Origin of the sequence: Clavibacter phaseoli, assembly GCF_021922925.1 — a bacterium.
Taxonomy (GTDB): Bacteria; Actinomycetota; Actinomycetes; order Actinomycetales; family Microbacteriaceae; genus Clavibacter; species Clavibacter phaseoli.
The window spans coordinates 2,928,369-2,982,442 of record NZ_CP040786.1 but is presented as its reverse complement, the minus strand read 5'-3'; the positions used below and the strand labels follow the sequence as shown (position 1 = coordinate 2,982,442).

Sequence of the window (54,074 nt, the reverse complement as noted above, 5' to 3'; positions counted from 1 at the left end):
CGCGCAACTACCTGCGCCAGATCTGGTGGCAGCAGTACGTGCTCGGCGCCGAGCGCTCGCTCATCGTGTGGGAGCAGCACGTGGACTTCGTGCCCGTGCACGACATCCCGAAGTGGAAGTGGATCGACCGCGACGAGGCCGAGATCGCCGCGCTCGTGGCGCGCGCGAACGACCTCATCGCGCTCATCGTGCGGATGGCGAACGCGCCGGCGGGAGCCCGCGGCCTGGCCTGAGCCGCGCGCTCGCGCCGCCCGCGCCCGCCTCGTCGACGAGTGCCCTCGGCATTCTTCTCGCCCGGGGAACACCGTGGAAACACGCCCGACTCACGCGGCGACTTCACTGGACGAGCGGGGGGCCAGGTGGGATCCACCATGCCGCCGCGTTCCGAGGAGGGGTCGCACGATGAGCCAGGTCATCCAGTCCAGAGCCGGCGTCGCCGCGGAGGCCGAGCGGAATCGGGCGGCCGCCGCCATCGCCCTCGCGCCCCACGGGGAGACCATGCGCGCGGTCGTCGTCACGGAGACCGGCGGGCCGGACGTGCTGCACGTCGCGGACGTCCCGGTGCCGCGCCGCCTCGACTCGGAGGTGCTCGTGAAGGTCGTCGCCGCGGGCGTGAACCCCATCGACCTGCGGCTGCGCGCGGGCGAGCCCGGCGGTCCGGCGATCGGCAGCGTGCCCGCGGTGCTCGGTCGTGACTTCAGCGGCGTCGTGGTCGAGTCGCCCTACGAGGACCACGCGCTGCATCCGGGCGACGAGGTGTTCGGCCTCGCGATGGTGCCGCGGATGCCCGGCAGCTACGCCCCCTACATCGCCGTCCCCAGCGTGAGCCTCGCCCGGAAGCCCGCCCGGCTCTCGCACGTGGAGGCCGCGGCGACGCCCGTCAGCGCCCTCACCGCGTGGGGCATGGTCGTCGACATCGGCAAGGCGCACGAGGGTCAGGTCGTCCTGGTGCACGCGGGCGCGGGCGGCGTCGGCCACTTCGCGGTGCAGTTCGCGCGCCACTTCGGCGCCCGGGTCGTCGCGACGGGCTCGCCCCGCAACGTCGACTGGCTCGCGGAGCTCGGCGCCGACGAGGTCATCGACCGCACGCAGGTGCGCTTCGAGGACGTGCTCGCCGACGTCGACGTCGTGATCGACCTGGTCGGCAACTGCACGGACGACACCGGCACGCGCTCGCTGCAGGTCCTCCGCCGCGGTGGCCTCCTGGTCAGCGCGCCCGTCCGCGGCTGGCCGACGCTCGTGCAGGACGCCGCGGCGGTCGGCGTGCGCGCCACGCACTACGAGGTCGCGCCCGACGGGCAGAAGCTCGCGGTGATCTCCCGCCTCCTGGAGTCGGGCGACATCAAGGTCTACGTCGACGAGGTCTTCGACCTGGAGGACGCCGCCGAGGCGCACCGGCACATGGAGAGCGGGCACGCCCGCGGCAAGGTCGTGCTGAACGTGGCGCGGGGCTGACCTGCGCCGACAGGCAAGGTCGTGCTGAACGTGGCGCGGGGCTGACCTGCGCCGACAGGCAAGGTCGTGCTGAACGTGGCGCGGGGCTGACCTGCCCCCCCGCTCAGCCGCCCAGCGCCTCCCGCAGCGCGTCGACGATCCGGGTCCCGCGGTCGTCGTCGGCCTCCATCCGGTTGCTGAGGAACGCGAAGCCCACCCGGTGCTCGACGTCGGCGAACGCGACCTGGCCGCCGGCGCCGTCGTGGCCGAGGCTGCCGGATCCGAGGTAGCGGCGCGCGGCCGAGTCGAGCTGGAAGCCCATGCCCCAGCGCGGCCACGGGCCCGGCACGTCGAACGCGGGCGGCTCGTCGCCGCCGGAGACGGGACGGGTCGCGAGGCGGATCGTGTCGTCGTCGAGCAGGCGCACGCCCGCGGTCTCCACGACCACGGCCGACCAGACGGCGGCGAGCGCGTGGGCCGTGCCGATGCCGCCGGCGCCGGGGATCTCCGCCGCCTGCACGTCCGCGCGCGAGAAGCCCGCGTCGTCGCCCACGAGCTCCAGCGGCAGCGCGCCGCCGAGGGTGAGCGCGCGCAGCGGCAGGTCGGATCCGCCCGCCGCCGCCTCCGCCCGCTGCCGGGAGGTGAGCTCCCGCAGCGTCGTGCCCACGCGCATGCGCGCGACGCGCTCGCCGACCCCGGGCGGGATCCCGATCCAGGCGTCCACCCCCAGCGGCCCGGTCGCGAGCTCCCGGAACCACGCGCCCGGCATGAGCCCGGTGACCCTCCGCACGATCTCGCCAGTCAGCCAGCCGTGCGTGATGGCGTGGTAGGCCCACGCCGTGCCGGGCTCCCAGCGCGGCTCCTCCGCCGCGACGAGCGCGGTCGCGCGATCCCAGTCGACGAGGTCGGACAGCGTCCAGTCCACGCGCGGCGCCGCGAGCCCGGCCCGGTGCGCGAGCGCGTCCGCGACCCGCGTGCCCGCCTTGCCGGCCCGCGCGTACTCCGACCACAGCTCGGCGACCGGCTGGTCGTAGCGCAGCCGCCCGTCCTGCACGAGGCGCGCCACGAGGATCGACATGACCCCCTTGGTCGCGGAGAACAGCACGCTCGGGGTGTCGAGCCCCCACCCGCGGCCGGTCACGTCGTCGGCGACGCCGCCCGCCAGGTCCACGACCACGTCGCCGCGGTGCCGGATGGAGAGCGCGGCGCCCGTGCCGACGTCGGACGCGACGGCGTTAGCGAACGCGCGCCGCACGCCCTCGAAGCCGGGCGCGACCCAGCCGACCACGCCGTCGACGCGCGTCCCGGCGCCGACGTCGGCGCCCGCGCCGGTCACGACGCGGCCCCGGCGGGCACCGCGACCAGCAGGCCGGCCCCGTCCCATCGCACGGGCACCGGATCCGGGATGCGGCCGACGAACGAGCCGCCAGCGCCGGCGTCCTCGAAGCCGAGGAGCGCCGGGCCCGACGGCGTCCGCACGATGCGCGCGGCGTACAGCCCCGCGCCGTGCAGGAGCCGGGCGCGCCCGATGTCCACGGGGCGGCCGAACGGCTGGTCGTCGTCGAGGGGCAGCGCGAAGACGCCGCCCTCCTGTCCGGCGCGCGCGCCCGCGAGGTCGGATCCCGCGCACGAGAAGACCAGCACCCGGCGGCCGTCGACCTCCGCGACCTGCAGCACCTCGAGGTGCGCGAACCCGGCGCCGGGCGCGCTGAGCGGCGCGGCGGCGGTCCAGGTCACGAGGTCGCGCGAGACCGCGTGCCCCACGACGCCGCGGTCGAGCGGATCCGCGTCGGGACCGGGCGCGGCGGCCCGCGACCGCGCGGTGACGAGCATGCGCCAGCCGTCGCCCGCGGGGTCCGGCTCGATCCAGGGATCCCGCCACGCCTCCTCGCGCCACGTGCCGTCGGCGAGCGTCTCGTACCAGCGCGGGTCGGCCGACAGCGCGGACACGCTCGCCTTCACCCACCGGTGCAGGTCGGTCGAGGTCGCCTGCAGCACGGTCTCCACGTTCACGCCCGCGTCGTCCCGCGGGAAGACCGAGCCCGTGTACGACATGCGCCAGAGGCCCGACGGGTCGCGCGTCACGCTGCCCGTCCACGTCGCGGACGCGTCCGGCGACCCGGCCGGCCCGTGCTCGAGCACGACGCCGTGGTCGGTCCACGTGACGAGGTCGGTCGAGGTCGCGTGGCCCACGGCCGCGTTCCGGTGCCGGAGGTCCGGATCCCCGAGCGAGGTCGGCGCGTGCAGGTAGAAGAGGTGCGTCGTGTCGCCGTCGACGGCGATCCACGAGTCCCAGACCCAGTGCCCGGGCAGCGCGAACGCCATCAGCCCTTCACCGCGCCCTGGAGCAGTGCCGCGATGAATTGCCGCTGGAAGATCACGTACACGATCACCGTCGGCAGCATCACGATGAGCGACGCCGCGAACAGCAGCGGCAGCGCGTCGATGTACTGGCCCTGGAACGCGCCGAGGGCCCCGGCCATGGTGCGCTCGCTCGGGTCGTCGATCATCACGAGCGGCAGCAGGAACTGGTTCCAGGTCCAGAGGAACAGCAGGATCCCGAGCGCCGAGAGCGCCGGCCGCGCGAGCGGCAGCTGGATGCTCCGGAACTCCTGCCAGATGCTCGCGCCGTCCACGCGCGCGGCCTCCGACAGCTCCCGCGGCACGCCCACGAAGTGCGCGCGCATCCAGAACACGCTGAACGGCATGTACAGCCCGATGAGCGGGAGGATGACCGCCCACCTGGTGTTGATCAGGCCGAATCCGGTCATCTGGTAGTACAGCGGGATGATGATCGCCTCGAACGGGATGGTCAGCCCGATGATCATGGCGACGAGCACGTACTTCCCGCCGGGCACCCGGAGGTTCCCGAGCGAGTAGCCGGCGAGCGTCGCGCAGACGAGGCTGACGGGCACGACCATCACCACGATGAACAGGCTCGAGAGCATCAGCGTGCCGATTTTCCCGACCGTGAACGCCGTGACGAAGTTCTCCCAGTAGGCCGGCGTCGGCCAGGAGAAGCCGTTGGGCAGCGAGTCGGGCGACTGCAGCGCGGCGGTGAGCATGCTGGCGAAGGGCAGCAGGGTGAGCACGAGGACCGCGATCAGCAGGATGCGGCCCACGACGAGCTCGGTGCGGTTGACGATCATCAGTCGCGCTCCCTCGAGAGTCGTTGGACGGGGAGCACGAGCAGCAGCACGAACACGAGCAGCACCACGCCGAACGCGGACGCGAGGCCCACCTGGCTCTGCACGAACGCGAGCCGGAAGATCTCGATGCCCGGCACGAGCGTCGTGGTGCCCGGCCCGCCCTTGGTGGTCGTGTAGATGATGTCGAACGTGCTCAGGGCGGCGATGACCGTGATGGTCACGAGCACCGCGATCTCCTGCCGGAGGCCCGGCAGGGTGATGGTGACGAACTCGCGGAAGAAGCCGGCGCCGTCGAGCCGCACGGCCTCGTAGAGCGAGCCGTCGATCTTGCCCATGCCCGTGAGCAGCAGCACGGTGCAGAGGCCCGTGAGCACCCAGGATCCGATGAGCCCGACCGCGGGCAGCGCCGTGCCGAAGTCGGCGAGCCAGGAGCGGGACAGGAAGCCGAGGCCCACCGCGTCGAGGATGGAGTTGATGGTGCCGGACTGCGCGTACATCCACGACCACGCGATGCCCGCCGCGACGAGCGGGACGATCTGCGGCAGGAACAGGATGGTGCGCGAGATCGACGCGAACGGGCCCTGCTTCATGCCGCGCAGGAGCGTGGCGAGCGCGAGGCCGGCGGTGATGGGGATCACCATGAAGAAGATCACGAGGATCAGCGCGTTGACGATGGGCGTCAGGAGCCGGGTGTCCGTGAAGATCTGCACGTAGTTGTCGAGGCCGATGAAGGTCGAGGCGCCGATCCCGTTCCACTTGTAGAACGAGTACTGCACCGCCGTGAGGAGCGGCCAGACGACGAACGCGGCGTAGGCCGCGACGGCCGGCAGCAGCATGATCCAGCCGACCATCGCGGTGCGACGGGCCTCGGGTCCGAGCCGGCGGCGCCTCGCGGGCGCGCGCCCGGGCCCGCTGCCGCGCGGGGACGGCCCCGCGGGGACGGCGGCGGTCGCCGTCGCCCCCGCGGGGATGGTGCGGTCCGTGGTGCTCACTGCGCGGCGAGGTCCTGCTCGTAGAACTCCTGCGTGGCCTTCAGGAAGTCCGCGGGCGTCATCTTGTCGGTGAGCAGCAGCTGCTCGTTCGGCTGGAGCGAGCCCTGGTAGATGCCGGCCGTGCTGTTCGCCATGAAGTCGACGAAGCCGTCGTCGTCCCCCACCACCGCGGACAGCTCGAGGGCCTTCGCGATGAGGCTGCCCTCCTGGGCGGTCGGCAGGGCCTGGGCCGGGTCGCCGCCGGGCGACGCGCCCGTCACGTCGACCACGATCTGGCGCGCCTTCTCGTCGGTCACGATCCAGTTCAGGAACGCGGCGACCACGTCGGCGTTCTTCGACTTGGCCGGGATGGCGAAGGTGTTGCCCGTGCCCATCGCGACGTGCTCCCCGCCCGCCTCGACCGGCGGCACGAGGGCGAACTGCGCGCCGCCCTGGCCGAGGGCCTTCTCGACGTTCGCGGCGTCCCAGTTGCCGTCCCACATGAACAGCCCCTGGCCGGCCGAGAAGTTCGACACCATCGTCGTGTAGTTGATGGCGTTGACGTCCGGCGGGAGGTACCCGGCCTTCGCCCAGTCCTGGAACTTCGTGGCGCCCTCGAGCGCCGCGTCGGTCTGGATGGTCGCGTCCGGCTTGTTGTACATCCAGTCGACGAGGTCCTGCTTGTCGCCGTACTGGTTGATGAGCGACTGGAGGATGAAGGTCCCCACGCCGTCCTGCATGCCCGTCTGGATGGGGAGCACGCCCGCGTCCTTCGCCTTCGCGAGGTCCGCCTCGAGCTCGTCCATGGTGGTCGGCATCTCGGTGATGCCCACCTGGTCGGCGAGCTGCTGGTTCATGTAGATGCCGGTGACGCTGTAGCCGATGCCGAACTGCCACAGCGAGCCCTCGCCGCGCACGCCCTGGTCGTCCATCCGGGCGCCCGCCAGCTGGCCCGCGGGGAAGCGGTCCCAGCCGTAGGCGTCGAAGTACGGGTCGAGGTTCGTGAGGAGCCCGTCCTTGACCGTGGTGCCGAGCGTCGACAGTCGGATCAGGTCCGGGGCGTCGTCGCTCGCGAGGAGGCGCGGCGTGTTCGCGAGGAGGTTCTGGAAGCTGTCGCGCGTGATGTCGAACGTCACGTTCGGGTGCTGCTTCGTGAACTCGGCCGTCAGCTCGTCCGTGACCGGGAAGCCGGTCTCGTCCTGGATCCGGATGGTGACGTCGTCCGTCGGGATCGCGGTGCTCACGTCGCCGGCGGGCGCGGAGGCGACGGGCGCGCTGCCGGGGGCGCAGCTCGCGAGGGCGAGCGCCGAGATCGCGGCGGCGGCGGTCAGCGCTGCCGCGCGTCCCGCCCTTCTCATGGTGGACATGCGGTGACTCCTTCGTCAGGTGATGCGGGGCGGGGCGGGCGGTGCGGGAGCCGCGGGCAGCGGTGCCAGCGGTGTGACAGGGTGGTGGTAAATCCATTTACCCGTTGCAGGAGATCATGCGCGCCGCGACGCCGGGTGTCAACCCGGCATCTCCGCGGTCGTCGGGTCACCGGATACGCTCACGAGGAGGAGGACGTCACATGCGCCAGAAGCGACCGACCCTGGCGGACGTGGCCCGGCTCGCCGGCCTCTCCCCGACGGCGGCGTCGCAGATCCTCAACGGCACGCCCGAGACGCGCTTCTCCGAGGACTCCCACCGCCGCGTCCTGGCCGCCGCCGCCGAGCTGAGCTACCGCCCCAACATGGGTGCGCGGGCCCTCCGCACCGACCGGTCGCTCACCATCGGCTTCATCTCCGACGTCGTCGCCACCACGCGCTTCGCGAGCGGCCTCATCCGCGGCGCGCTCGTCGAGGCCGAGCGCGCCGGGCACGTCGTGCTCGTGCTCGAGACCGGCGGCGAGGAGGCGCGCGAGGCCGAGGCCGTGTCCGCGGTGCTCGACCGCCAGGTCGACGGCATCGTCTTCGCCACCATGCGCGCACGGGAGCTCGTCGTCCCCGACGTGCCCGCCTCCACGCGCGTCGTGATGCTCAACGCCACCAGCCCCCACCACGGCAGCTCGGTGCTGCCGGACGAGGAGGAGGGCGGACGCCGCGCGGTGGACCTCCTCGCGGCCGCCGGCCACTCCGACGGCATCGCGCTCCTCGGCAGCGACGTCGCGACCGAGCGGAGCCTCTTCCGCTCGGAGACCGTGGCCCGTCGGCTGCACGGGATCCGCGCCGAGATGGCCGAGCTCGGCCTGCGCTTCGCGGCGGAGCGGTCGTGCGGGGACTGGGAGCCGGACGCCGGCTACGAGGCCGCGGGCGCGATCCTGGACTCAGCGCCCGGGACCCGCGCGATCCTCTGCCTGAACGACCGCCTGGCGTTCGGCGCGTACCAGGCGTGCCAGGAGCGCGGGATCCGCGTCGGCACCGACGTCTCGCTCGTCGGCTTCGACAACGACGAGCTGGCGTCCTACCTGCGGCCAGGCCTCACGACCATCGCCCTCCCGCACGAGGAGATGGGACGCGAGGCGGTCCGGCTCGTCCTGCGCGACGCGGAGCCGGGCGAGCGCCTCGTGGGGATGCCCGTGGTCGAGCGCGGCTCGATCGCCCCCGTCACCCCGGCGGACGGCGGCGCGGCCGGGGTCGCGGCCGCGCGTCTGGCGGCCCTGGCGACGACGGCCTGACGGCGGGCGGCGCAGCCGCGGCGGCCTACGCGGTCGCGGTAGCGGTCGCGGCCAGCGCCTGCTCCATCACGTGGTCCGTCTCCACGGCGTCCGAGAGCCGGAACGAGCGCGTCCCCACGATGCGGAAGCCGCTGCGCTCGTAGAAGCGGATGGCGCGGGCGTTGTGCTCGTTGACGCCGAGCCAGATCCCGGCGTCGGCGTCCCGTCCCCGTTCCCCCGCGAGCTCGCGGGCGACCCGCAGCGTCGCCGCCATGAGCGGCCGCGCCAGCCCCGCGCCGTGCGACCCCCGCTCGACGTACACCTTGCTCAGCTCGACCTCGGGCCGCAGCCGCAGCGCTCCCGCCACGTCGGCGTCCGCGGGCGGCGCCGCCACGACCATCGTGTAGCCGACCGGCCGGCCCTCCACCTCCGCGAGCACGACCCGTCGCGCGGGATCCGCGAGGTGCGCCCGGAAGCGCGCGGGCGAGAGGACGGTGCGGATGTGCTCCGCGATCGCGGCGGCCGTCGTGGTCGGCGGGCACGCGAGCGCGAAGGTGCGGGCGGCGAGGGCGGCCACATCGTCCGCGTCGGCGGGCGCGGCGACGCGGAAGGAGGGGACGGCAGGGGCGACGGCGGGATCCGGGATGCTCACCCTGACGAGCCTAGGGAGCCGCGCGCCCCGGGGACGACGGAAGGGCCCGCCGGACCTCGACGGCCGCCTCCCCCGGAGACGACGGAAGGGCCCGCCGAGGCGGGCCCTTCCTGTGCTGCTGGTCGTGCGTGCGCTCGCGCGCGGCGGTGCTAGATGGAGTTGACGTCCACCGGGATGCCGGGGCCGAAGGTCGTGGAGACCGTGGCCTTCTGCACGTAGCGGCCCTTCGAGGAGGACGGCTTGAGGCGGACGATCTCCTCGAGCGCGGCGCCGACGTTCTCCGAGAGCTGCTCGGGCGAGAAGCTCGCCTTGCCGACCACGAAGTGGACGTTCGCGTGCTTGTCGACGCGGAACTCGATCTTGCCGCCCTTGATGTCGGACACCGCGCGCGCGACGTCCGGGGTGACCGTGCCGGTCTTCGGGTTGGGCATGAGGCCGCGCGGGCCGAGCACCTTGCCGAGACGACCGACCTTGCCCATGAGCTCGGGCGTCGAGACGGCGGAGTCGAACGACGTGTAGCCGCCCGCCACCTTCTCGATGAGCTCGTCGCCGCCGACCTCGTCGGCGCCGGCGGCGATGGCCGCCTCGGCCGCGGGGCCCGTCGCGAAGACGATGACGCGAGCGGTCTTGCCGGTACCGTGAGGAAGGATGACGGTGCCGCGGACCATCTGGTCTGCCTTGCGGGGGTCGACGCCGAGCTTGAGCGCGACCTCGACGGTGCTGTCGAACTTGCTGGAACCGGTCTCGCGCGCGAGCCCGACGGCCTCCGAGGCGGTGTACGCCTTCGTGAGGTCGATCTTCTCGGCTGCGGCCCGGTAGGCCTTTGACTTCGCCATTCGTGTCTCCTGATTCGAGAGTGCGGTTGATGTGAGCCTGGCCGGCTCTCCCGCGTGATGCTGGAGCGGATCCCGGTCGGGAGCCGCTGAGGTGGTGGAGGCTAGGCCTCGACCGTGATGCCCATGGAGCGGGCGGTGCCGGCGATGATCTTCGCCGCGGCGTCGATGTCGTTGGCGTTGAGGTCGGCCTGCTTCTGCTCGGCGATCTCGCGGACCTGGTCCATCGTGAGCTTCGCGACCTTGACCGTGTGCGGCGTGCCCGAGCCCTTGGCGACTCCGGCGGCCTTCTTGATGAGCTCCGCGGCCGGGGGCGTCTTGAGGATGAACGTGAACGTCCGGTCCTCGTAGACGGTGATCTCGACGGGGATGACGTTCCCGCGCTGAGCCTCGGTCTGGGCGTTGTACGCCTTGCAGAACTCCATGATGTTGACGCCGTGCTGTCCCAGCGCCGGCCCGATGGGCGGTGCGGGGTTGGCGGCGCCGGCCTTGATCTGCAGCTTGATCAGACCCGTGACCTTCTTCTTCGGTGCCATTTCTCTTCCTTCTTCTTGATTGCTAGATCGAGCGGGCCGCGCGGCCCGACCGCCTAGAGCTTGGTGACCTGGTCGAAGCTGAGCTCGACCGGGGTCTCGCGCTCGAACAGGGAGACGAGGACCGTGAGCTTGCCGCTCTCGGGCTTGATCTCGCTGATGGAGCCGGGGAGGCCCGCGAACGAGCCCTCCTTGATCGTGATGGTCTCGCCGATCTCGAAGTCGACCTCGGCGGCGACGACGCGCTGCGCCTGGCCGCCCTTGGTGGGCTGGCCCTTGACCTGCGCCACCTCCTTGATCTCGACGAGGCTCTTCAGCATGGAGAAGGCCTCCTCGAAGCGGAGGGGCGTGGGGTTGTGGGCGTTGCCCACGAACCCCGTGACGCCGGGGGTGTGGCGGACGACCGACCAGCTGTCCTCGTTGAGGCTCATGCGCACCAGCACGTAGCCGGGGATGCGCACGCGGTTGACCATCTTGCGCTGGCCGTTCTTGATCTCGACGACGTCCTCCATCGGGACCTCGATCTGGTAGATGTCGTCCTCCATGTTGAGCGACACCATGCGGTTCTCGATGTTGCTCTTCACGCGGCGCTCGAAGCCCGCGTAGGAGTGGATGACGTACCACTTGCCCGGCTTGGAGCGGAGCTCCTTGCGGAAGTCCTCGTAGGGGTCGACGTCGGCGTCATCCTCGGACGCGTCGGCGTCGGGCACCAGGTCGGCCTCGGCCTCGGCGATGTCGTCCGCGCTGGCGGGCGTGACGTCGGCGGGCTCGAGGGCCTCCTCGGCCGCCTCCTCCTCCGCCTCGTCGTCGGTCGCCTCGACGGCGGCCTCGGCCTCGTCGGCGGAGTCGATGTCGAGCGCGTCCTCGACGATGGCGTCGGCCTCGGGGTCCTCGACGGACTCCATCGCGTCGAGCGCGGCCGTCAGGTCGGTCTCGACCGAGTCGCCCTCGACGTGCAGGGCGGTGTGCTCCGCCGCGTCCGAGCTCTCCTCGGAGGACTCGATGGCGTGGCCCTCCTGGACCTCGTCCACCTCGGAGGACTGCTCCGCCGCGGGGGCGAGGTCGACGTCGTCGCGCTTGCTCTCAGCCAATGGATCTACTTCCCTCGTTCTTCGTCGTGCGTTGCCGTTCTGTGCCGTGCTGGTCCCGGGCGCCGGGCCGCGCGGATGCGGGACCCGTGAGGATCCGCGCCGCCGCCGTGCTCCGCGCGCGTGGACCCGTGGTCCGCGCGCCGCTCGCCCTCACGGCCCGTGCCGCCTCCGCGTGGAGACCCTGGTGCTAGGCGCCGTTGCCGAACACCACGATGGCGAGGTACCCGAACAGCTGGTCGAGCAGCGAGACGATCACCATCATGACGATGACGAAGGCCAGCACCACTCCCGTGAACGTCAGCAGCTCCTTGCGGGTGGGGGTGACCACCTTCTTGAGCTCCTGCACGACCTGCTTGATGAAGAGCACCAGGCGGGCGAAGGGGTTGCGTCGCGCGTCCCGCTGCTCGCGAGCCTGCGCGACGATCTCCTCGCTCGGCTCGTCGACGATCTTCCGCGCCACGCGTGGGTCCCTTCCTGCATTGCTCGGCTTCCGCCCGGAGTTCGGGCGAGCCGCGATGTCACGCGCCCGGGGACCCGTTCCATCTAGCAGGGCGGACAGGACTCGAACCTGCAACCTGCGGTTTTGGAGACCGCTGCTCTACCAATTGAGCCACCACCCTCTGCGTCGACACCCGCCTCCCCTCATGCGCCACGACCGTGCGAGCACGGACGCAAGAAGGCGCGGAAGAGCATGGCGGAGATACCGACCCGGACGAGTGTACCAGCATCCGCGGGCGCACGGTCGGGGGGCGGCCTGGCGGGCGTCGGGACCCGCGTGGCGGCGGGCGCGGATCCCTATGCTCACATGCATGGCCGAACCGCAGAGCACCGTCCCCCTCAGCCGCGTCTCCACCCGCATCGGATCCATCGCCGAGTCCGCGACCCTCAAGGTCGACGGCAAGGCCAAGGCCCTGCAGGCCGCCGGACGCCCCGTCATCAGCTTCGCGGCGGGCGAGCCCGACTTCCCGACGCCTGACTACGTGGTCGAGGCGGCGGTCGAGGCCGCGCGGGATCCCCGCAACCACCGCTACACCGCGGCCGCCGGCCTCCCCGACCTCCGCGAGGCGATCGCCGAGAAGACCCGCGCCTCCTCCGGCCTGGACGTGGGAATCGACCGGATCATCGTCACCAACGGCGGCAAGCAGGCCGTCTACCAGGCGTTCCAGACGCTGCTCGACCAGGGCGACGAGGTCCTCGTGCCCACGCCCTACTGGACCACCTACCCCGAGGCCATCCGCCTCGCGGGCGGCGTGCCCGTCGACGTCTTCGCGGGCGCCGACCAGGGCTACCTCGTGACCGTCGAGCAGCTCGAGGCCGCGTGGACGCCGCGCACCAAGGTGCTGCTGTTCGTCTCGCCCTCCAACCCCACGGGCGCCGTCTACTCGCGCGAGCAGACCCGCGAGATCGGCGAGTGGGCCGACTCCAAGGGCCTCTGGGTCATCAGCGACGAGATCTACCAGGACCTCGTCTACGACGGGGCCGAGGCCGCGAGCATCGTCGACGTGGTGCCGGCGCTGGCCGACCGCACGATCCTCGTCAACGGCGTCGCCAAGACGTACGCCATGACAGGCTGGCGCGTGGGATGGATGGTCGGCCCGGCGGACGCCATCAAGGCCGCGGGCAACCTGCAGTCGCACCTGTCGTCCAACGTCTCGAACGTCTCGCAGCGCGCGGCCATCGCGGCGCTCCGCGGACCCCGCGACACCGTCGACCGGATGCGCGAGGCCTTCGACCGCCGTCGCCGCACCATCGTCGCCGAGCTCGACGCCATCCCCGGCTTCGTCACGCCCACGCCGCAGGGCGCGTTCTACGTGTACCCCGACGTGACGGGCCTGTTCGGCCGCGACATCGACGGCGTCACCCCGACCACCTCGCTCGAGGTCGCCGACGTGCTGCTCGAGAAGGCCGAGGTCGCCGCGGTGCCCGGCGAGGCGTTCGGCCCGAGCGGGTTCCTGCGGTTCAGCTACGCGCTGGGCGACGAGGCGCTGCTCGAGGGCGTGCGCCGGATCCGCGACCTGCTGGCCTGATCCGCCGCCCGGCCCCCGCGGGTCGGCCCGCCCCTAGAGGGCGAGGCCGACCAGCACGGGCTCGGGCTGCAGGATCACGCCGTGCTCGCTCATCACGCGGCCCTGCACGTAGCGCGCGAGGGCGGCGACGTCCTCGGCGGTCGCGGTGCCGCGGTTGGTGAGCGCGAGCGTGTGCTTGGACGAGACCGCCGCCCCGGATCCCGGCAGCCGGAACCCGCGCCGCACGCCCGAGCGCTCGATGAGCCAGGCGGCGCTGAGCTTCACGCCCGCGGGCTCGCGACGGCGGCGCGCGGCGGCCTCGCGCTCGATGGCCTCCGCCACCTCCCACGGGTCGCCGAGCGGCACGACGAGGTCCTCGGGCGGATCCTCCTGCGGCCAGCGCGGGGCGTCGACCGGCAGCGTGCGGGCGAACGCGGCGCTGACGATGGGGTTGGTGAAGAACGACCCCGCGCTCCAGGTGTCGTGGTCCGCGTCGTCGAGCACCATGCCCTTGGACGCGCGGAGCGCCAGCACGGTCTCGCGCACGCGGGCGACGGGGACGCGGTCGCCGAGCTCCACGCCGAGCGCGGCCGCGAGCTGCGGGTAGGCGATCGGCAGGCCGAGCGCGTCGGGGCCCTCGCCGCGGGTGAGCGCGAAGTCGACCGAGAGCACGACGCCCACGCGGCCGCGCTTGAGCGCGGACGTGCGGTAGCCGAGGCCGAGGTCGGCGGCGCCCAAGCGCTCCACCTCGCCGGTCTCGTAGTCGAGGAAGTCGACGCCCTCGAGGACGTCGGCGACCTCCTGGCCGTACGCGCCGATGTTCTGGACGGGCGAGGCGCCGGTGGATCCGGGGATCCCCGAGAGCGCCTCGAGCCCCGCGAGGCCGTCGGCCACGGTGCGCGCGACGAGCGCATCCCACGGCTCGCCGGCCTGGACGCGGACGAGCACGGTGCCGTCGGCCCGCTCGTCCCCGACCTCGACGCCGCGGGTCGCGATGCGGATGACCGTGCCCTCGACGCCCTCGTCGGAGATGAGGGAGTTGGATCCGCCGCCGAGGACCATCCAGTCCTCGCCCACGGCCCACAGGCCGAGGAGGGTGTCGACCAGCTCGTCGCGCTCGCTCACGGTCACGAGCTCCTCGGCCGGACCGCCGACGCGCAGCGTGGTGAGGCCGGCGAGCGGGGCGTCGCGGTGGGTCTCGATCGTCACGGGGGCCCTACGCCAGCCGGACCTGCGCCTGGGCGCGGCCGAGGACGGTCTTCCCGTCGACGGACACGGCGATGTCGATGCGGACGGTGCCCGCCTCGGCGTCGACGGCGCCCACCTTGGCGACGATCGAGAGGTCCTGGCCGTCGGCGGGATCCACGACCACGGGCCGCGTGAACCGCACGCCGTAGGAGACGATGCGCGAGGGATCGCCCGCCCAGTCGGCCACGGGCTGCACGGCCTGGCCCATCGTGAGCATGCCGTGGGCGAGGACGCCCGGCAGCCCGACGGACGCGGCCACGTCGTCGCGGTAGTGGATGGGGTTGAAGTCGCCCGACGCGCCCGCGTAGCGGACGAGGGAGTCGCGCGTGAGGTGGATCGACCGCTCGGCGATGACGTCGCCCACGGCGAGGTCGGCGATCACGGGCACGGAGCCGGCCGCGGCGCTCACGCGTCGTCCCCGCGGACCACGAGGGTGGAGACGGCCGTGACGACGTGCGCGCCTGATCCGTCGACCATGGCGGACTCGGCGGTCACCATCGCGTTGCCGCCGAGGGTCGCCACCTTCGTGACGGTGAGCGTCGCGGTGAGCTCGTCGCCCGCGACCACCGGCCGGGTGTACGTGAACGCCTGCTCGCCGTGGACCACGCGGCTGAAGTCGATGCCGGCGTCGGGCTCGGCGAGCAGCTGCGCGAGCGTCGCCTCCTGCAGCACGACGGGGAACGTGCTCGGCGCGACCACGTCGGCGTGGCCGGCGGCGCGCGCCGCCTCGGGGTCGAGGTGGACGGGGTGGGTGGCGCCGACGGCGCGGGCGAACTCGCGCACCTTCTCGCGTCCCACCAGGTACGGGGCGGCGGCGGGGAGCACGCGACCCTGGAGGTCTGGATTCACTGGCACCGGACGATCCTACGCGGCGGGCGTCGGGTCATCCCGGGTACGCGAGAGCCCCGGCCCCCACTTCTCGTGGGGACCGGGGCCCGGGTCGCGATGCCGCTCGTGCGGCGTCAGCTGCCTACTGGCAGGAGTCGCACTGCAGGAGCTCCATGGGGTCGACGGGGATCGCGTAGCCGCCGACGGTGTCGTTGTTGTCGTAGTCCATGGGTGCCTCCCGTTGTGTCTGGTCGGGAACCGCCGGTGCGGTTCCTCAGGTCTCGTGGCTCTCGCCCCGATGGCCTCCGGATCCGCGTCGTCGCGAGGATCCGGGTTGCTCGGCCACCCGGTGGGGCGGTGAGGTTCTCCACTATATAACCCGAACTACAGACCTGTCATTCCACTACATCTAGTGTTTCGGCGTGTCGTGGCGCCTTCCGCGTCGTCATGCGGATCCGGGATCCCGGAGCGGATCCGACGGTCGTGCCGACCCGGCGTGTCGCCCCCGCCGAGTGCCGCCGAGTGCCGCCGGGGACGCCGTGCCCGAACGCGCGAGGGCCGCCGCGAACGCGTCGCGGCGGCCCCTCGTGCGCTAGGTGCGCGGGATGCGGATCAGGCGTCGCCCTCGCGCGCCTCCTTCTCCTCCTCCGACTCGCTGGCGGTGTAGTCGCCGCCGGCGGGCGCCTCGCGGCGCTCCTCGTCGTGCGCGTCGGGGACGGGGTTGCCCTGGGTCTTGTAGAGCACGTCGTCGTGCTCGGCGCCCGTGGCGTGGTCGTGGTCGGTGTGCTCCGTGGAGTCGTGGTGGGTCATGACCGGAGGCTACGCCGTGGCGGAGGACGCCGGAAGGCCGGATGCCGCGCGAGGACACGCCGCGGCGGCCCCGCGCGCAGAAGCAGGGCAGAGGAAAGGCCCCGGAACCTGGCGAGAGGTGTCCGGGGCCTATCGAGGAGGACGGATCCCGAGGGATCCGCGCTTCCGTAGCGGGAGCGGGACTTGAACCCGCGACACCACGATTATGAGCCGTGTGCTCTAACCACCTGAGCTACCCCGCCACGATCCCCGCGGCCGCCCGTGATCGGAGGCCGGGGATCGAGCCCCCAGTGAGGATTGAACTCACTACCTCTTCCTTACCAAGGAAGTGCTCTACCAATGAGCTATGGGGGCGTGCCCGGGCGCGTCGGAGACGCGCTGGAACCATACGACGATAGCAGGTCCGGGACCGCCCGCGAGACGCGCGACGGCCCCGGACCGGGGCACGGCCGGCCGGGCTGCCGGGGATCAGACCGCGGAGAGGTCCCGGATCTCGTCCGCCGTCAGCTCGAGCTCCACGGAGGCGAGGAGGTCGGGCAGCTGCGTGAGGTCGCGCGCGCTGGCGATCGGCGCGGTGACCGACGGCTGCGCCCGCAGCCACGCGAGCGAGACCGTCGTGACGGAGACGCCGTGGGCCTCGGCGACCCGGTCCAGCACCTCGAGCAGGGCGCGGCCGTGGTCGTCGTAGTACTTCGAGGCGGCTCCGGCGCGCGGGCTGTCGACCTCGGCGCCGCGGTACTTGCCCGTGAGGAAGCCGCTGGCGAGGCTCGAGTAGGGGGCGGACGCGATGCCCTCGCGGACGAGCAGCTCGGCGAGCGCGCCCTCGTAGTCGTCGCGGGCAACCAGGTTGTAGCGGTTCTGGAGGACCTCGAAGCGGGCGATGCCCTCGCGCGCCGAGACGTCGAGCGCGGCCTGCAGGCGCTCCGCGGTGAAGTTGGAGGCGCCGATCGCGCGGACCTTGCCCTCGGCGACGAGCTCGGCGAGCGCGGTGACGGTCTCCTCGATCGGGGTGTCCTGGTCGTCGGTGTGCGCGTAGTAGAGGTCGATCGCGTCGACGCCGAGGCGACGGAGGCTGGCCTCGACGCCGCGCCGGACGCTGTCGCGCGAGGTGCCCTTCGCGGCCTCGTGCGCGCCGACCTTGGTGGCGATGACGAGGTCGTCGGGGCGGCCGCGCGAGGCGAGCCAGCGGCCGATGATCTCCTCGGACTCGCCGCCGGAGTTGCCGGGCTTCCACGCGGAGTAGACGTCGGCCGTGTCGATGAAGTTGCCGCCGGCCGCGGTATACGCGTCGAGGAGCTGGAACGAGGTGGCCTCGTCGGCGGTCCAGCCGAAGACGTTGCCGCCGAAGGACAGGGGCAGCACCTCCAGGCCGCTGGATCCGAGGGGCACGCGTGCGGGGTTCGTCATGGCTGATCTCCTTCGTCCGGTGATGAGGGCGGTGGCCGCCCCCAGGGTCAAGCCGGCCCGCGCCCCCGGGTATTCCGCCGGCGGCCGGCGTCGGGAGCGCTCCCTGCCCGTCGCCTAGGCTCGACGCATGACTCCGCCTGCCCCCACAGCCCTGTCCACGGCTGCCCGGGACGAGACCTCGGCCCATCCCGACAGCGCGCCGCAGCACGGCACCGGATCCGAGTGGTGGCGCACCGCCGTCATCTACCAGATCTACCCCCGCTCGTTCGCCGACTCCGACGGCGACGGCATCGGCGACCTCCCCGGGATCACCGAGCGGCTCCCCGCGCTCCGCGAGCTCGGGGTCGACGCCGTCTGGCTCTCCCCCTTCTTCCTCTCGCCGCAGAACGACGCGGGCTACGACGTGGCCGACTACTGCGCGGTGGATCCGCTGTTCGGCACCCTCGACGACTTCGAGCGGATGCAGCGCCGCGCGCACGACCTCGGCCTCCGCGTGATCGTCGACATCGTCCCGAACCACACGTCCTCCGCGCACCGCTGGTTCCAGGAGGCGCTCGCCGCCCCCGCCGGCAGCGAGGAGCGCGCCCGCTACATGTTCCGCGACGGGAAGGGCGCCGACGGCGAGCTGCCCCCGAACAACTGGGAGTCGATCTTCGGCGGCCCGGCATGGTCGCGCCTCACCGAGCCCGACGGCACGCCCGGCCAGTGGTACCTGCACCTGTTCGACTCGTCGCAGCCCGACCTCGACTGGACGAACCCGTGGGTGCGCGAGCGCTTCCGCGAGATCCTCCGCTTCTGGCTCGACCGCGGCGTCGACGGCTTCCGCGTGGACGTCGCGCACGGCATGGTCAAGGCGCCCGGCCTCCCCGACTACACGCCGCCCGAGGGCCAGGGCAGCATGGGCGGCGCCGGCGGCGTCGACGACCAGCCCGCTCCCCCGCCGCCGTACTTCGCGCAGGAGGGCGTGCACGAGATCTACCGCGAGTGGCGCGAGATCTTCGACTCCTACGAGGGCGACCGCGCGATGGTCGCCGAGGCGTGGGTCGAGCCGCTCGCGAAGCTCGCCGACTGGGTGCGCCCGGACGAGATGCACCAGGCCTTCAACTTCAGCTACCTCGAGACGCCGTGGGACGCCGCGGCGCTCCGGCGCACCATCGACGCGTCGCTCGCGACCTTCTCCTCCGTGGGCGCGCCGAGCACGTGGGTCCTCTCGAACCACGACGTGGTGCGGCACGCGAGCCGCCTCGCGCTCTCGGGCGAGAACCCGCAGGGCGTCGGGATCGGGCCCAAGTCGACCGTGACGGTCGACGAGGAGCTCGGCCTCCGCCGCGCCCGCGCCGCCAGCGCGCTCATGCTCGCGCTCCCCGGCAGCGCGTACATCTACCAGGGCGAGGAGCTCGGCCTGCCCGAGGACACCCGCCTGCCCGACGAGGCGCGCCAGGATCCGACGTTCCACCGCACCGCGGGCGAGCGCTACGGCCGCGACGGCTGCCGCGTGCCGATCCCGTGGGAGGCCGGCAAGCCCTCGTACGGCTTCAGCGACGGCGACGCCAGCTGGCTGCCGCAGCCCGACGACTGGGACCGGTTCGCGCGCGACGCCGAGCAGGCGGATCCCGCGTCCACCCTCTCCCTCTACACGGAGGCGCTGCTGCTGCGCCGCGAGCACGGCCTCGCGCTCGGCGCGCTGGAGTGGATCGCCGCGGAGGGCGACGACGTGATCGCGTTCGAGAGCGCCGGCGTCACCGTGATCGCGAACCTCGGCGCGGCCGCCGTGCCGCTGCCCGAGGGCCGCGTGCTGCTCGCGAGCCGCCCGCTCGACGGCGACGCCGTGCCGTCGGACACCACCGTGTGGCTGATCCGGGACTGACCCGTCCCGGCACGACGACGCCCCCTCGCCTTCGGGCGAGGGGGCGTCGTCGTGCGGGCGCTGCGCGCGCGGGCCCGTGTGCTAGTTCGCGTGCTCCTGGAGCCAGGCGAAGGGATCCACCGGGGTGCCGTCCGCGACGTGGATCTCGAGGTGCAGGTGCGGGCCGGTGGACGCGCCCGTATTGCCGACCTGGCCGATCTGCTGGCCGACCTTGACGGCGTCGCCGGCCTTCACGCGGAGGGACCCCGGCAGCTGGTGGCCGTAGACGCTCGTGACGAGCTGCCCGTCGATGACGTGGTCGATGACGAGGTGGACGCCGAGGCCGCCGGAGTCGGTGGGCACGGCCTCGCGGACGACGCCGTCGGCGATCGCCTGGATGGGCGCCCCGAGGCCCGGCGCGAAGTCGACGCCCTTGTGGTCGCTCGAGCAGCCGTTGGAGCAGGGGGCGATGCGGTGGCCGAAGACGCCGCTGATGGGCACGCCCGAGGCGAAGGGCCACTGGATCGTGCCGTTGATGTCGTTCGTGAACGCGCCGGCGCCCTTCGACGTCTGGGCCAGCATGATCTGCTGCGGCGTCGTGGCCGTGAACGCGTCGTCCGTGCCGCCGACGACCTGGGCCTCGGGGGCCGCGGAGAGCGCGACGCTCTGGCTGGGGATCGAGGTGGCCGGCGCGTCCGTGACCACGGTCGCCTGCGCCATGTCCTGGCCGGTGAGGAACGCGGAGGACGGGAGCGAGGTCGCGATCGTGACGGTGGCGACGAACGCCATGGTGAGGAGCGTGAGGCCCCGCGACGCGTTCGAGCGGCGACGGCCGGCGGCGGCCTCGGGCGCCGGCGCGGCGAGCGCGGGGCGCGAGGAGGCGGGGACGCGGCGTCCGCGGATCCGGGCGTGCGGGGCGGCGGCGGGGACGCTCGCGCGCTTCGCGGGCACGTAAGAGGAGCGGCGCGACTCGGGCGCGGCGGCGGCCGTCGCGGCGCGGAGGCGACGGGCGCGGGTCGCGAGCGGCACGGACTCCGCGGCGGCCGCGGCGGCGGGCTCGGCGTCCGCGGGGAGGTGCGTGGTGGGGAGGGCGGGGGCCTCGACGGGGACGTGGAGGATGCGGGGCGCGGGGGCGACCTGCGCGGGGAGCGCCGTCGCGACGGCGGGCTCCACGGCGGGCTGCTCGACCGCGGCATCCGCAGGAACGGCGGTCTCGGCGTCCGGCGCGTCCACCCGGGGCGCGGATCCGCCCGTCGCCGCCTCGGCCGCTCGTCGCTCGGCCTCGCGGCGCTCGCGTCGCGTCGGGTACACGGTCCCCGTGGTCTCGTCGGGGGTCAGCACGAGGGCCGCCGGACGGAGGGCTGGGGGGCACGCGAGGCGTGGAGGACGGACAGGATCGTGGAGCTCCTAGCGCGAGGGACAGGGGGCTGCGCGGTGCCGGCCGACGGGGGTCGGGGCGTGCGCGGACGACCGGTTCCAGCCCGGTCGCGATGTAACGGATCGGTAAAGGCTAACCGCCGGAAGGGATTCGCGCCACCCGGGGGATGCGGACGAGGGCCCTCAGGGGCTATGCGCGCGGGCGCTCCAGCCGCTCCTCGAGGGCGCGCGCGAGCTCCGGATCCGCCGCGATGAGCAGCTCGTCGGAGGCCGGTCCGCCGCCGATCCCGGTCACGCGCGCACCCGCCTCGGCGGCGATGAGCGCGCCCGCCGCGTGGTCCCACGGCTTCAGGCCGCGCTCGAAGTAGGCGTCTGTGCGGCCCGCCGCCACGTTGCAGAGGTCGAGCGACGCGGCGCCGATGCGGCGGATGTCGCGCACCTCGCCGAGCAGGCCGGTGACCACGCGCCCCTGCCGCATGCGCGTCTCGGCGCCGTAGGAGAAGCCGGTGCCGACGAGGGCGAGGTGCAGCGGGACGCCGGCGTTCACGGCGAGCGGGCGGCCGTCGAGCGCGGATCCGCCGCCCGCCGTCGCCGTGTACACCTCGCCGAGCGTCGGGTTCACGACGCAGCCGGCGCGGGCGGTCCACGTGAGCGGATCCGCGTCGCCCTCGACCACCGCGACGCTCACGGCCCACGCGGGGATCCCGTAGAGGAAGTTGACGGTGCCGTCGATGGGGTCGACGACCCAGGTGAGGCCCGAGCTGCCCGACGTTCCCTCGGACTCCTCGCCGAGGAAGCCGTCGTCGGGACGTACGTCCTGAAGCGCCCGCCGGATGAGGTCCTCGGTCTCGCGGTCCGCGAACGTGACGATGTCCTCGGGGCTCGACTTCGACGCGGCGACCTCGACGCCCTCCCGGCGGCGGCGGAGCGCGAGCTCCCCGGCGCGGACGGCGATGTCGCGGGCGATGGTCAGGAGCGCGGTGTCACCGGGGGTCGTCATGCGACCACCCTGCCAGAGCCGTCGGGCGCTCCGAGGCGGGGCGGCTCAGGCCGGCGCGACGCCCGTGCGCTCGTCGACCGCCGTGGTCTCCGCCGCGGCCTCGCGGAGGCGCCCCCGCTCGATCCGGCGCGCGTTCCACAGCAGGGCCACGCCCAGCACCATGAGGCCGCCCGCCGCCAGCAGCGCCCACGCGCCGCCGACGTGCGTCGTGATGAGCGCGGCGACCAGCGCGCCGAGCCCCATGCACACGATCGCGCCGATGCGGCGGGCCCACGCGGCGCCCGTCCCGCCCGCGACGCGGCTGTCGGAGGAGAGGTTCACCATCGTCATGGTCACGACCACGGTCGACAGGTCGCGCAGGCCGATGCTCTTCACGGCGGCCGCCTGCGCGCCGAGCAGCAGCGCGAGGAAGCCGGTGATGGCGATCATGACGCCGGTCTCCAGCGTCCCGACCGCGAGCCAGACAACGGCGAGCGCGAGGGTCAGCAGGGTGCCGGTGACGAGGATCCAGACGGACGAGCGCGGCAGGTGCACGTCGGTGGGCGCGCGGCGGGTGATGCGCGACGCGATGACCGCGCCGAGCATGAAGGCCACGAGCGCGACGAGGTTGTTGAGGACGGGGATGTCGGCGACGCCCACCAGGCCGAAGCCGATGAACAGCACGTTGCCGGTCATGTTCCCCGTGAACACGCGGTCGAGGGCCAGGTAGCTGACGCCGTCAATGGCGCCGGTCGCGGTGGTCATCACGAGCAGGGCGGCGATGTAGGAGCCCTCGGGCCAGGGACGGGACACGGGCGGATCTCCTCGGGGCTCGGGCGACGGTCGCCCCAGGATACGGGCGGCCGCCCGCGCGGGCTCGTCGCGGGGCCCCGTCGACCGTCAGCCGGCCGGACGCGGGATGCGCCTCACGCGCTCTCGTCGCGCGTCGCCCGGGCGGCGGCGGAGGCGAGGCGGGAGACCTCGTCGTCGTCGAGCACGAGCTGCGCGGCGGGCATCAGCTGCCGGATCTGCCGGGCCGTGCGCGCGCCCACGAGCGCGCTGGCGACGCCGCGCCGCCCGAGCACCCACGCGATGGCGACCTCGGCGACCGTGACGCCGCGCATCCGCGCGACCTCCTCGGCGGCGCGCACCGTGGCGTGCCCGCCGGGCGACATGTACTGCTCGGCGTCGAGTGCCCGGGCCGACGGCACGGCGGGCGCCCCCGGCAGGTACTTGCCGGTGAGGAAGCCCTTGGCGAGCACGCTGTGCGCGACGAGGCCGAGGCCCTCCTGCCGCACGACCGCCTGCAGCCGCCCCTCCGCGTGGTCGCGCGCCAGCAGGCTGTACTCCTCCTGCACCACGCCCACGGGGACCGCGCCGGATCCGTGCGCGAGCGCGAGCGCCTGCTCGATCCGCTCGGGCCGGAACCCGGAGACGCCGACGAGCCGGGCCTTGCCCTCCTTCACCAGGTCGGACAGCGCGGCGACCGTCTCCTCGAGCGGGGTGCGGGTGTCGTCGAGGTGGGCGTGCACGATGTCGACGTGCGACGTGCCGAGGCGGCGGAGCGAGGCGTCGACCCCGCGGCGGATGGAGTCCGCCGACGTGCCGGGGGCGTCGCGGCTCTTGCCGACCTTGGTGCCGACCACCACGTCGTCGCGGCAGCCGCGCGCGGCCAGCCAGCCGCCGATGATCGCCTCGGACTCGCCGCCCGCGTGGCCCGGCACCCACTGCGAGTACGACGACGCGGTGTCGACGAAGGTGCCGCCCTCCTCGCGGTAGGCGTCGAGGATCGCCCACGCCTCGTCGCGGTCGGCGGTCCAGCCGAAGCCGCTCGTGCCGAGGCCGAGCGTGGAGACGACGACGCCGGACGTGCCGAGGGCGCGCGTCGAGGGGCCGGGGGCGGCGGGGAACATGGGAGAGGGATCCAGGCGGTCGGGCGTGCGCGCGACGGTGCGGGCACGGGCGGGCCCCGACGGACGCGTCGGGGACAGACGGACGGCCCCGCGCTGGCGGGGCCGTCCTCGTTCGGTGGCGAGTGAGGGATTCGAACCCCCGAAGGCTGAGCCGTCTGATTTACAGTCAGATCCCTTTGGCCGCTAGGGTAACTCGCCATGCGCACCCGACCTGTGTGATCACGGACCGGAGACGCTCGTCGATGATAGCGGGCGCCGGGCCGCGAACCGAAATCGTCGGATCCCGCCGCCGCGGGCCCGCGGCCGCCCGTCCCTTAACATGGTGGGCATGGCAGATTCCTCGTTCGACGTCGTCAGCAAGGTCGACCGCATGGAGGCGGACAACGCCGTCCACCAGACCCAGAAGGAGGTGGAGCAGCGCTACGACTTCAAGAACGTGGGCGCCTCCATCGAGTGGAGCGGCGACACCATCCTCATGAAGGCCTCGAGCGAGGAGCGCGTGAAGGCGATCCTCGACGTGCTGCAGTCGAAGATGATCAAGCGCGGCATCGGCCTCAAGAGCCTGGAGGAGGGCGAGCCCTTCGCCTCGGGCAAGGAGTACCGGATCGAGGTCACGCTCAAGCAGGGCATCGACCAGGCCAACGCGAAGAAGATCGGCAAGATCATCCGCGACGAGGGCCCCAAGGGCATCAAGAGCCGCGTCGAGGGCGACGAGCTCCGCGTCTCCAGCAAGAGCCGCGACGACCTCCAGCAGACCATCGCGCTGCTCAAGGGCGCCGACGTGGATCTCGACCTGCAGTTCGTCAACTTCCGCTGATCCTCGGGCGCCGCCGGGCCCCGGTCGACGCCTGTCCGGCGGGCGCCCGGCCCCGTCGACGCGCGGGTGCCGCCGGATAGACTCCGGCTGATGGATGCCTCGATGACCACCCTCATCCTCGCGGGGCTCGCGGTCGTCGTCGACTTCTTCGTGCGCATCACGGCCCTGCTGGTCATCCCCCGGAACCGCCGGCCGTCGACCGCCATGGCGTGGCTCATGGCCATCTTCTTCCTGCCGTACCTCGGCATCTTCCTGTTCCTGCTCATCGGCTCGACGCGGCTGCCGAAGCGACGCCGCGAGAAGCAGCAGGAGATCAACCGGTTCATCATCGAGTCGACCGAGGGCATCGAGCGGGTCACGCGCGAGCACTCGTGGCCGTCGTGGCTCGACTCCGTCGTGGAGCTCAACCGCACGCTCGGCGCCATGCCGCTCGTGGGCGGCAACCGCGCGAAGCTCTACAGCCACTACGACGAGTCGATCGCCGCGATGACCGCGGAGGTCGAGAGGGCGACGCGCTACGTGCACGTCGAGTTCTACATCCTCGCCTGGGACGTGACGAGCGCCCCGTTCTTCGACGCGCTCGAGCGCGCGGTGCAGCGTGGCGTGACCGTGCGCGTGCTGCTCGACCACATCGCCTCGCTGCGCGCGCCCGGCTACAAGCGCACCACGCGCAAGCTCACGGCGATCGGCGCGGACTGGCACCTCATGCTCCCCGTGCAGCCGCTGCGCGGGCGCTACCAGCGGCCCGACCTCCGCAACCACCGCAAGGTGCTCGTGGTCGACGGGCGCGTGGGCTTCATGGGATCCCAGAACATGGTGCACCGCAGCTACAACAAGGTCGTCAACCGCAAGCGCGGCCTCAAGTGGCAGGACCTCATGACCCGGCTCGAGGGCCCGATCGTGAGCGGCCTCAACGCGATCTTCATCACCGACTGGTACGCGGAGACCGACCAGCTGCTCGTGCGCGAGACGGAGCCCATCGAGATCGCGGCGTCCGACGACGACGAGGAGCTCGACTGCCAGGTCGTGCCGTCCGGCCCCGGGTTCCCCGGCGAGAACAACCTGCGGCTGTTCAATGCGCTGCTCTACTACGCGCAGGAGCGGATCGTCATCACGTCGCCGTACTTCGTGCCCGACGACTCCATGCGGTACGCGATCACCACGGCCGTGCAGCGCGGGCTCTCGGTGGAGCTGTTCGTCAGCGAGATCGGCGACCAGCCCGTGGTCTACCACGCGCAGCGCTCGTACTACGAGGAGCTGCTGAACGCGGGCGTGCGCATCTGGATGTACCGGGCGCCGTACATCCTGCACAGCAAGCACTTCACGATCGACGACGACGTGGCCGTCATCGGCTCGAGCAACATGGACATGCGGTCGTTCAGCCTCAACATGGAGGTGTCGCTGATGGTGCGCGGCCCCGGCTTCGTGCGCGAGATGCGCCGCGTCGAGGACGGCTACCGGCAGCGCAGCCGCGAGCTGACGCTGGAGGAGTGGAGCCGGCGCACCCGCACCAGCACGGTGCTCGACAACCTGGCGCGCCTGACCTCGGGCGTGCAGTAGCCGCGAGGCCCGTGCGCGCGACGCGGATCAGTCGCGGTCGGCGGCCGACGCGTCCGGGCGGTCGTCGTCGTGGGCCTGCTCCTGCTCCTGGGCGGTGGCGCGGTCGAGCACGTCCTGCAGCAGGTCGCGGAGCGGCGAGTCGCCCTCGCCGGCGATGTCGCGGCGGACCTGGTCGCCCACGCGCCAGATGACGGGCAGCATGTCGCGCCCGGCGTCGGTCAGGCCGACGGAGAGGCGCCGCTCATCGCTGGTGTCGCGGAAGCGGGTGACGTAGCCGAACACCTCGAGGCGCTTGAGCAGCGGGGAGAGGGTGCCCGGCGTGAGGTGCAGCTTCTCGGCGAGGTCGACGACCGCCTGCGGCTCCTCCTCATCGAGGGCCAGCAGCACGAGGTACTGCGGATGCGTGAGGTTGAGCGGCTGCAGCAGGGGCCGGTAGAGCGAGACCACCGCGCGCGAGGCGGCGGCCAGGAGCACGCCGGTCTCGTCCTGCAGCAGTGTGAGCGATCTCTGTGCCATTTCTTTTCCTCTGGCTCGTCAGTACGTCGATGCCGGGGTCTTGGACACTCCCTCCACCGTACGCCTGTCGGGGCGCGGGGAAGCTGCGCGCACAGGCAACCATCGGCCGGGGTCGTCCGCACGCTCACGCGAGCGTACTGGGAGCGGCCGCCACGAGGAGCGCGCCCAGCACCAGCCACGGCCCGAACGGGACGGCGGTCGACGCCCGGGCGCGGCCGCCGACGAGCAGGGCGGTGGCCGCGACGCCGCCGAGGAGCGTGCCCGCGGCGATGCCCAGCGCGACCTGCCCGGGTCCGAGCTGCCCGAGCGCCAGGCCGACGACCCCGGCGACCTTCACATCGCCCGTGCCGAGGCCGCCGCCCGTCGCGGCCTGCAGGAGCGCGAGGACGAGCACGGCGCCCGCGCCGCACGCCGCCGCCTGGAGCAGGAGGGGGGATCCGCCCGCGACCAGCGCGAGCGCCGCGGCGGCGACGGCCGCGGGGGCGGTGGCGCGGTCGGGCAGGCGGTGGGCCGCGAGGTCCGCGAGCACGAGCACCGGGCCGACGACCACGAGGAGGAGCGCCACCGGGATCCGCGCGGGTGGCGTCTCGGCGACGATGACGGCGGCGAGGATCCCCGTGACGAGCGCGGCCACCACCGCGGCGGCGCCGGCGAGGCCGGGGAGGGGATCCAGCGGGCGGGAGTCGAGGCCGTCGGCGCGGCGGCCGCCGGCGAGGGCGACGCGGGCGAGCGCCGGGGACACGGCACCAAGGGCGGCGCCGGCGAGTCCGGCGAGTCCGACCGCGAGGACCGGGACGGGCGAGGCGGCGGGGATCACGCGGCGACCCTAGGGGCTGCGGCGCACGGGCCGGACGGCCGGGCGCGCGGCTGGGGACGGACGACGGACGGGCGCCCGCGGGAGGACCGCGGGCGCCCGTCGGCGTCGATCAGGGGGTGCGGATCAGACGGACTGCCGCGGGCGCGACGCCTCGAGCATCTCGTCGCGCTCGACCACCTTGATGCGGGCGCGGCCGTGCGGCTCGCCCAGGGCGATCTCGTGCTCGTCGAGCGCGTGCCAGCCGGCGAGGTCCGTGTACTCGATGCCGCGCTCGGCGAGCAGGTCGACGATCGCCTGCTCCTCGGGCGCCTCGGGGGTCCACCAGTCGCCCTGGTCGTTGAGCACGTGCGAGACGGTCTCCATGGCGTCGGACTTGGTGTGCCCGATGAGGCCGATGGGCCCGCGCTTGATCCAGCCCGTGGCGTAGACGCCCGGGATGCGCGTGTTGTCCATGTCGAGGACCTGGCCCTCGTGGTTCGGGATGACGCCGCGGACCTCGTCGAACGGGATCCCGTCGACGGGCGAGCCGAAGTAGCCGACCGCGCGGTAGATCGCCTGGACGGGCACGTCGCGGAACTCGCCCGTGCCCTCGACGCCGCCCAGTCCGTCCGGACGCGTGCGCTCGATGCGCAGGCCCGCGACGCGCGGCTCGGCGTCGTCCGACGCGAGCACCTCCGCGGGGCGCGAGTAGAAGTGCAGGTGCAGGCGGCGGGACGCGGTCCCGGTCTCGCGCGTGCGCCACTTCTCCAGCACGCGGCTGATGACCATGACCTGCTTGTTGGTCTTCGCGGCCTCCTCGGCGGCGGGATCCACGCCGAAGTCCTCGTCGTAGACGATGACGTCGACGTCCGGCACCTCGCCGAGCTCGCGGAGCTCGAGCGGCGTGAACTTCACCTGCGCGGGACCGCGGCGGCCGAAGACGTGCACGTCGGTGACGGGCGAGTGCTTGAGGCCCGTGTAGACGTTGTCCGGGATCTCGGTGGGCAGCAGGTCGTCGGCGTGCTTGGCGAGCATGCGCGCCACGTCGAGCGCCACGTTGCCGTTGCCGATGACGGCGACCTCGCGGGCGTCGAGCGGCCAGTCGCGGGGGAAGTCGGGGTGCCCATCGAACCAGTTGACGAAGTCGGCCGCGCCGTAGGAGCCCGGCAGGTCGATGCCGGGGATGTCGAGCTCGGCGTCGCGGATCGCGCCCGTGGAGAAGATGACCGCGTTGTAGTGCTTCTGCAGGTCCTGCAGCGTGATGTCGCGGCCGTAGTCGACGTTGCCGAAGATGCGGATGTCGCCGCGGTCGAGCACGTCGCGCAGCGCGCCGATGATGCCCTTGATGCGCGGGTGGTCGGGCGCGACGCCGTAGCGGACCAGGCCGTAGGGCGCGGGGAGGCGCTCGAACAGGTCGATGGAGACGTCGAAGTGCTTCTCGGCCTTCAGGATGATGTCGGCCGCGTAGATGCCCGCGGGCCCTGCGCCCACGATGGCCAGCCTGAGCTTGGTCACTGGTTCTCCGGTTCGTCGTCGTCCCCGTGCCGGCCGTGCGGGGGCGTGGTGGTGCGGATCCCCGCGAGAGCCGGCGGGGACGAGCGGCAGCTATCGCGTGCGCTCGACGATGGTGTCGGCGAAGCGCGTGAGCGCCTTCTTGACCGGGCCCTCCGGGAGGGGGGCGAGCGCGTCGACCGCCTCGGCGGCCCAGCGGTGCGCCTCGGCGATGGTGCGGGCCGTGACCTCGTGGTCGCGGAGCTCGGCGATGGCGGCGGTGAGGTCGGCCTCGGACTCGGGCGTCTCGTCGTGCTCCACGTCGCGCTGGATGCGGGCGAGCAGCGCCGCCGCGTCCGGGTCGGTGGCCGCGAGGCGGGTCAGGTAGAGCAGCGGCAGCGTCGAGACGCCGGCGCGGAGGTCGGTGCCGGCGAGCTTGCCGGTCTCCTCGGGCTGGTCGGCGAGGTCGAGCACGTCGTCGACGAGCTGGAAGGCCACGCCCGTGCGCTCGCCGAAGGCCAGGACGGCCGACTCGAGCTCGGGATCCGCGCCGGAGTAGATGACGCCCATCTGCGCTGCGCACGCGATGAGGGACCCGGTCTTGTCGGCGAGGACGTCGAGGTAGTGCTCGATGGGGTCCTGGTCCTCGCGCGGGCCGATGGTCTCGTGCAGCTGGCCGAGCACGAGGCGCTCGAACGTCGCGGCCTGCAGGCGGATGGCGCGCGGGCCGAGGTCGGCGACGATCTTGCTGGCGCGCGCGAAGAGGAGGTCGCCCGCGAGGATCGCGACGGAGTTGCCCCACACGGCCTGCGCGCTCGGGACGCCGCGGCGCATGTCCGCCTCGTCCATGACGTCGTCGTGGTACAGCGACGCGAGGTGCGTGATCTCGATGGCGACCGCCGCGTCCACCACCTGCTGCGTGTTGCCCTCCCCGAGCTGCGCGATGAGGAGCGCGAGCATCGGGCGCACCCGCTTGCCGCCCGCGTCGAGCAGGTAGCGCGTGGTGACGTCGGCCACGTCGTCGGCGAACCGGACCTCGCGGAGCAGCTGCTCCTCGACGAGCGCGAGCCCGTCGTCGATGCTGCGCGCCATGCGGCGGTCGCCGGAGGACGAGAAGAGGCGGTCGGTGATGCTGGCGTGGGAGGCGACGGAGGTGCCGCGGCGGGCGAGCGGGATGCTCGGACTCATGTTCGGCGTCCTTGTCTGTGGGGGTTCACGCGCGGTCAGGACGCGGCGGGACGGGGAGCGGCGTGACGGCCGGCGGGCTTGACGCCGCGGTGCAGCGCCACGATCCCCGCAGTGAGGTTACGGTGCTCGACCGACGCGAATCCAGCCTCGCGGAGCCACGAGCTCAGCGTCTCCTGGTCGGGCCAGGCCTGGATCGACTCGTTGAGGTACTCGTACGCGCTGGCGTTGGAGCTCACGAGCTTCACGAGCGACGGCGCGACGGCCTTCATGTAGAGGTCGTAGCCACGGCGCACGAGCGGCACGGGCGGCGTGCTGAACTCGCAGATGACGATGCGACCGCCGGGCTTGAGCACGCGGAGCAGCTCGTCGAGGCCCTTCCGCGGCTCGACCACGTTGCGGAGGCCGAAGGAGATGGTGACGGCGTCGAACGAGTCGTCCTCGAAGGGGAGGTCGGTGGCGTCCGCGTGCACGAACTCGACCCGGTCGTTCCCGGCGAGGCGGCGTCGGCCGACCTCGAGCATGCCCTCGGAGAAGTCGGCGGCTACCACGTGGGCGCCCGACGCGGCGAGCGCGGCGCTCGAGGTGCCCGTACCGGCGGCGAGGTCGAGGATCCGCTCGCCGGCGACGGGAGCCACGGCTCGCGTGGTGGCGACGCGCCACAGCTGGTCGTTCCCGACCGAGAGGAGGGTGTTCGTGCGGTCGTAGGCGCTCGAGACCTCGTCGAACATGGCCGACACCTGGCCGGGCTTCTTGCTGAGGTCTGCTCGCATCACGCTGTCAGTCTATTCGGGCGCGCTGGGCACGCGGTGGGCGGCGGCCGGATGCCCAGGGGCCCATCAGAGGACGGGGGCGGCGGGCGCCGGCGGGGCCCGTGACGGGGGTCGGCGGGCGCCCGGGGAGGCCCGGATCCCCGGCGGTAGGCTGGCATCCGTGACCGCATCCCGCGTCCGAGCGCTCCTCGTCGACACCACCCCCGTCGACTCCATCGCCCGGCTCGTCCCCCTCCTCGACGCCCGGCACCCGCTCCTGTGGCTCCGGCACGGATCCGGGATGGGCGGCATCGGCGAGGCCATCCGCCTCGAGTTCCGCGGGCCCGATCGCGTGCGCGACGCCGCCGCCGCGTGGCGCGAGGTGGCCGCCGCCGCGACCGTGACGGATCCGCTCGGGATGCCCGGAACCGGCCTCATCGCGTTCTGCGCCTTCGCCTTCGCCGACGACTCGGAGGCCGCGAGCGTGCTCGTCGTGCCGCGCGTCGTGGTCGGACGGCGGGACGGGGTGTCGTGGGTCACGCGCATCCGGCTGGCCGACCAGGAGGACGGCGACGTCGCCTCCCCGCTCGACGCCCTCGCCGCGGGCGCCATCCCCGTGCCCGAGCGCACCGGCGCCGAGTACCGCCTGCACCTGCGCCCCGGATCCATGGGTCCGGACGACTACGAGGCCGCCGTCGCGCGCGCCGTGGCCGCGATCGCGGCGGGCGACGTGGAGAAGGTCGTGCTCGCGCGCGACCTCGTGGGCCGCCTCCCCCTCGGCGGCGACCTCCGGCTCGCCCTCAGCCGCTTCGCGCTCGGCTACCCCGACTGCTGGACCTACGCGGTCGACGGCCTCATCGGCGCGAGCCCCGAGACGCTCGTGCGCGTCGGCGGCGGCACGGTCGGCGCGCGCGTGCTGGCCGGCACCGTCTCGCGCGGAACGGACGCGCGGGCGGACGCCGCCGCGGCCGCCGGCCTCGCCGCGAGCCCCAAGGACAACGAGGAGCACGCGTTCGCGCGGGACAGCGTGCTCGACGCGCTGCGTCCGCACAGCCGCGACCTCGCCACCACCGACGCGCCCTTCACGCTCAAGCTGCCGAACCTGTGGCACCTGGCGAGCGACGTCACGGGCACGCTCGGCGACGGATCCTCGTCGCTCGACCTCGTGAACGCGCTGCACCCGACGGCCGCGGTCGCCGGGCACCCGACGGCCGCCGCGCTGTCGCTCATCGCGGAGCTCGAGCCCGCCGACCGCGGGCGCTACGCCGGCCCGGTGGGCTGGGTCGCGGCCGACGGCGACGGCGAGTGGGCCATCGCGCTGCGCGGAGCCCAGGTGGATCCGTCGGGCGCCATCGTCGCGCACGCGGGCGCCGGCATCGTCGCGGGATCCGACCCGGAGCGCGAGCGCGCCGAGACGGCGATGAAGTTCCGGCCGGTCGTGGAGGCGCTGGGCTAGGTCGGCTCCGCCGCCGCGCGGCGCCGCAGCAGCGCGGGCATCGCGAGGGCCGCGAGCGCGAGGGCGCCGGCGGTCCCGACGGCGAGTCCGGATCCGGGCCCCGCGGCGTCGACGACCGCTCCGACCCCGGCCGCGGCCAGCGCGACGCCGGTGTTGACGGCCGTGTTCACCCACGCGGACGCCTCGGTGCGGACCGCGTCGGTGGTCCGCTCGTCGGCGAGGAGGTAGCCCGTCACCATCGCGGGCGCGAGGAAGAGCCCGACGAGCGCGAGGAGCCCGGCGACCGCCACCAGGGCGAGCGGTCCCGGCGCGCTCGGCAGGTGCGACGTGACGGCCGCGGTGACGCCGGTCGCGGCGACCATGGCGGCCGTGACCGCGACCAGCCGGATCCGGGTCGGCACGCGCCACGCGCGGGCTCCGTAGGCGAGGCCGCCGACCGCGCTGCCCGCCGCGAACGCCGCGAGCAGCGGACCCGACAGCGCGGCGTCTCCGGCCCGCTCGGCGAGCGCGGCGGCGGCCACCTCCACGGCCCCGAACACCGCTCCCACCCCGACGAGCGTCACGAGCACCGGCACGACGAGCGGCTGGCGGAGCGGATCCTCGTCGCGGAGGGTCCACCTGCGGCCGCGCGCGACGGACGCGGGCGCCCCCGGGTCCCGCGCGACCGCGGTCGCCGCGACGCGACGCGCGCCCCGGGCACGCGAGAGCGGCGCCGACGTCATGCCGAGCGTGCCCGCCACCGTGGCGCAGCCGGAGACCAGCACGGCCGCGGTCGGGTCGGCGACCGCGACGAGGAGCGCCACGAGGAGCGGGCCGACCGTGAACGCGATGTCCTCCCCGACCGTGTCGAGGCTGTAGGCGCGCGTGCGCATCCGCACGTCCGGCGCGGACGCGGCCCACAGCACGCGCATCGCGGCGCCCAGCGGAGGCAGGCAGAGACCCGCGGCGGCGGCCGCCGCGACGACCACCGCGGTCGGCGCGTCCGCGCGCACGGAGGCCAGCAGCCCGACGAGCGCGAGCGCGTGGCCGGTCGCGAGCGCGACGAGCACCGGGCGCTGCCCCCGCGCGTCGACGAGGCGGGCGCGCGCCGGCGACGCCAGCACGTTGGCGAGCCCGAAGGCGCCCGTCGCGAGACCGGCCGCGGCGAAGGACCCGGTCGCCGACTGGATCAGGAGGAGCAGCGCGAGCGTGACCATCGCGAACGAGAGCCGGCCGACCATCGCCGGGAGGAACGCGCGGAGGGCGCCCGGCAGCGCGAGGACGGCGAGGTAGCCGGCGGATCCCGCGGCGGCCCGAGGCGCGGGCGCGCTCACGGCGCGGGATCCGGCCGGGCCACGCGGAACAGCGCGAGCGTCGCGCTCACCGCCACGTCGTCGTCGCCCGGCCGGCGGGCGGAGTCGTCGTGGAGCACGGTGCCGAGCTCGCGGGCCAGCTCCTGGACGCGGATCCACGTGCCGGTCGAGACCGTGAGCTCGGCGTCCGTGATCACCGGCCGCGTGCCCTCGACGTGCAGCGCGGCGCGGCGGGTCAGCTCCGCCGTGAGCGCGGCGGCCAGGGTCGGCATGGCGCCCCCGGTCAGCGCGTCGAGCCGCTCGCCGGTCGAGGGCACGTGCCGGTAGCGCTTGGCCGCTCCCCCGCGGATCCGCTCGACGCCCGCCTCCTCGAGGAGCCCGGCCTCGCGCAGGCGGCGCAGGTGGTAGCTGACGTTCGCCTGCGTCTCGCCGAGCTCGCGCGCGGCCTCGGACGCGCTCGCGGGCGACCGCGTGCAGAGGGAGAGCAGGCGCAGGCGCAGCGGGTGGGCGATGACGCGGAGGTCGCGGAGGTCGGTCTCGTCGGCGGGCACGCGTCATCCGACCACACCGTGGGCACTACTGTCAAACATCTCTTTGATGGTCGGGAGGATGACGCGGGGCCGCTCGCCGGCGTGGTCGACTCGGGCGATGACCGCATCCGACCGCACCCTCTCGATCGACGGCCTCGTCAACGCCCGCGACCTCGGGGGCGTCCGCCTCCGAGGTGGCGGCACCTCGCCGACCGGAGCGCTCGCCCGCAGCGAGGACGCCGACCTCATCACCGACGCCGGATGGGAGCGGCTGCGCGAGCTCGGCTACCGCACGGTGCTCGACCTCCGCCAGCCCGGCGAGCGCGCCCGGGACACGCACCCGCGCCCCGACTGGATCGACGTCGCGCACGTCGACCTCGACGGCCTCGACGACCACCCGGGCTTCTGGGTGCCGTACTGGGACACCGGCCTCGTCGGCACGCCGCTCTACTACCTGCCGCACCTCGCCGAGCTGCCGGACCGGGCCGGCGCCGCGCTGCGGACGATCGCCCACGCCCCCGCGGGCGGCGTCCTCTTCCACTGCGGCGCCGGACGCGACCGCACGGGCCTCGTCGCGCTGCTCCTGCTCCTCGCGGTGGGCGCCGAGCCGGACGACATCGTCGACGACTACCTGGAGAGCATCCGCCGCGGCCCCGAGCGGTCGGCGAACTCCGGCCAGCCCGACATGGAGCCGGCGATCGAGGCGTTCCTCGCCGAGCGCGGCACCACGAGCGAGCGGGCGTTCCGGGAGGCGATGGCGGGGATCGACCTCGACGCGCTCTTCGACGCGGCCGACCTCACGGGCTCCGAGCGCGAGGCGCTGCGCTCGTGGCGCGGCGCGATCCCGGCGTGAGCCCCGGCCCGGTCGCCTGACGCGGCTGATCCGGCGGATCGGCTACCGGACCAGCGGCACCTCGATGAGCAGCGGCGCCTCGGACGCGGTGGTGAGCGCCGCCTCCAGCTGGCCGTGGGTCGCGGCGCGCAGGTACGCCCAGCCGTAGGCCTTCGCGAGGCTCGCGAGATCCACCCGCTGGGGCGTGAACATGACGCGGTCGATGGCGGCGGGCGCGGCGGTGCTCGCGACCTCGAGCCCGTCGAAGATGGTGCCGCCGCCGTCGTTGCCCACGATGACCTGGATCCGCGGCACGCGCTCGCCCGTGCCGAGGAGCAGCGAGCCGACGTCGTGCAGGAGCGTGAGGTCGCCGACGAGCACGCGCGTGATCCCGGCGGCCGCGCTCACGGGTCCCGCCTGCGACGCGAGCGCGATGCCGAGGCCGGTGGAGATCGTGCCGTCGATGCCCGCGAGACCGCGGTTGGCGTGCACGCGCACGCGCTTGCCGGGGAGCGCCCGGTCGGCCTCGCGGATGAGGCGCGACGCCCCGAGCACGAGCCGGTCGTGCGGCCAGGTGGCCTGCCAGAGCGCGCGCACGAGGTGGCGGCGGGTGACGTCGGCGCGCACGGCGGCGAGCTCGGCGCGCGCGAACTCGCGGCGCTCGGCGGGCGTGGTGCCGGAGGGCAGGAGCGGCGCGGACTCCGCGGCGGTCGCCTCGTCGAGGATCGCGCGGCTCGCCTGCACCCACGTGCCGAGCCAGCGCCGGGCCTCGGCGGGATCCGCGGGCTCGCCGACCACGCGCACGGCCGCCGGATGCGCGGTGACGCGGTGGCGCGGGTCGTAGTCCTCGCCGCCGGTGGATCCGACGACGACGGCCTCCACGTCGTCGCGCCCCACGAGCAGCGGCACCTCGCGGGTGAGGGTGGGGTGGCCGAACACGACGACGCGCTCCACGCGGTCGCCGAAGCCCGGGCGGGCGAGCAGCTCGCGGAAGGAGACGACGAGGTTCGGGCCGAAGTGGGATCCGCTGGAGATCTCGGCCGCGAGCGGCCAGCCGCCGGCGCGCGCGAGCTCCTCCGCGGCCTCGCCCGCGGCATGCCCGGCGACGACGAGGGTGCGCGGGCCGTGCGGCAGGGCGAGGACGTCGGCGACGGGCTCAGGTGCGGCGGCGGCATCATCGGCGGCGGCGGCGCGCGCCTCCGCGACGGCCTCTGTCAGGTCCGGCACCGCGACGGACAGCGGATCCCGGAACGCCACGTTCACGTGCACGGGCGTCCGCTCGTCGCGGGCCCGGCGGTACGCGTCCCGGGCGAGACCCGCGTCGCGCGCCAGGTCGTCGTCGGTCTCCTCGGGCGCCGGCACGTCGACGACGACGACCCGGTCGCCGAACATCCCGGGCTGCCGGGTGGTCTGGTTGCTGGCGATGCCGCGGAGCTCCGCCGGGCGGTCGCCCGTGATCAGCAGCATCGGGACGCCCGAGTGCCAGCCCTCGAGCACGGCCGGGTGCAGGTTCGCGACGGCCGTGCCGGAGGTCGTGATGACGGGCGCCGGACGACCGGACTCGACGCCCAGGCCGAGCGCGAGGAAGCCGGCGGCGCGCTCGTCGATGCGGACGTGCAGGCGCACGCCGTCGACGCGCTCCAGCTCGGCGGCGACGAGCGCGAGGGCCTGGGAGCGGGATCCGGGGCACAGGACGACGTCTGTGACGCCCTCGGCGACGAGCGCCAGGAGCATCGCGAGCGCGCGATCCGTGGACGGGTTGCCCGTGCGGGGCGAGGTGATGGGGGGCTGGGCGGGGCGGGAGTCTGTCGTGGTCACCGGCGGTCAGGCGTCCCGGCGGCCCGGCGCGCGGTCGTCGTCGTCGCGGTTCGGCCGGGTCGGGCCGCCCGTGGGGCCCGGCTCCTGCGGGTCGTCCGGACCCGTGCCGTCGCTGTCGAGGTCGGCGAGCTCCTGCTCGAGGCGCCGGATCCGCTCCTCCTCCGACCGGGTGCGGCCGAGGCCGGAGAGGAAGTCGGGGTCGTCGTCCGGGCCGAGGCGGCGGCCGGACGCGCGGGCGAGGTCGGTGCGGTCCTTGCCGATGGTGAGCCAGAGGACGCCGCCGATGACGGGCACCAGGACGACCACCGCGATCCACGCCGGCTTGGGGAGGCCGCGCATGCGGGTCCGCGGCGTCAGGGAGGTGTCCACGATGACGAAGACCGTGAAGAACACGATCACGACGGCGAGACCGATCAGCAGGCGGGGCATCTCCCGATGGTAGCTCCGCAACCGGGGAGGACGCCGGGCGTCCAGCGAGCGGGAAGAGGGCGCCGGCCGGGCCCCGGCTGGGCGGCGGCGGCCCGGACAGGCGGCGGGCCCGCCCAGGCGACCGACCTATGCTGACCCGGTGAGTTCCCGTCGCTACTGGCTCGTCTACACCGTCGTCCGCATCCTCCTGTTCGCCGTCCCGTTCGGGCTGGTGGTCGCCGTGAGCCCGGACTTCTGGCCGCTCGCCGCGGTCATCGGCGCGGTGGTGTCGTTCTGCGGGTCCTACATCTTCCTGCGCCGCCAGCGCGAGGCCATGGCCGCGGACCTCGCGGCCATCGCGGCCGGCCGCAAGGCGCCCGTCGAGGACGACGACTCCGAGGACGCGGCGATCGACGCCGCCGAGCGCCGGGCCCGCGCGGCCGGATCCGCGGACGTCGCCACCGCCGCCACGGGCACGCCCGGTGCCGGCACCCCGGACACCGCCGCCTCCGCCCCGCGCGCCGACGGCGAGGCCGAGCGCAGCTGAGCCGCGCGCGTCAGGCCGGGTCCGCGGATCCGTCGCGCTCGATCGGCACGTAAGCGACCCACCGGGCGCCCGCCGACGGAACCGTGTCGCGCACCGCGGGCGTCGTCGTGCGCGTCGACGGGCGGAGGCGACCGTCGTCGAGCACGACGTACCGCTCCCCCGCTCGCGTCTCCGCCATGGCCCGCGTCACCCCGGTCGCGAGCGCGGCGGCCGACCCCTCGGGATCCGCCGCGGACCGCTCCGCCCACCACGCGTCGAGCGCCGCGTCGACCACGAGCACCGCGCGGCGCCTGCCGCCCGACCGCTGCCGCAGCGCGAGCAGCCGCGGGTCGTCGGTCACCCACGTCTCGTGGTCGGCCGCGAGCGCGCGGACGAGCGCGGGATCCACCGGGCTCAGAACGCGAACGCCGCCCCGAGGCCCAGGCCGAAGGTGAGCGCCGCCATGCTCGTGAGCTGGAGCGAGAGGATGAGCTCCTTGGGGGTGCGGCCGGTGCAGGCGATGATCGCGGCCGGCAGCGCCAGCACGAGCGTGAACAGCACGAGCAGCGCCTTCGGGTAGAAGAGCATGAAGAAGACCACGACCCCGTAGGCGATGGCGATCTCGACGCAGTAGACGATCCGCGAGCCGCGCGGGCCGAGCCGCACCGCGAGCGTGCGCTTGCCGACCTTGCCGTCCTGCTCGATGTCGCGGATGTTGTTGACCATGAGCACCGCGCACGCGAAGCCGCCCGCCGCGACGCCGCCCAGCCAGCCCTCGCCCGTGATCATGCCGATGAGGATGAACTGCGTGCCCGCGGTGGCGACCAGGCCGAAGAAGACGAAGACGACCACATCGCCCAGTCCCGCGTAGCCGTAGGGGCGCTTGCCACCCGTGTAGAAGTAGGCCGCGACGATGGCGACGGCGCCGACCGCGAGCAGCCACCAATGGCCGGTGATCAGCACGATCGCGAGGCCCGCGACCGCAGCGAGGCCGAAGAACGCGAGCGCCACGGTGAGCACGGTGCGCGGCTTCGCGGCGCCGGATCCCGTGAGGCGGGCGGGGCCGACGCGCACGTCGTCGGTGCCGCGGACGCCGTCGGAGTAGTCGTTGGCGTAGTTCACGCCGATCTGCAGCAGCACCGCGACGGCGAGGCAGAGGAGCGCGAGGCCGAGGGAGACGCCCTCGTCGGGGCCGAGCGCGCGGGCCGCTCCCGCGCCGATCGCGACGGGGGCGACGGCGAGCGGGAGGGTGCGGATGCGGGCGCCGGAGATCCAGTCGCGCGCGGTGGCCTTCCGCACCTTCGCCGGGTTCCCGGAGCGGGCCCTCGCGGGCGATCCCTGTCGGGCGCGGGCGGAGGACGACGGGGCCGTGCGGGTGCGCTTCTTCTTCTGTGCCACGAGGGGCGATCCTACGCGCCGCCCTGCGTGACGACGGCGCCCGGCGACCGCGGCGCTACCGGCTGCCGCCCACGGGTGACGGCGCCCAGCCGTCCGCGGGGCAGTTCCAGCGCATGATCGCGTGGCGGCCGTGCTCGAAGCCGAGCTCGCTGAGCGTGGAGGTCGAGAGCGTGAGGATCCCGCCGGCCTCCGCGGGCAGGCCGACCCAGGCGACGGCGAGCGCGCGGATCACGTGGGCGTGCGCGACGAGGAGCACGTCCTGGCCGGACTCGAGCACGGGCAGCACCCGATCCAGCACCTCGAGGACGCGGGCGCGGACCTGGCCGGACGTCTCGCCCGGGGTGTCGCCCGCGGGCACGCCGTCGGTCCAGAGGTCCCAGTGGCCGCGCTCGGACTGGATGTCGGCCGTGGTGCGGCCCTCGTACGCGCCGTAGTCGAACTCGACCAGGCGGTCGTCGACCTCGGCCTGGTCGCCGTAGCCGATGAGCTCGGCGGTGCGCTGGGCGCGCGAGCGGGGGCTGGCGAGCACGAGGCCGAACTCGGTGCCCGCGAGCACGCCGCCGACCGCGCGCGCCTGCTCCTCGCCGGTGGCGGTGAGGGGGATGTCGGTCGTGCCGGTGTGGCGTCCGTTGACGCTCCACTCGGTCTGGCCGTGGCGCACCATGACGATGCGGCCGCGGACCTTCTCCTGCCACTCCGGGGTGCCCGGGATCTCGGCGCGCGCGATGGCCGCGTCCACCTCCGCGTACATCGGCGCCACGTCGTCGCGGGCGAGGCGCTTGGCCGTGGCGGGGTTCATGCCGGTCATCGTGGGGGTCTCCTCCGTCGCCCGGGAGGGGTGGCGGGCGACAACCGACTCTACGCCCGGGCGGATCCACGACCGCAGGGCGGCGGATCCGCGCGGCTCAGTGCACGTGCTCCAGCAGGTCGAGCCCGACCACGCCCAGGCCGTCGCGGACGGCGAGGCGGGCGCGGAGGTCGGCGTCGTCGAAGTGGACCATGACGGCGTAGGCGACCGCGCCGCGCGGCCCGCGGAGCACGCCCGCCTCGGCCCGCACGCCCGCGTCGACGCCCGTGCAGTCGACGAGCGCCATGCCGTGCTCGCCGCCGCGTCCCACCGGCGCGTCGAGGCCGAAGGAGGCGGCGACCATCGAGCGGTCGGTGTTGAGCGCGAGCCAGCCGACCACGCGCGTGCTCGTCTCCTCGTCGACCACCTCGCCGTGCACGAGCGAGGCGAAGAGCGACGCGAGCTCGCGGGCGGATCCGACGGAGAGCTGCGGGGCGTCGTCCGGCCCGCGGGTGCCGCGCGCCACGTCGAGGAGCGCCGTGCGGCGGAGGCCGAGCGACTCGGCGCGCGTGCGGACGGCGTCGAGGCCGACGAGGCCGAGGAGCGCGTTGGTGGCGGCCGCGTCGCCCGTCGCGCCGACGAGCGACGCGAGATCCGTGACGGGCAGCGACGGCACGACGAGGTGGCGCCAGAGGCCGGCGGTGCCGCCCTCGTCGTCCGGCCGCCGGTCCACGAGGTGCAGCGGCGAGAGGTCGCCGCCCGTCATGCGCGCGGACAGCTCGACGAGGAGGAGCACGCGGCCGAGGCCGGCCGCGGGCAGGGAGACGTGGTCGTCGACGGCGAGCACGACGTCGCCCGAGTCGAGGTCGGTGGCGCGGGCCGCGACCCGCATCCCGTCGAGGGCGAGGCCGCCGAGCGCGCGGAACGCGGGGCGGAAGCCGCCGCTCGGCTCCTGCCCCGCGTGGCGCGCGGGCCCGCCCCCGGTGTGCCGGGGGCGGTGTCGCGGATCCTCGCCGGCGGCGGCCATCGCGCCGCGCGTCACCAGATGGTGACGCGGGCCTCCTCGTCGAGCCAGAGGCCGTCGCCGGGCTGCACGTCGAACGTCGCGTAGAACGCGTCGATGTTGCGGACGATCTGGTTGCAGCGGAACTCGTTCGGCGCGTGCGGGTCGATGGCGAGCAGCCGCATCACCTCGGCGTCGCGGCCCTTCTGCTGCCAGGCCTGCGCCCAGGAGAGGAAGAAGCGCTCGGCGCCCGTGAGCCCGTCGACGACCGGCGGCTCCGCGCCCTCGAGCGAGAGGAGGTACGCCTTCCACGCGATGGAGAGGCCGCCGAGGTCGCCGATGTTCTCGCCGATCGTGAGCGCGCCGTTCACGTGCGGGGCGTCGTCGGCCGTGAGCTGCGCCGGCACGAGGGCGTCGTACTGCTGGATCAGCGACGCCGTCCGCTCCTCGAACGCGGCGCGGTCGGCGGGGGTCCACCAGTCGGTGAGGCGGCCGTCGCCGTCGTAGCGCGAGCCCTGGTCGTCGAAGCCGTGGCCGATCTCGTGGCCGATGACCGCGCCGATCGCGCCGTAGTTCGCGGCCGGGTCGCGCGCCTCGTCGAAGAACGGGAACTGCAGGATCGCGGCCGGGAACACGATCTCGTTGAAGCCCGGGTTGTAGTACGCGTTGATGGTCTGCGGCGTCATGAACCACTCGTCGCGGTCCAGCGGGGCGCCGATCTTGGCGAGCTCGCGACGCGTCTCGAACCGGGCGGTCGCGCGCACGTTGCCGACGAGGTCCGTCGGGTCGATCTCGAGCGCCGAGTAGTCGCGCCACCTGTCCGGGAAGCCGATCTTCGGGGTGAACTTCTCGAGCTTCTCCAGCGCCCGGCCGCGGGTCTCCGCGGTCATCCACTCGAGGCCGGAGATGGACTGGCGGTACGCCTCGACGAGGTGGCCGACGAGCACGTCCATCTCGGCCTTGGCCGTGCGGCTGAAGTGACGGTCGACGTAGATCCGGCCGATGGCCTCGCCCATGGCGCCCTCGACGAGCGAGACGCCGCGCTTCCACCGCACGCGCTGCTCGGGCGCGCCCGTGAGCGTGCGGCCGTAGAAGCCGAAGGACGCCTCGGAGAACGCCTTCGGCAGCAGCGCCGCGTTCGAGCGGATGACCTGCCAGGTGAGCCAGTCGCGGAGCGCGGGGATCTCGCCATCGGTCAGCAGCGCGCCGAGGCCCTCGGCGAAGCTCGGCTCGCGCAGCACGACCTCGTCGAGCGCCGCGGCGGGCGCGTCGAGGGCGTCGCGCCAGACGTCGAGGTCGGCGCCGGCCGCCTTCGCGACGAGCTCGCGGAGCTCGGCCCAGGTGACGAGGTTGTAGGTGGCCTGGCTGTCGCGCGTGCGGACGTTGTCCCAGTGGGCGGCGGCGATGCGGGTCTCGAGGTCGAGGATCCGGTCGGCGCGGCCCGCGGGGTCGTCCAGCTCCGCGAGGCCGAGCATGCGCTCGACGAAGGCGCGGTAGGCGTCGCGGATGGCGGCGTGGCCCTCCTCGCGGTAGTAGCTCTCGTCGGGGAGGCCGATGCCGCCCTGGTCGATCTGCACGACGTAGCGCTCGGGGTCGCCAGGGTCGTTGTCGACGAAGAGGCCGAGCAGGCCGCTCACGTTGGTCTGCTCGAGGGTCCCGAGCCTGCGCAGGAAGGACGGCACGTCGGTGACGGCCGCGGCCGCGTCCAGCTGGTCGCGGATGGGCTCGACACCGAGGCGCTCGACGCGCTCCTCGTCCATGAAGCTCGTGAAGAGGTCGCCGGTCTTGCGCTCCTCGGTGCCGGGCTCGGCGTCGACGGCCTCCTCGATGATCACGCGCACGGCGTCCTCGGCCGCCTCGGCGAGCTGGTGGAACGAGCCCCAGCGGGCCTTGTCGTCGGGGATCTCGGTGCGGTCGAGCCAGCGCCCGTTCACGTGGAGGTAGAGGTCGTCCTGCGGGCGCACCCCCGCGTCCAGCTCGTCGGTGCGGATCCCGGTCGGAGGTGTCTCGGCGCTCATGGGGTCGAGCCTAGGCGCGTTCGCCGGGGCGCCGCCGGGGGCCCGCCCGCCGCGATGACAAGCACGCTTGACACCGCTTCGGGTGTCAAGCTAGCTTGTCATCCATGCGCAGCGAGGTGAGGGGGCTCCGGACGGCGGCCGGCCTCTCGCAGCAGTCCCTCGCCGACGCGCTCGGGGTCTCCCGCCAGACGATCAACGCCATCGAGACGGGCCGCTACGACCCGTCGCTCGCGCTCGCCGTGAAGACGGCGCGCTTCTTCCACCGGACCGTCGAGGAGGTCTTCCATGTCGAAGAGGACTGAACGCCGCGGGATCTCCCGCGTGAACGCGCTGCTGGTCTCCGTGTTCCTGGCCGGCGCGCTGATCGCGCTCCTCACCGGGCACCTCCCCTCCGCCCTGGTGCTCGCCTTCATGGGCGTGATCGGGATCGGTGGCGCTCTGCACGCGGCACGGCCCGGCGCCAGCGACGTGACCCGCATCAACGGCCTCGAGTACCGCGACGAGCGGGACGGCCGCCTCGCGCAGCAGGGCTTCGCCGTGGTCGGCGTCGCGGCGCTGATCATCTCGGTCGTCGCGTTCGTCGTGACCACGCTGCAGGGCGACATCCACTGGTACGTCTGGGCGCAGACGCTCGCGCTCGCCGTCGTGTGGGCCATCGCCAACGCCGTGGTCGTCCGCCGGAGCTGAGCGCGCGGATCCACCCCGGAAACGCCGCCGCAACACGGCGTCGCTACGCTCGCGGATCGGGGCGTCTCCCCACACACCCGCGCGGAAGCAGGCGATCATGGCCCGACAGATCTGGACCCTCCACGGCGACGGCAAGGCGGTGGACGCCTCCGCGGTCGTCGGCCCCGGCGAGCGCCTCACCTGGCCGCGCACCATCGGGCTCGGGATGCAGCACGTCGTCGCGATGTTCGGCGCGACCTTCCTCGTGCCCGTGCTCACGGGCTTCCCGCCCACGACCACGCTGTTCTTCTCCGGGATCGGCACGATCCTCTTCCTCCTGATCACCAGGAACCGGCTCCCCAGCTACCTCGGCTCGTCCTTCGCGTTCATCGCGCCGATCACCGCGGCCAACGCGGCGACGGCGTCGGGCGGCGGCGGCATCGGCGCGGCGCTCGCGGGCATCGTGGCGGTCGGCGTGATGCTCGCGATCGTCGGCGGCATCGTGCAGCTCACGGGCACCGGCTGGATCGACGCGCTGCTGCCGCCCGTGGTGGCCGGCGCGATCGTGGCGCTCATCGGCTTCAACCTCGCCTCCGCGTCGCGCGACAACTTCGTGCAGGCGCCCGTGACGGCGACCATCACGCTCGCCGCGGTGATCCTCTCGACCGTGCTGTTCCGCGGGATCCTCGGCCGGCTCTCCATCGTGCTGGGCGTGGTCGTCGGGTACGTCGTGGCCGCGATCCGCCAGGAGATCGACTTCCAGGCGGTCGGGTCGGCCGCGTGGATCGGGCTGCCCGAGTTCCACGCGCCCGAGATCACGCCGCAGTTCTGGGCGCTGCTGCCCGCGTTCCTGCCCGTGGTGCTCGTGCTCGTGGCCGAGAACGTGGGACACATCCGCGGCGTCGCGCAGATGACCGACGGGAGCGTGAACAAGCTGACCGGGCGCGCGCTCCTCGCCGACGGCCTGGCGACCGTGCTCGCGGGCCTCGGCGGCGGATCCGGCACCACGACCTACGGCGAGAACATCGGCGTGATGGCCGCCACCCGCGTCTACTCGACCGCCGCCTACTGGGTGGCCGGCGGGTTCGCCGTGCTGCTCGGCCTCTCGCCCAAGGTCGGCGCCGTCATCAACACGATCCCGGCGGGCGTGCTCGGCGGCGTGACGACCGCGCTCTACGGGCTCATCGGGATCATCGGCGTGAAGATCTGGCTCGACAACAGGGTGGACTTCGCGAAGCCCGTCAACCAGCTCACGGCCGCGACCGCGCTCATCGTCGCCATCGCGCCCTTCACCTTCACGCTCGGCACGGTCTCGTTCAACGGCATCGCGCTCGGGACCATCGCGGCGATCGTCGTGTACCACGTGATGCACACGGTCGCGCGGCTCCGCGGCACCGACTGACGGGGAGCGACTGGCCGCTCACGGGCCCGCGTCGCGCGGGTGGCCTAGCATCGCGCTGCGGCGACGGCACCGCGGGCGGCCGCCGACCGGCCCGCCCGGCCGCCGCCCTCGACACCCGAGCCCAGGAGATCCACCCGACATGCACGCCCCCGGCGCCCCGAGCGGACGCGGCCCGGCGACCGCCGACACCGCAGCCCGCGCCGACGAGCCGTCGCGCGAGCGCGCGCAGCGCATCCAGCGGCTGTGGCTGGCGTTCGCGCTCTGCCACCTCTGGCTCATCACGCTGAACCTCTTCGGGCCGACCTCCGCGCTCGGCGACGTGACCGGGATCTACCGCACCTGGATGCAGGACGGCATGGCGGGGGACGGCCGCATGGGCATCGACGTGCCGTGGGTGTACCCCGTGCTCGCGGCCGCCCCCATGCTCGTCGCGCTCGCGGGCGGCACCGCGTTCTTCGGCACGGTGTGGCTCGGGCTGATCACGCTCCTCGACGCCGCGGCGTTCGCGCTGCTCCTGCGCTCCCGTCGCGGCCGCGGCCTGGCGCCCGCCGCGTGGTGGCTCGGCTTCCTCGTGGCTCTGGGGCCGATCGCGCTCGGCCGCATCGACGCCGTCACGGTCCCCCTCGCGCTGGCGGGACTGCTCGTGCTCGCGACCCGCCCGGCCCTCGCCTCCGCCCTCCTCACCGTCGGGGCGTGGGTGAAGGTGTGGCCGGCGGCGCTGCTCGTCACGGCCGTGATCGCCCGCCGCGGCGCCGCCCGCCTCACCGTCCTCGCGACCGCCCTCGGCACCACGGCCGTCGTCGTAGCCGGATCCCTCGCCCTCGGCAGCGGCGCGAACGTCCTCGGCTTCGTGGGCCAGCAGGCGGGGCGCGGCCTCCAGGTGGAGTCGAGCGCCGCGCTGTACCACCTCTGGCGGATCGCGCTCGGCGACGACCGGTACCGGGTCTACGACGACCCGCGCATCATCGCGTTCCAGGTCGCCGGGCCGGGCGTCGACGCGGTCGCGGCCGCGATGACGCCCGTGATGGTCGTCGCGGTCCTCGCCGTGACCCTGCTCGGGATCCGCGCCGCCCGCCGCGGCACCGCGCCCGCCGCCCTGATCGGGCCGCTGTCGCTCGCGCTCGTGGCCGCGCTCATCGTCACGAACAAGGTCGGGTCGCCGCAGTACGTCTCGTGGTTCGCGGTGCCGATCGTCGTGATGCTCGTGCACGACCGCCGCTCCCGCGGCACGGTGCTCGCGGCCCGCCTGGGCCTCGTGACGGCCGCGCTCACGCAGGTCGTCTACCCGTACGGCTACCTGCTGCTCACCGACGCGGTGCCCGCGATGGTCGCGGTGATCACCCTGCGCGACCTCGCGGAGATCGCGCTCCTGGCCGTCGCCGTGGTGCAGCTCGCGCGACGGGGCGGCATCGCGACGCCCGTCGATCAGAGCCCGAGCAGCCGCTCCAGCGCCGGGTCCTCGAGGGACTCGAGCACGAGGTCGGCGCCCGCGTCGCGGAGCTCGTCGGCCGAGTAGTGGCCGCTCGCGACGCCCACCGCGGTCGCGCCCGCGTCGTGCGCGGAGGTGATGTCGTTCGGGGTGTCGCCGACGACGAGCACCTCCGCGCGCGCGGGCGCCGAGCCGCGGAGGGTGCCTGCCGTCGCGATCGCCCGGCGGACGACGTCGACGCGGTCGGGCGAGTCGGATCCGTACGCGCCGAACACGAAGAACCGTCCGAGGCGGGCGGGCTCCATCTTGGTGCGGGCCGCGCCCTCCATCGCGCCGGAGACGACGCCGAGCACGACGCCCGCGTCGGCGAGCCGGTCGAGCAGCGCCTCGGCGCCGTCGAGCACGCGGTAGCCCTCGGAGACGCGGATGTCGTCGGCGAGGTGGCGGAGGTAGGAGGCGTAGAGGCGGGCGAGCTCGGCGGGCTCGGGGTCGCGGCCCATCACGGCGCGGAACGTCGCGGTGCCGACCTGCGGATCCGTCTCCCCCGCCGACGAGTGCTCGCCGATGTCGGCCTCGACGTCGTGCAGGTCGCGGAAGGCCATCGCCCAGCTGCGGGCGCCGGAGCCGCCCGTGTGGATGAGGGTCTCGTCGATGTCGAAGAGGACGGCGGGCGGGGTGGATGTCGTGTCGGCCATGGATCCATCGTGCTCCGGCGCACCTCCGCGCGACCCGGACGGATCGGCCGTCGGGTCAGGAGCGGCGCGCGCGGACCCGCTCGGTCGTCCGCGCGATGACGCGCAGGCTGTCGATGAGCGTCGCGATCTGCTCGCGGCTGAGGTCGGCGAGCACCTCGTCCTCGTCGGCGACGAGGCGGCGCATGGCCCGGTCGACGCGCTCGATGCCGAACGGCGTGAGCACCACGAGCCGGCTCCGGCCGCCCGCCGGATCCTCCTCGCGCGTGATGAAGGAGCGCGCGGTCAGCCGGTTCACCCGGTGCACGAGGCTGCCGGTGTCGGTGCCGAGCCGCTCGGCGAGGCCGGCGCGCGTGAGGCCCGCGTCGCCCTGCTGGCGCAGGACCGAGAGGAACTCGAACTCGCTCGTCGTGAGGCCCTCGGCGGCGAACGCGCCCTCGCGGATCCGCTGCATCTGCGGCAGCAGGCGCCGGAGCCTCGACACCACGTCGAGCGGCGCGAAGTCGACGTCGGGCATGGCCGCACCCCACGCGTCGATCACCAGGTCGACGTCGTCGTCATCCTTCATCGGGACTCCCACCGTCGCGTCCACGGTACCCGGGACTCCGGCGCCGCGCGGGCGGGTGGGCGCTCGGCGGACGGCCGATGTCGCGGGGCGTCTCGGACCGCGGATCCGACGCCGGGCTCCGGCAGGATGTGCGCATGGCCCGGCCCCTCCCGCTCTCCGAACGCCCGCTGGTGCTCGACGGCGGCCTCGGCACGCTGCTGGAGGCGCGCGGGCACGACCTGTCGGATCCGCTGTGGAGCGCGCGCGTGCTCGCCGACGAGCCGGACGCGGTGCGGGCGGCGCACGCCGAGTTCTTCCGCGCCGGGGCGGATGTCGCGATCACGGCGTCGTACCAGGTGGGCTTCGCGGCGTTCGCGGCGCGCGGGTTGGGCGCCGCGGAGACCGAGGCGCTGCTGCGGGCGAGCGTGCGGCTCGCGGCCGAGGCGCGGGACGAGGTCGCGCGCGAGGATCGCGAGGACGCGGGCGGTCCGCGCGACCGGTGGATCGCCGCGTCCGTCGGCCCCCACGGCGCGACGCTCGGCGACGGCTCCGAGTACGCGGGGTCCAGCGGCCTCACCCGCGCGGAGCTCCGCCGCTGGCACGCCCCGCGCTTCGCCGTGCTCGCCGACGCGGGCGCCGACCTCCTCGCCTGCGAGACCATCCCGAGCCTCGACGAGGGCCTGGCGCTCGTGGACCTCGCGCGCGGCTCGGGCGCGTCCGCCTGGCTCGCCTTCACGGTCGCCGACGGGCGGCTGCGCTCGGGCGAGCCGATGGCCGAGGGCTTCCGGCTCGCGGAGGAGGCCGACGAGGTCGTGGCCGTGGGGATCAACTGCGCGCACCCCGAGGAGGTGCCGGCCGCGATCGCCGCGGCCCGCAGCGTCACCGACCGGCCGGTGGTCGTCTACCCGAACTCCGGCGAGCGCTGGGACGCCGTGGCGCGCGCCTGGGGCGGCGACCCGGCGCTGCCGTCCGTCGACGCGTGGATCCACGCGGGCGCGTCGCTCGTCGGCGGGTGCTGCCGGGTCGGGCCCGATGAGATCCGGCGGATGCGGGACGCGCTGGGCTGAGGCCGCGCGCACGACGACGGCCCGCCCCCGCGAGGGGACGGGCCGTCGTCATGTGCGGATCCGCCTCGGGCGCGGATCCGTGGGATCAGGCGCCCGCGACCGCCTGGCGGAGGCCCTCGGCGAGCGACGTGGTGGGACGGCCGAGGAGGCGCGCGAGGTCGCCGGTCTCGTCGTCGAGCTGGCCGGCGCGCGTGGCGGCGTCGAGGCCGACGACGAAGCCGACGGTGCCCTCGTCGAGGCCCGCCTCGCCGAGGATGCGCGCGTGCTCCTCGCCCGTGACCTGCGAGACGGGGACGGGCTGGCCGAGGATGCCGGAGATCGCCCGGGCGAGGTCGTCCTGGGTCCAGCGCTCGTCGCCCGCGAGCTCGAGGGTCTGCCCGGCGAGCGAGTCGTCGAGGGCCGCGACCGCGGTGGCCTCGGCGAAGTCGGCGATGGTGGCGCTGGCGACGCGGCCGTCGCCGGCGCTCGTGAGGAGCGCGCCGGACTGCTTCACGGAGTCGACCGTGCCGGCGTAGTTCTCGGTGTACCAGCCGTTGCGGAGGAGCGTGACGGGGACGCCGGACGCGGCGAGCACCTCCTCGGTGGCCTTGTGCTCGCCCGCGATGAAGAGCTCGGTGGTGGAGGCGCGGAGGACGCTCGTGTAGAGGATCCGGCCGACGCCCGCGGCCTTCGCGGCCTCGATGACGGTGGTGTGCTGCGGCACGCGCTGGCCGACCTCGCTGCCCGAGACGAGCACGAGGGTGTCGCCGGGCTGGATCGCGGCGGCGACGCTGTCGGCGTCGGTGTACTCGAGGCGCGCGGTGCGGACGCCCTGCGCGGCGAGGTCGGCGAGGGCCTCGGGGCGGCGCGCGGTGGCGAGCACGTCGGAGGCGGCGGCGCCGCGGGCGAGGAGGGACGCGACGATGCGCGATCCGAGGCGGCCGGTGGCGGCGGTGACGACGATGGTCATGGGATGCCTTTCGAGTCGGGAGGAGCGGTACGTCGGGGTCAACGACTCCGTCGCCGAGTACCTTCCCACAGGGAGGTACCCACTTTCCGGTAAGTTGGTCATCATGACGCAGATGAGCTTCCGGGTGACGCGCGACCGACCCGGCGTGACCGAGGGCCGCTACCCCGCGAACTGCCCGTCGCGCACGCTGCTCGACCACATCACGAGCAAGTGGGGCGTGCTCGTGCTCCTCGCGCTCGGGGAGCGGTCGCGCCGCTGGGGCGAGCTGCGGCGCGAGGTCGAGGGCATCAGCGAGAAGATGCTCGCCTCCACCCTGCGCACCCTCGCGGACGACGGGCTCGTCCTCCGCGAGGCGCAGCCCACCATCCCGCCGCGGGTCGACTACCGGCTCACCGAGCTCGGCCACGAGGTGAGCGCCCGGCTCGTGCCGCTGATGGACCTGGTCATGGACATCACCGAGGACACGTCCCCGCTGGCGTCCCGCCGACCCTAGGCTGGTTCCGGCAGCCGGGGAACCGGCGCCGACCCGCCTCGCGCCACGGCGCCACCCGGCCAGAGAGAGACCGACGATGCCCTCCCCGTCCGCGCCGACGCTGTCGCGCACGCCCGCCCCGCCCCGCGACGTCCGCCGCGCGCGCGTCGCCGTCGGCATCCTCTTCTTCACCAACGGCGCGATCTTCGCGAACCTGCTGCCGCGCTACCCGTCGATCAAGGCCGAGCTCGGGCTCGCCAACGTCGAGTTCGGGGCCGCGGCCGCCGCGTCGCCGCTGGGCGCGCTCATCGCGGGGCTCGCGGCCGGCGTGCTCATCCGCCGGTACCGGTCGGCGCGCGTGGCGGTCGCCGCGACCGTCGTCGCCTCCGTCGGGATCCTGCTGGCCGGCCTCGCGCCCGCCTGGATCGTGCTCGCGGGCGCCCTGTTCCTCGCGGGCGCCATGGACTCGATCACCGACGTCGCGCAGAACTCGCACGCGCTCCGGGTCCAGCGGCTGTACGGGCGGTCGATCATCAACTCGTTCCACGCGGTCTGGTCGATCGGCGCGGTGGCGGGCGGGCTCATGGGCGCGGCCGCCGCGCAGATCCGGCTGCCGCTCCTCGTGCACCTCTCCATCTCGGCCGTGCTGTTCAGCGCGTTCGCGGTCGTCTCGCTGCTGTGGCTGCTGAAGGGACCGGAGCCGGAGCCCGGCGAGGGCGGCGCCGCGCACGCGCACGCGCCGGATCCCGAGGGCGACGTCGCCCGCGCCGCCTCCCCGCGCGCGCTCGGCCTCGTGGCGAAGTACGGCGTGCTGCTCGCGCTCGTGATCATCGCGTCCGGCGGCGCCATCGTCGAGGACGCCGGCAGCACCTGGTCGGCCATCTACCTCTCGCGCGACCTCGGCTCGTCGGCGTTCGTCGCGGGCCTCGGCTTCATCTCACTGCAGGGCATGCAGTTCATCGGCCGGATGCTCGGCGACCGCATGGTCGACCGCTTCGGGCAGCGCGCCATCGCCCGCCTCGGCGGCGTCCTCGTGCTCGTCGGCATGGGCGCGGCGCTCGCGTTCCCGAGCGTCGTCGGCACGATCGTCGGGTTCGGCGTCGCGGGCTTCGGCGTCGCGACCCTCATCCCGGCCGCGATGCAGGCGGCCGACGAGCTGCCCGGCTTCAAGCCCGGCACCGGCCTCACCATCGTCGGCTGGCTGCTGCGGCTCGGCTTCCTCGTCTCGCCGCCCGTGGTCGGCGCGATCGCGGACGCCTCGTCGCTCCGCTTCGGCCTGATCTTCATCCCCGCGGCCGGCCTGCTCGTGCTCGTGTTCTCGCGCGTGCTGGCGACGCGGCGGGCGCATCCGGCGGCGCAGGCGGCGCCCGGGTCGGGGTCGGCCTCCTCCGCCTAGGCCGCTCTCGGGCCGATCCGCTCACGGGCTCCTGCGAGTGCGGCCGCGCGCGCCGCCGCCCGCGGGAGAGTGGGCGCACGCCACCCGCCGCGCCACCCGAGAGGATCGCCATGTCAACCGACCTGCCCGGAGGGCTCTTCCCGCTCGCCCACGACCTCACCGTCACGCGCTTCGGCTACGGCGCCATGCAGCTCGCGGGGCCGCGCGTGTTCGGGCCGCCCGCGGATCCGGATGCCGCCCGCGCGGTGCTGCGCGAGGCCGTCGCGCTCGGGATCACGCACATCGACACGGCCGACTTCTACGGCCCCGGCCACACGAACGCGCTCATCGAGGAGGCGCTGTTCCCCTACCCGGAGCGCCTGCACATCGTGACCAAGGTCGGATCCCTGCGCGACGAGAAGGGCCGGTGGCCGCAGGCGCTCTCCGCGGCCGAGCTCCGCCAGGCCGTCTACGACAACCTCACGCACCTGACGCTCGACGTGCTCGACGTCGTGAACCTCCGCGTCGGCGCCTTCGACAGCCCCACCGACGGATCCATCGAGGAGCCGTTCACGGCCCTCGCCGAGCTGCAGAGGGAGGGGCTGATCCGGCACCTCGGCGTGAGCAACGTGACACCCGCGCAGGTGGCCGAGGCCCGCGGGATCGCGCCGATCGTGAGCGTGCAGAACCACTACAACCTGGCCCGCCGGGACGACGACGCGCTCATCGACGAGCTGGCCGCCGACGGCATCGCCTACGTGCCGTACTTCCCGCTCGGCGGGTTCTCGCCGCTGCAGTCGGAGGCGCTGGCGCGCGTGGCGTCCGACCTCGGCTCGGCTCCGCTGCCGGTCGCGCTCGCGTGGCTGCTGCAGCGGTCGCCGAACGTGCTCGTCATCGCGGGCACGTCGTCTGTCGAGCACCTGCGCGAGAACGTGGCGGGCGCGCGGATCCGGCTGCCCGAGGACGCGCTCGCGGAGCTCGAGGGCATCGGCGGCTGACGGCTGGGCCCGCGGGCATGCGAGTGCCGGCGCGCCCGCCCCGCCTCAGGCCCCGCCGCCCCGCTCGGCGGCCTCCGCGGCGGCATCCGCCACCCGCCGCAGCGCCGCCAGCACCACGCGGACGGGCGCCTGCGCGAGCGCGTCCGGCCGGGCGAGCACGTCGACGTGGCGCACGAGCGTCGCGCCGACGACCGGCCGCAGCACCATCCCGTCGACCGCGAGCGGGGCGCCGGTCGTCCGCGGCATCACGGCGATCGCGTCGCCGGCCCGCACGATCTGCGCCGCCACCGAGAACTCGTTGACGCGGTGCACGATGCGCGGCGCCCGTCCGCTCAGCGCACCGAGGTGGTCGAGCACGCCCGCGAGCGGGAAGCCCGCGTGCGTGGAGATCCACCGCTCGTCGCGCAGCTCGTAAGGCGTGATGCCCGCGGACGCGGCGAGCGGATGCCCCGCGTGCAGGGCGATGTCGAGCGGCTCCACCAGGAGCGGCACGACCACGATCCGGGCGGTCGGCCACGGCGGGTCGTGCGGGAGGCGGTGCGCGACGACGAGGTCGTGATCCGCGGTGAGGCCCGCGAAGTCGCCCTGTGCCACGTCGGCGTCGGCGAGCGCGACGCCGACGCGCGCGGCGGATCCCTCCGGGCCGGCGAGCCGGGCCAGCTCGGCGAGCAGCGGCCCGAAGAGCGCGAGCCCGGCGCTGTGGAACGCGGACACGCGGACCGCCCGGGCGTCGTACGCGAGGAACGACCCGACGGCGTCCCGGGCCGCGGCGAGCGCCTCGTCCACGCGCACCGACGCCACGGCGAGCGCCTCACCGGCCTCCGTGAGCGCCAGGCGCCGCCCGCGCCGGGTGGTCAGCGGCACGGGGACGCCGGCCTGCAGCGCGGCGAGCTGCTGCGAGACGGCGGACGCGCTCACGTTCATCGCGACCGCGACGGCCGCGACGCTACCCCGGTCGCCGAGCTCGCGCAGCAGTCGGAGGCGGGCGGGATCCATGAGCCCTGTCTAACGCATCGATGAAGACGATGCCCGTCGATCTTCCGGTTCGACCGCTGGAGAGTGGGGGCATGGCCTCCCGCACCCGCCCCGAGCCCGTCGTCGACCTGCTGCTGCTGGCCGTCGCGGCCGTCTGGGGCGCGAGCTTCCTCGCGGCCAAGGACCTCGCGGCGGAGACGGGCGTCCCCGCCGCCGTCGCGCTGCGCTTCCTCGTCGCTTTCGCCGCGACCGGACTGGTCTGCCTCGCCCGGCGCGAGCGGCTGCCGCGGGGTCGCGGCCTCCTCATCGCGGCGGCGCTCGGCTGCTCGCAGGCCGCGGTCATCGGCCTGGAGACCTGGGGCGTGCACCTGACGAGCGCGACCAACGCCGGCCTCCTCATCAGCCTCGCGCTCGTGATGACGCCCGTGCTCGAGGGCGCCGCGTCGCGCTCGTGGCTGCCGCGGTCGTACTTCGTCGCGGCGGTCGCGGCCGTGGTGGGCGTCGCGCTGCTCGTCTCCGAGGGCGGGCTGCGCGCGCCGACGCCGGGCGACGGGCTGGTGATCGCCGCGGCGGTCGTGCGGGCCGTGCACGTCACCGCGAGCGGGCGC

General features: G+C 74.2%; 56 protein-coding genes and 4 tRNA genes (2 of these 60 cut by a window edge). 19 read left to right on the top strand and 41 right to left on the bottom strand.

What is annotated here, in order from left to right; translation table 11 throughout:
• Both FGI33_RS14240 and FGI33_RS14235 read left to right on the top strand, forming a co-directional pair.
• Positions 1–233 carry the 3' portion of a YqaJ viral recombinase family protein gene (locus FGI33_RS14240; RefSeq protein WP_043584215.1) on the top strand. It extends 430 nt beyond the left edge of the window, so only the last 233 of its 663 coding nucleotides appear in the window; the start codon falls outside the window, past its left edge; its stop codon occupies positions 231–233.
• Between the two features lie 265 nt (positions 234–498).
• A complete protein-coding gene (locus tag FGI33_RS14235) occupies positions 499–1,455 on the top strand; it encodes an NADP-dependent oxidoreductase (protein WP_119402501.1) in 957 nt (318 codons plus the stop codon).
• A gap of 103 nt (positions 1,456–1,558) precedes the next feature.
• On the opposite strand, the gene FGI33_RS14230 is transcribed toward FGI33_RS14235, so the two are convergent.
• The 5 genes from FGI33_RS14230 to FGI33_RS14210 are packed head-to-tail and all read right to left on the bottom strand — an operon-like array spanning position 1,559 to position 6,921.
• A complete protein-coding gene (locus tag FGI33_RS14230; protein WP_237582051.1) occupies positions 1,559–2,770 on the bottom strand; it encodes a serine hydrolase domain-containing protein in 1,212 nt (403 codons plus the stop codon).
• Positions 2,767–3,759 (bottom strand): glycoside hydrolase family protein, encoded by a 993-nt coding sequence (locus FGI33_RS14225; protein WP_237582050.1) that lies wholly within the window; start codon positions 3,757–3,759, stop codon positions 2,767–2,769. The genes FGI33_RS14230 and FGI33_RS14225 overlap by 4 nt, the downstream gene beginning before the upstream one ends.
• Positions 3,759–4,583 (bottom strand): carbohydrate ABC transporter permease, encoded by an 825-nt coding sequence (locus FGI33_RS14220; RefSeq protein ID WP_119435503.1) that lies wholly within the window; start codon positions 4,581–4,583, stop codon positions 3,759–3,761. Before FGI33_RS14220 ends, FGI33_RS14225 begins: the two co-directional genes overlap by 1 nt.
• Positions 4,583–5,575, bottom strand: coding sequence for a carbohydrate ABC transporter permease (locus FGI33_RS14215; RefSeq protein ID WP_194675258.1), 993 nt, complete (start codon positions 5,573–5,575; stop codon positions 4,583–4,585). The genes FGI33_RS14220 and FGI33_RS14215 overlap by 1 nt, the downstream gene beginning before the upstream one ends.
• Positions 5,572–6,921 (bottom strand): ABC transporter substrate-binding protein, encoded by a 1,350-nt coding sequence (locus FGI33_RS14210; RefSeq protein WP_119435429.1) that lies wholly within the window; start codon positions 6,919–6,921, stop codon positions 5,572–5,574. Before FGI33_RS14210 ends, FGI33_RS14215 begins: the two co-directional genes overlap by 4 nt.
• 200 nt (positions 6,922–7,121) lie before the next feature.
• On the opposite strand from FGI33_RS14210, the gene FGI33_RS14205 reads away from it, so the two are divergent.
• Positions 7,122–8,207: a LacI family DNA-binding transcriptional regulator gene (locus FGI33_RS14205; RefSeq protein WP_237582049.1), complete on the top strand. Its 1,086-nt coding sequence runs from the start codon at positions 7,122–7,124 to the stop codon at positions 8,205–8,207.
• Between the two features lie 25 nt (positions 8,208–8,232).
• Here the strand turns inward: FGI33_RS14205 and FGI33_RS14200 are convergent, their stop codons facing one another.
• The 6 genes from FGI33_RS14200 to FGI33_RS14175 form a co-directional block, all read right to left on the bottom strand.
• Positions 8,233–8,838, bottom strand: coding sequence for a GNAT family N-acetyltransferase (locus FGI33_RS14200; RefSeq protein WP_182623271.1), 606 nt, complete (start codon positions 8,836–8,838; stop codon positions 8,233–8,235).
• 149 nt (positions 8,839–8,987) lie between these two features.
• Entirely contained in the window at positions 8,988–9,674 is a 687-nt protein-coding gene (gene rplA / locus FGI33_RS14195) for a 50S ribosomal protein L1 (RefSeq protein ID WP_119434111.1), read from the bottom strand.
• A 101-nt stretch (positions 9,675–9,775) separates the two neighbouring features.
• Positions 9,776–10,207: a 50S ribosomal protein L11 gene (rplK, locus tag FGI33_RS14190; RefSeq protein ID WP_012039476.1), complete on the bottom strand. Its 432-nt coding sequence runs from the start codon at positions 10,205–10,207 to the stop codon at positions 9,776–9,778.
• A gap of 53 nt (positions 10,208–10,260) precedes the next feature.
• Positions 10,261–11,295, bottom strand: coding sequence for a transcription termination/antitermination protein NusG (gene nusG, locus FGI33_RS14185; RefSeq protein ID WP_119401678.1), 1,035 nt, complete (start codon positions 11,293–11,295; stop codon positions 10,261–10,263).
• A gap of 187 nt (positions 11,296–11,482) precedes the next feature.
• Positions 11,483–11,755: a preprotein translocase subunit SecE gene (secE, locus tag FGI33_RS14180; RefSeq protein WP_012039478.1), complete on the bottom strand. Its 273-nt coding sequence runs from the start codon at positions 11,753–11,755 to the stop codon at positions 11,483–11,485.
• An 87-nt stretch (positions 11,756–11,842) separates the two neighbouring features.
• Positions 11,843–11,915 (bottom strand) — tRNA-Trp (locus FGI33_RS14175).
• 189 nt (positions 11,916–12,104) lie between these two features.
• Between FGI33_RS14175 and FGI33_RS14170 the strand changes: the two genes are divergently transcribed.
• Positions 12,105–13,322, top strand: a complete 1,218-nt coding sequence (locus FGI33_RS14170) for a pyridoxal phosphate-dependent aminotransferase (RefSeq protein WP_182478385.1) — start codon at positions 12,105–12,107, stop codon at positions 13,320–13,322.
• Between the two features lie 33 nt (positions 13,323–13,355).
• Here FGI33_RS14170 and FGI33_RS14165 read toward each other — a convergent pair whose 3' ends face one another.
• The 7 genes from FGI33_RS14165 to FGI33_RS14135 all read right to left on the bottom strand — a co-directional run bounded on the left by FGI33_RS14165 (position 13,356) and on the right by FGI33_RS14135 (position 17,594).
• Positions 13,356–14,510, bottom strand: a complete 1,155-nt coding sequence (locus tag FGI33_RS14165; RefSeq protein ID WP_119434113.1) for a UDP-N-acetylmuramate dehydrogenase — start codon at positions 14,508–14,510, stop codon at positions 13,356–13,358.
• Between the two features lie 7 nt (positions 14,511–14,517).
• The gene (locus FGI33_RS14160) at positions 14,518–14,958 is read right to left on the bottom strand and encodes a MaoC family dehydratase (RefSeq protein WP_237582048.1); all 441 of its coding nucleotides are present in this window, start codon (positions 14,956–14,958) and stop codon (positions 14,518–14,520) included.
• A complete protein-coding gene (locus FGI33_RS14155; protein ID WP_119434114.1) occupies positions 14,955–15,404 on the bottom strand; it encodes an FAS1-like dehydratase domain-containing protein in 450 nt (149 codons plus the stop codon). Before FGI33_RS14155 ends, FGI33_RS14160 begins: the two co-directional genes overlap by 4 nt.
• A gap of 585 nt (positions 15,405–15,989) precedes the next feature.
• Positions 15,990–16,187, bottom strand: a complete 198-nt coding sequence (locus FGI33_RS14150) for a hypothetical protein (protein ID WP_119434115.1) — start codon at positions 16,185–16,187, stop codon at positions 15,990–15,992.
• Between the two features lie 168 nt (positions 16,188–16,355).
• Positions 16,356–16,429, bottom strand: a tRNA-Met gene (locus FGI33_RS14145).
• A gap of 40 nt (positions 16,430–16,469) precedes the next feature.
• Positions 16,470–16,541: transfer RNA gene (locus tag FGI33_RS14140), tRNA-Thr, on the bottom strand.
• A gap of 114 nt (positions 16,542–16,655) precedes the next feature.
• Entirely contained in the window at positions 16,656–17,594 is a 939-nt protein-coding gene (locus FGI33_RS14135; RefSeq protein WP_119434116.1) for an aldo/keto reductase, read from the bottom strand.
• Positions 17,595–17,721: 127 nt separating this feature from the next.
• On the opposite strand from FGI33_RS14135, the gene FGI33_RS14130 reads away from it, so the two are divergent.
• Positions 17,722–19,461 (top strand): glycoside hydrolase family 13 protein, encoded by a 1,740-nt coding sequence (locus FGI33_RS14130; RefSeq protein ID WP_119434117.1) that lies wholly within the window; start codon positions 17,722–17,724, stop codon positions 19,459–19,461.
• 81 nt (positions 19,462–19,542) lie between these two features.
• Here the strand turns inward: FGI33_RS14130 and FGI33_RS14125 are convergent, their stop codons facing one another.
• The 5 genes from FGI33_RS14125 to FGI33_RS14105 all read right to left on the bottom strand — a co-directional run bounded on the left by FGI33_RS14125 (position 19,543) and on the right by FGI33_RS14105 (position 23,907).
• On the bottom strand, positions 19,543–20,781 hold the full coding sequence (locus tag FGI33_RS14125; protein ID WP_237582047.1) for a peptidoglycan DD-metalloendopeptidase family protein: 1,239 nt from the start codon (positions 20,779–20,781) through the stop codon (positions 19,543–19,545).
• Between the two features lie 226 nt (positions 20,782–21,007).
• A complete protein-coding gene (locus FGI33_RS14120) occupies positions 21,008–21,817 on the bottom strand; it encodes an inositol monophosphatase family protein (protein ID WP_119435659.1) in 810 nt (269 codons plus the stop codon).
• Positions 21,818–21,862: 45 nt separating this feature from the next.
• A complete protein-coding gene (locus FGI33_RS14115) occupies positions 21,863–22,609 on the bottom strand; it encodes a YoaK family protein (protein ID WP_237582046.1) in 747 nt (248 codons plus the stop codon).
• 113 nt (positions 22,610–22,722) lie between these two features.
• On the bottom strand, positions 22,723–23,709 hold the full coding sequence (locus tag FGI33_RS14110) for an aldo/keto reductase (RefSeq protein ID WP_237582045.1): 987 nt from the start codon (positions 23,707–23,709) through the stop codon (positions 22,723–22,725).
• A gap of 116 nt (positions 23,710–23,825) precedes the next feature.
• Positions 23,826–23,907, bottom strand: a tRNA-Tyr gene (locus FGI33_RS14105).
• A gap of 130 nt (positions 23,908–24,037) precedes the next feature.
• On the opposite strand from FGI33_RS14105, the gene FGI33_RS14100 reads away from it, so the two are divergent.
• Positions 24,038–24,526, top strand: a complete 489-nt coding sequence (locus FGI33_RS14100) for a YajQ family cyclic di-GMP-binding protein (protein ID WP_119435083.1) — start codon at positions 24,038–24,040, stop codon at positions 24,524–24,526.
• 90 nt (positions 24,527–24,616) lie between these two features.
• Entirely contained in the window at positions 24,617–26,086 is a 1,470-nt protein-coding gene (gene cls, locus FGI33_RS14095; protein ID WP_119435082.1) for a cardiolipin synthase, read from the top strand.
• Positions 26,087–26,113: 27 nt separating this feature from the next.
• Here cls and FGI33_RS14090 read toward each other — a convergent pair whose 3' ends face one another.
• From FGI33_RS14090 to ubiE, 5 genes are all read right to left on the bottom strand, one after another.
• Positions 26,114–26,602, bottom strand: coding sequence for a MarR family winged helix-turn-helix transcriptional regulator (locus FGI33_RS14090; protein ID WP_119435081.1), 489 nt, complete (start codon positions 26,600–26,602; stop codon positions 26,114–26,116).
• Positions 26,603–26,726: 124 nt separating this feature from the next.
• On the bottom strand, positions 26,727–27,419 hold the full coding sequence (locus FGI33_RS14085) for a prepilin peptidase (protein ID WP_237582044.1): 693 nt from the start codon (positions 27,417–27,419) through the stop codon (positions 26,727–26,729).
• Between the two features lie 123 nt (positions 27,420–27,542).
• The gene (locus tag FGI33_RS14080) at positions 27,543–28,913 is read right to left on the bottom strand and encodes an FAD-dependent oxidoreductase (RefSeq protein ID WP_119434979.1); all 1,371 of its coding nucleotides are present in this window, start codon (positions 28,911–28,913) and stop codon (positions 27,543–27,545) included.
• A 90-nt stretch (positions 28,914–29,003) separates the two neighbouring features.
• Positions 29,004–30,077, bottom strand: coding sequence for a polyprenyl synthetase family protein (locus FGI33_RS14075; RefSeq protein ID WP_119434978.1), 1,074 nt, complete (start codon positions 30,075–30,077; stop codon positions 29,004–29,006).
• Between the two features lie 35 nt (positions 30,078–30,112).
• The gene (ubiE, locus tag FGI33_RS14070; protein ID WP_086505896.1) at positions 30,113–30,847 is read right to left on the bottom strand and encodes a bifunctional demethylmenaquinone methyltransferase/2-methoxy-6-polyprenyl-1,4-benzoquinol methylase UbiE; all 735 of its coding nucleotides are present in this window, start codon (positions 30,845–30,847) and stop codon (positions 30,113–30,115) included.
• A gap of 160 nt (positions 30,848–31,007) precedes the next feature.
• On the opposite strand from ubiE, the gene FGI33_RS14065 reads away from it, so the two are divergent.
• Positions 31,008–32,282 carry an isochorismate synthase gene (locus FGI33_RS14065; RefSeq protein ID WP_237582043.1) on the top strand — a complete coding sequence of 425 codons (1,275 nt, stop codon included), beginning with the start codon at positions 31,008–31,010 and terminating at the stop codon, positions 32,280–32,282.
• Here FGI33_RS14065 and FGI33_RS14060 read toward each other — a convergent pair.
• A complete protein-coding gene (locus tag FGI33_RS14060) occupies positions 32,279–33,595 on the bottom strand; it encodes an MFS transporter (protein WP_237582042.1) in 1,317 nt (438 codons plus the stop codon). The two genes, FGI33_RS14065 and FGI33_RS14060, sit on opposite strands and share 4 nt — an antisense overlap.
• The gene (locus tag FGI33_RS14055; RefSeq protein ID WP_119435549.1) at positions 33,592–34,125 is read right to left on the bottom strand and encodes an ArsR/SmtB family transcription factor; all 534 of its coding nucleotides are present in this window, start codon (positions 34,123–34,125) and stop codon (positions 33,592–33,594) included. The genes FGI33_RS14060 and FGI33_RS14055 overlap by 4 nt, the downstream gene beginning before the upstream one ends.
• Before the next feature lie 97 nt (positions 34,126–34,222).
• On the opposite strand from FGI33_RS14055, the gene FGI33_RS14050 reads away from it, so the two are divergent.
• Positions 34,223–34,957: a tyrosine-protein phosphatase gene (locus FGI33_RS14050; RefSeq protein WP_119435550.1), complete on the top strand. Its 735-nt coding sequence runs from the start codon at positions 34,223–34,225 to the stop codon at positions 34,955–34,957.
• Positions 34,958–34,999: 42 nt separating this feature from the next.
• Here the strand turns inward: FGI33_RS14050 and menD are convergent, their stop codons facing one another.
• Both menD and FGI33_RS14040 read right to left on the bottom strand, forming a co-directional pair.
• A complete protein-coding gene (gene menD / locus FGI33_RS14045) occupies positions 35,000–36,754 on the bottom strand; it encodes a 2-succinyl-5-enolpyruvyl-6-hydroxy-3-cyclohexene-1-carboxylic-acid synthase (protein WP_237582041.1) in 1,755 nt (584 codons plus the stop codon).
• Positions 36,755–36,760: 6 nt separating this feature from the next.
• Entirely contained in the window at positions 36,761–37,183 is a 423-nt protein-coding gene (locus tag FGI33_RS14040; protein WP_119435555.1) for a PLD nuclease N-terminal domain-containing protein, read from the bottom strand.
• A gap of 139 nt (positions 37,184–37,322) precedes the next feature.
• Here FGI33_RS14040 and FGI33_RS14035 point away from each other — a divergent pair, with 139 nt between their 5' ends.
• Complete coding sequence (locus FGI33_RS14035; protein WP_204585447.1) at positions 37,323–37,709, top strand: DUF4229 domain-containing protein; 387 nt, start codon at positions 37,323–37,325, stop codon at positions 37,707–37,709.
• 10 nt (positions 37,710–37,719) lie between these two features.
• On the opposite strand, the gene FGI33_RS14030 is transcribed toward FGI33_RS14035, so the two are convergent.
• The 5 genes from FGI33_RS14030 to FGI33_RS14010 form a co-directional block, all read right to left on the bottom strand.
• Positions 37,720–38,097, bottom strand: a complete 378-nt coding sequence (locus FGI33_RS14030; protein ID WP_237582040.1) for a hypothetical protein — start codon at positions 38,095–38,097, stop codon at positions 37,720–37,722.
• Between the two features lie 5 nt (positions 38,098–38,102).
• Complete coding sequence (locus FGI33_RS14025) at positions 38,103–39,086, bottom strand: 1,4-dihydroxy-2-naphthoate polyprenyltransferase (protein WP_119435405.1); 984 nt, start codon at positions 39,084–39,086, stop codon at positions 38,103–38,105.
• Between the two features lie 55 nt (positions 39,087–39,141).
• The gene (locus FGI33_RS14020) at positions 39,142–39,885 is read right to left on the bottom strand and encodes a histidine phosphatase family protein (protein WP_455580181.1); all 744 of its coding nucleotides are present in this window, start codon (positions 39,883–39,885) and stop codon (positions 39,142–39,144) included.
• A 106-nt stretch (positions 39,886–39,991) separates the two neighbouring features.
• The gene (locus tag FGI33_RS14015; protein ID WP_237582039.1) at positions 39,992–40,900 is read right to left on the bottom strand and encodes a serine hydrolase; all 909 of its coding nucleotides are present in this window, start codon (positions 40,898–40,900) and stop codon (positions 39,992–39,994) included.
• Between the two features lie 11 nt (positions 40,901–40,911).
• Positions 40,912–42,894: a M13 family metallopeptidase gene (locus tag FGI33_RS14010; protein WP_119435047.1), complete on the bottom strand. Its 1,983-nt coding sequence runs from the start codon at positions 42,892–42,894 to the stop codon at positions 40,912–40,914.
• 104 nt (positions 42,895–42,998) lie between these two features.
• Here FGI33_RS14010 and FGI33_RS14005 point away from each other — a divergent pair, with 104 nt between their 5' ends.
• The 4 genes from FGI33_RS14005 (at position 42,999) to FGI33_RS13990 (ending at position 46,478) form a co-directional block, all read left to right on the top strand.
• Positions 42,999–43,196 carry a helix-turn-helix transcriptional regulator gene (locus FGI33_RS14005; protein ID WP_119435046.1) on the top strand — a complete coding sequence of 66 codons (198 nt, stop codon included), beginning with the start codon at positions 42,999–43,001 and terminating at the stop codon, positions 43,194–43,196.
• A complete protein-coding gene (locus FGI33_RS14000) occupies positions 43,180–43,581 on the top strand; it encodes a hypothetical protein (protein WP_119435045.1) in 402 nt (133 codons plus the stop codon). The genes FGI33_RS14005 and FGI33_RS14000 overlap by 17 nt, the downstream gene beginning before the upstream one ends.
• A 97-nt stretch (positions 43,582–43,678) precedes the next feature.
• A complete protein-coding gene (locus FGI33_RS13995) occupies positions 43,679–44,962 on the top strand; it encodes a uracil-xanthine permease family protein (protein ID WP_119435044.1) in 1,284 nt (427 codons plus the stop codon).
• Between the two features lie 139 nt (positions 44,963–45,101).
• The gene (locus FGI33_RS13990) at positions 45,102–46,478 is read left to right on the top strand and encodes a glycosyltransferase 87 family protein (RefSeq protein ID WP_119435364.1); all 1,377 of its coding nucleotides are present in this window, start codon (positions 45,102–45,104) and stop codon (positions 46,476–46,478) included.
• On the opposite strand, the gene FGI33_RS13985 is transcribed toward FGI33_RS13990, so the two are convergent.
• Complete coding sequence (locus tag FGI33_RS13985) at positions 46,388–47,086, bottom strand: HAD family hydrolase (RefSeq protein ID WP_119435365.1); 699 nt, start codon at positions 47,084–47,086, stop codon at positions 46,388–46,390. The genes FGI33_RS13990 and FGI33_RS13985 overlap by 91 nt on opposite strands.
• Positions 47,087–47,141: 55 nt before the next feature.
• Positions 47,142–47,651 (bottom strand): MarR family winged helix-turn-helix transcriptional regulator, encoded by a 510-nt coding sequence (locus FGI33_RS13980; protein WP_041464758.1) that lies wholly within the window; start codon positions 47,649–47,651, stop codon positions 47,142–47,144.
• Positions 47,652–47,785: 134 nt separating this feature from the next.
• Here FGI33_RS13980 and mmuM point away from each other — a divergent pair, with 134 nt between their 5' ends.
• Positions 47,786–48,697 carry a homocysteine S-methyltransferase gene (gene mmuM / locus FGI33_RS13975; RefSeq protein WP_237582038.1) on the top strand — a complete coding sequence of 304 codons (912 nt, stop codon included), beginning with the start codon at positions 47,786–47,788 and terminating at the stop codon, positions 48,695–48,697.
• Between the two features lie 85 nt (positions 48,698–48,782).
• Here the strand turns inward: mmuM and FGI33_RS13970 are convergent, their stop codons facing one another.
• Positions 48,783–49,646 carry an SDR family oxidoreductase gene (locus FGI33_RS13970; RefSeq protein ID WP_237582037.1) on the bottom strand — a complete coding sequence of 288 codons (864 nt, stop codon included), beginning with the start codon at positions 49,644–49,646 and terminating at the stop codon, positions 48,783–48,785.
• A gap of 112 nt (positions 49,647–49,758) precedes the next feature.
• On the opposite strand from FGI33_RS13970, the gene FGI33_RS13965 reads away from it, so the two are divergent.
• The 3 genes from FGI33_RS13965 to FGI33_RS13955 all read left to right on the top strand — a co-directional run bounded on the left by FGI33_RS13965 (position 49,759) and on the right by FGI33_RS13955 (position 52,491).
• On the top strand, positions 49,759–50,139 hold the full coding sequence (locus FGI33_RS13965; protein ID WP_086521908.1) for a winged helix-turn-helix transcriptional regulator: 381 nt from the start codon (positions 49,759–49,761) through the stop codon (positions 50,137–50,139).
• Between the two features lie 76 nt (positions 50,140–50,215).
• Complete coding sequence (locus tag FGI33_RS13960; RefSeq protein ID WP_237582036.1) at positions 50,216–51,514, top strand: MFS transporter; 1,299 nt, start codon at positions 50,216–50,218, stop codon at positions 51,512–51,514.
• 110 nt (positions 51,515–51,624) lie between these two features.
• Positions 51,625–52,491, top strand: coding sequence for an aldo/keto reductase family oxidoreductase (locus FGI33_RS13955; RefSeq protein WP_119435518.1), 867 nt, complete (start codon positions 51,625–51,627; stop codon positions 52,489–52,491).
• Positions 52,492–52,536: 45 nt separating this feature from the next.
• Here FGI33_RS13955 and FGI33_RS13950 read toward each other — a convergent pair whose 3' ends face one another.
• On the bottom strand, positions 52,537–53,487 hold the full coding sequence (locus FGI33_RS13950) for a LysR substrate-binding domain-containing protein (RefSeq protein ID WP_237582035.1): 951 nt from the start codon (positions 53,485–53,487) through the stop codon (positions 52,537–52,539).
• A gap of 71 nt (positions 53,488–53,558) precedes the next feature.
• Here FGI33_RS13950 and FGI33_RS13945 point away from each other — a divergent pair, with 71 nt between their 5' ends.
• On the top strand, positions 53,559–54,074 hold the 5' portion of the coding sequence (locus FGI33_RS13945) for a DMT family transporter (RefSeq protein WP_237582034.1). The gene runs 462 nt beyond the window's last position; the window shows 516 of its 978 coding nt (coding positions 1–516); the start codon lies at positions 53,559–53,561; its stop codon lies off the right edge, out of view.

What these genes read in the sequence shown, in the direction of transcription:
- FGI33_RS13955 (WP_119435518.1), top strand. Translation starts at nt 51,625, where the DNA reads ATGTCAACCGACCTGCCCGGAGGGCTCTTCCCGCTCGCCCACGACCTC.
- FGI33_RS14225 (WP_237582050.1), bottom strand. Translation starts at nt 3,759, where the DNA reads ATGGCGTTCGCGCTGCCCGGGCACTGGGTCTGGGACTCGTGGATCGCC.
- FGI33_RS14170 (WP_182478385.1), top strand. Translation starts at nt 12,105, where the DNA reads ATGGCCGAACCGCAGAGCACCGTCCCCCTCAGCCGCGTCTCCACCCGC.
- FGI33_RS14130 (WP_119434117.1), top strand. Translation starts at nt 17,722, where the DNA reads ATGACTCCGCCTGCCCCCACAGCCCTGTCCACGGCTGCCCGGGACGAG.
- FGI33_RS14020 (WP_455580181.1), bottom strand. Translation starts at nt 39,885, where the DNA reads ATGAACCCCGCCACGGCCAAGCGCCTCGCCCGCGACGACGTGGCGCCG.
- FGI33_RS14010 (WP_119435047.1), bottom strand. Translation starts at nt 42,894, where the DNA reads ATGAGCGCCGAGACACCTCCGACCGGGATCCGCACCGACGAGCTGGAC.
- FGI33_RS13985 (WP_119435365.1), bottom strand. Translation starts at nt 47,086, where the DNA reads ATGGCCGACACGACATCCACCCCGCCCGCCGTCCTCTTCGACATCGAC.
- FGI33_RS14220 (WP_119435503.1), bottom strand. Translation starts at nt 4,583, where the DNA reads ATGATCGTCAACCGCACCGAGCTCGTCGTGGGCCGCATCCTGCTGATC.
- FGI33_RS13980 (WP_041464758.1), bottom strand. Translation starts at nt 47,651, where the DNA reads ATGAAGGATGACGACGACGTCGACCTGGTGATCGACGCGTGGGGTGCG.
- FGI33_RS14150 (WP_119434115.1), bottom strand. Translation starts at nt 16,187, where the DNA reads ATGACCCACCACGACTCCACGGAGCACACCGACCACGACCACGCCACG.
- FGI33_RS14210 (WP_119435429.1), bottom strand. Translation starts at nt 6,921, where the DNA reads ATGTCCACCATGAGAAGGGCGGGACGCGCGGCAGCGCTGACCGCCGCC.
- FGI33_RS14100 (WP_119435083.1), top strand. Translation starts at nt 24,038, where the DNA reads ATGGCAGATTCCTCGTTCGACGTCGTCAGCAAGGTCGACCGCATGGAG.
- rplK (WP_012039476.1), bottom strand. Translation starts at nt 10,207, where the DNA reads ATGGCACCGAAGAAGAAGGTCACGGGTCTGATCAAGCTGCAGATCAAG.
- FGI33_RS13950 (WP_237582035.1), bottom strand. Translation starts at nt 53,487, where the DNA reads ATGGATCCCGCCCGCCTCCGACTGCTGCGCGAGCTCGGCGACCGGGGT.
- FGI33_RS14110 (WP_237582045.1), bottom strand. Translation starts at nt 23,709, where the DNA reads ATGTTCCCCGCCGCCCCCGGCCCCTCGACGCGCGCCCTCGGCACGTCC.
- FGI33_RS13990 (WP_119435364.1), top strand. Translation starts at nt 45,102, where the DNA reads ATGCACGCCCCCGGCGCCCCGAGCGGACGCGGCCCGGCGACCGCCGAC.
- FGI33_RS14005 (WP_119435046.1), top strand. Translation starts at nt 42,999, where the DNA reads ATGCGCAGCGAGGTGAGGGGGCTCCGGACGGCGGCCGGCCTCTCGCAG.
- FGI33_RS14075 (WP_119434978.1), bottom strand. Translation starts at nt 30,077, where the DNA reads ATGAGTCCGAGCATCCCGCTCGCCCGCCGCGGCACCTCCGTCGCCTCC.
- FGI33_RS14235 (WP_119402501.1), top strand. Translation starts at nt 499, where the DNA reads ATGCGCGCGGTCGTCGTCACGGAGACCGGCGGGCCGGACGTGCTGCAC.
- mmuM (WP_237582038.1), top strand. Translation starts at nt 47,786, where the DNA reads ATGGCCCGGCCCCTCCCGCTCTCCGAACGCCCGCTGGTGCTCGACGGC.
- FGI33_RS14040 (WP_119435555.1), bottom strand. Translation starts at nt 37,183, where the DNA reads ATGCCCCGCCTGCTGATCGGTCTCGCCGTCGTGATCGTGTTCTTCACG.
- FGI33_RS13960 (WP_237582036.1), top strand. Translation starts at nt 50,216, where the DNA reads ATGCCCTCCCCGTCCGCGCCGACGCTGTCGCGCACGCCCGCCCCGCCC.
- rplA (WP_119434111.1), bottom strand. Translation starts at nt 9,674, where the DNA reads ATGGCGAAGTCAAAGGCCTACCGGGCCGCAGCCGAGAAGATCGACCTC.
- cls (WP_119435082.1), top strand. Translation starts at nt 24,617, where the DNA reads ATGGATGCCTCGATGACCACCCTCATCCTCGCGGGGCTCGCGGTCGTC.
- FGI33_RS14090 (WP_119435081.1), bottom strand. Translation starts at nt 26,602, where the DNA reads ATGGCACAGAGATCGCTCACACTGCTGCAGGACGAGACCGGCGTGCTC.
- FGI33_RS14050 (WP_119435550.1), top strand. Translation starts at nt 34,223, where the DNA reads ATGACCGCATCCGACCGCACCCTCTCGATCGACGGCCTCGTCAACGCC.
- FGI33_RS14120 (WP_119435659.1), bottom strand. Translation starts at nt 21,817, where the DNA reads ATGACGACCCCCGGTGACACCGCGCTCCTGACCATCGCCCGCGACATC.
- FGI33_RS13970 (WP_237582037.1), bottom strand. Translation starts at nt 49,646, where the DNA reads ATGACCATCGTCGTCACCGCCGCCACCGGCCGCCTCGGATCGCGCATC.
- FGI33_RS14205 (WP_237582049.1), top strand. Translation starts at nt 7,122, where the DNA reads ATGCGCCAGAAGCGACCGACCCTGGCGGACGTGGCCCGGCTCGCCGGC.
- FGI33_RS14015 (WP_237582039.1), bottom strand. Translation starts at nt 40,900, where the DNA reads ATGGCCGCCGCCGGCGAGGATCCGCGACACCGCCCCCGGCACACCGGG.
- FGI33_RS13995 (WP_119435044.1), top strand. Translation starts at nt 43,679, where the DNA reads ATGGCCCGACAGATCTGGACCCTCCACGGCGACGGCAAGGCGGTGGAC.
- ubiE (WP_086505896.1), bottom strand. Translation starts at nt 30,847, where the DNA reads ATGCGAGCAGACCTCAGCAAGAAGCCCGGCCAGGTGTCGGCCATGTTC.
- FGI33_RS13965 (WP_086521908.1), top strand. Translation starts at nt 49,759, where the DNA reads ATGAGCTTCCGGGTGACGCGCGACCGACCCGGCGTGACCGAGGGCCGC.
- FGI33_RS14000 (WP_119435045.1), top strand. Translation starts at nt 43,180, where the DNA reads ATGTCGAAGAGGACTGAACGCCGCGGGATCTCCCGCGTGAACGCGCTG.
- FGI33_RS14135 (WP_119434116.1), bottom strand. Translation starts at nt 17,594, where the DNA reads ATGACGAACCCCGCACGCGTGCCCCTCGGATCCAGCGGCCTGGAGGTG.